Origin of the sequence: Streptomyces luteosporeus (genome assembly GCF_039532865.1) — a bacterium.
In the GTDB taxonomy this organism is placed as follows: Bacteria; Actinomycetota; Actinomycetes; order Streptomycetales; family Streptomycetaceae; genus Streptomyces; species Streptomyces luteosporeus.
This window is the reverse complement of record NZ_BAAASL010000026.1, coordinates 56,353-101,065: the sequence shown is the minus strand read 5'-3', so window position 1 is coordinate 101,065 and position 44,713 is coordinate 56,353. Positions and strand designations below refer to the sequence as shown.

The window sequence follows — 44,713 nt, the reverse complement described above, 5'->3', positions numbered from 1 at the left end:
CGGTCGAGGGCATGGCCACCGCCATCCCCTTCCACCGCGCCGTCGTCGCCGACCCCGCCTTCACCGACGACCCCTTCCACGTCCACACCCGCTGGATCGAAACCGAATTCGACAACCAAATCCCCCCGTATGCGGGAGCAGCCGGTGCGGAGGACGAGGAGGGCGAAGGTGGCCGCGAGACCGTCGTGGTCGAGGTCGGCGGCAAGCGCCTGGAAGTCTCCCTGCCCGCCTCCCTGGGCATGACCCTCGCCCGCACCGCCGCCGCAGGCGGCGCCAAACCCAAGCGCCGTGCGGCGAAGAAGTCCGGCTCCGCCCTGACCGGCGACACCCTCGCCTCCCCCATGCAAGGCACCATCGTCAAGGTCGCCGTCGAGGACGGTCAGGTCGTCCAGGAGGGTGATCTGGTGGTGGTTCTGGAGGCCATGAAGATGGAGCAGCCGATCACCGCCCACCGGGCCGGTACGGTCAAGGATCTGGCCGCCGAGGTCGGTGCCTCGGTCGCGTCCGGCGCCGCGATCTGCGAGATCAAGGACTGATCCTCTGCATTTCCTATGAGCGTGCTGTGCGTTCGACGAACGAATGTTCTGTTTGCGTAGATAAGTGCGCTCTTCGGGTGAACTTTCCGGGCATATGTGTGGCGCGCCGCGCTTTGCGGCATGCACTGGACATATGCTGGCACGCCGTTTTGGCGGCCCTGGGCATCGGAACCGACGCGACTGGGAGGCCGTCATGGCGACGCTGTGCAGACCGGCCATTGCCGTTCCCGAGCACGTGATCACCCGGGAACAGACGCTGGAGCTCGCACGGACGCTCCACGCCGACCATCCTCAGCTGGAGCTCGCCCTCCGGCTGATCGGCAACACCGGCGTGCAGAAACGACACCTCGTACAGCCGATCGAAGACACGCTCAAGCACCCGGGCTTCACCGTGCGCAACGCCCGGTACGAGCGCGAGGCCAAGGCCCGGGTGCCCGACGTGGTGAACAGGGCGCTGGACCACGCGGAGCTCACCCCCCGCGACATCGATTTGATCGTGTATGTGTCCTGTACAGGCTTCATGATGCCGTCGCTGACGGCATGGATGATCAATACGATGGGCTTCCGCCACGAGACCCGGCAGCTTCCCATCGCCCAGCTGGGCTGTGCCGCGGGCGGCGCCGCCATCAACCGGGCACACGACTTCTGCCAGGCCTACCCGCGGTCCAATGTGCTGATCGTGGCGTGCGAGTTCTGCTCGCTGCTCTACCAGCCCACGGACCTGGGCGTGGGCAACCTGCTCTCCAACGGCCTCTTCGGCGACGCCCTGGCGGCCGCCGTGATGCGCGGGGAGGGCGGTACGGGCGTACGGATCGAGCGCAACGGCTCGCACCTGGTGCCGGACACCGAGGAGTGGATCTCCTACGCGGTGCGGGACACCGGCTTCCACTTCCTGCTGGACAAGCGGGTGCCGGGCACGATGGCGATGCTGGCACCGGCGATGCGCGACATGGCCGAACCGCACCAGTGGGACGTCTCCGAGCTCGACTTCTACATCGTCCACGCGGGCGGCCCGCGCATCCTCGACGACCTCGGCCACTACCTGGGGTTGCCGCTGGAGACCTTCCGCTACAGCCGGGAGACGCTCACCGAGCGCGGCAACATCGCCAGTGCCGTCATCTTCGACGCCCTGGAGCGGCTCTTCGTGGACGGCGGGGCCCACGACGGGGCCCGCGGCATCATCGCCGGCTTCGGGCCGGGCATCACCGCCGAGATCGCGCTGGGCACCTGGACGGAGAAGGGCGTCGGCGACAGCTCGGCGGAGCGCGCGTCGGCCGTCCTGCCGGCGTGAGGAGGCCCACGGGGGACCGGCCGGCCCCGGGACGTGAGAAAGGGGGGCCCGGGGCCGGCACGCGGGCGCAGGGGGCCTTCGGCAGGCCCCAGGAGGCTCTTACAGGTCGAACTCGGCGGGGTTGATGCCCAGCGCGAAGCACGCCTCGCGGACGACGGCCTGCTCGTCCTTGTCGAAGTTGCCGTCGGCGCCGCCGATCACGATGCCTATCTGGATCACCGCGCGCGCCTCGGTCGGCTTCTTGTGCACCTTGCCGATGACCTGCATGACGCTGACCTTGCCGAAGTCGAAATCGGTCGTCAGCTTCTGGCAGTAGTCGTTGAAACGGGCCTGCAGGTCGTCGGCGGGGAAGTTGCGCAGGACGTCGTTGGTGGCGATCAGCGAGGCGACGCGCTGCCGCTCCGAGGCGTCGATCGAACCGTCGGCGGCCGCCACCAGCGCGCACATCGCCATGCTCGCGTCACGGAATGCGCCGCTCTTGAGCTCGTTCTTCTTCGCCAGCAGCTGGCCCTGCATCGTCGTGGCCGAGTCCTTGAACCGGTCCCAGAGCGCCATGTGCGTCCTTCTCCTTGTGCGAATAGGGGTGCACAGGGAGAACCGTCGCGGACGTTAAAGAAGTTCCCAAGAACGGGAAAGGGCGGGGAAAGCGTCGTTATCCGGCCAGCGGATCCAGGTGCATCGGCCGCACCTTCCCCTCGATCATCGCGCCCAGCCCCATCACCGCACACACGTCCGGCTTGTCGGCGATGCGCACCACCATGCCGGTGGCCTGCTCGATCATCATGTCCAGCCCCGGCAGCATCGCACTGCCGCCCGCGAGCATCACCCCGCGCTCGGCGAGGTCGGCCACCAGGTCCGGCGGGCACTCCCGCAGCACCCGGCCGATCGCGTCGATCACCGCCGTCAGCGGCGTGTGCACGGCCTCCCGCACGTGAGCGGTGTTGACCAGCACCGTACGGGACAGGCCCGTGGCCACGTCGCGGCCGCGCACCTCCGCCTCCGTACCCATCCGCGCCGGATCGAACAACGCCAGGTGCAGCGGGTGCAGCCCCTGCGACGGCAGCATCAGCTCGTGCTCGCTGCGCAGGTGCTGGATGACCGCGTAGTCGATGGCGTCCCCGCCGACCTGCACCTTCTCCGCCGCCACGATGGAGCCCAGCGACAACACCGCGATCTGCGTGGACGCGGCCCCGCACATCACGATCATCGTCGCCTCGGGCTGCTCCACCGGCAGCCCGCAGCCGACGGCCGCGGCGATCAGCGCGTCCACCAGCTCCACCCGCCGCGCCCCCAGCGCCGTGAGCACCTCCACGGCCGCCCGCTGCGCGATCGGCTCCGCGTCGTGCGGCAGGCACACCGCGGCCCGCAGCATCGGCTTGCGGCGCCAAGCACGGCGGATCTTGTCGTTGACCAGAAAGCGCAGCATGCGCTGCGCCATGTCGATGTCCACGACGGTGCCGCCGGAAATGGGCCGCACCACCCGGATGTGCCCCGGCGTCCGCCCGGCCATCCCGCCGGCCAGCGTGCCCACGGCGATCAGGGACCCGGTGCGGCAATTGACCGCGGCGAGACTCGGCTCGTCCACGACCAGGCCGCTGTCCCTGAGGTAGACGCGGGTCCTGGACGCTCCGAGGTCGACGGCCACGGTGCAGCGCGTGAGCTGTTCGAGACTGAGGGTCATCAGATCTGGTCCTGCCCTGCTCGACGCCAATGATCCAAGGCCATCGTGCAAGGCGCCGCGCCGCACTGCCCGCGGAAAGGGGCCGGGTGTGTGAGGGCCGGTCGCGTGAACCGGTCCGTGTGCGCCGGGCCGCGTGAATCGGGCCGTGTGGACCTTGCCGTGTGAACCGGACGGAGAAGGACACCCCCGTCGCCCGCCTCCGCCCCGGCTCACGCAGCTGAGTCTGGCAGGGGGGTCTGACAACGGCCTAAGCTCGAAGATATGACCGACCCGAGCACCTGGCGGGTCGCCGAGGGCAGGCCCTGCACCCACCTCGGCGAGGTCCGCGACGTGAAACCGCGCACCCCGGAGGGGTGCGAGGAGTGCCTGCGCATCGGCAGCACGTGGGTCCACCTGCGCGAGTGCCTGGTGTGCGGCCACATCGGCTGCTGCGACAGCTCCCCCCACCAGCACGCGAGCGCCCACGCGCGCACGACCCCCGGCCACGACGTGGCCCGCTCGGCGGAGCCGGGCGAAACCTGGGCCTGGTGCTACGTGGACGCGACCCTGCTCCTGCCGGACTGACACCCCCGGCATTCCGGAGCCGGATCACTCGGAGGTTCGGCTTCCGCGAAGGAGTCGTGAAGTAGTGGGAGGGACACCGTCAGTGCACGTGCATCGGCTCATGCAGGGGCACATGAACGGGGCTATGATCCGGAGGAGTTGACGTCCTCGAATCGTTGTTCTGGATACGAGGATGGCCCCAGCAACGATCCGGGAGTCTCCAGTGGCCCAGGCGTACAACGGAATGGCCGCCTCGGACATCCAAGATGTCGTGTGGCGAAAGAGCCGCTACTCCAACTCCCAGGGTTCGTGCGTGGAGTTCGCGAAGTTGCCGGGTGGCGGGATTGCCGTGCGCAACTCCCGCCACCCGGACGGTCCGGCGCTCGTGTACACACCCGCCGAGATCGAAGCCATGGTGCTCGGCATCAAGGACGGCGAATTCGACTACCTGCTGCGCGACTAACCCCGTGATCTAGTCGCGCCCGCGTGGCAGCCGGAACAGAGCCCAGACGACCTTGCCGTGGGTCGCCCCGGCGAGCGGGTGCCAGCCCCACGCGTCGCTGAACGACTCCACGAGGAACAGCCCGCGTCCGCGCTCGGCACCGGCATCGGCCTCGCCCGCGGCCGGCCCCGGTCCCGTTTCGCTCGGATCGCGCACCGCGCACACCAGCCGTGACGTCCACCGCATCAGATGCAGCCGCACCAGGGGTTCGGCCCCCCGACCCCACCCCAGGTCGGCCATCTCCGCCATTCCTTCGAACCGGGCCATCCGGTCCGCCGGCAGGGCGTAGCGCATCGAATTGGTCACCAGCTCGGACACGACGAGCGCCACCTCGTCGAAGAGCGTCCCCAGCTCCCACTGGTCGAGCGTGGCCCGCGTGAACTGCCGGGCGCTGCCGACCGCTTCGAAGCAGGGCGGGAGCGTACAGGAGGCCGAGGTGGAGTCGGTGGACGGGTCGATCGGAGGAAGCCCTCGCCATAAGGGTGAGAGCACAGTCGATCCTTCGGTACCCATCCGAGGCACTCCTGGCAATCGAGGACGTGACGTGCACGTGTGCGAGCTCCATGGTTGCCAATGCGCCCGGCGGATGCAAGGGCAGATGCACGTGCACGAGGCGGATTTGGGGGCGCACAGGGGGTTCGGTGCCAATTCTCCCTACGCCCCCCGTCGTAGAGCTCCTGCCCGTGGCCGGTCTGCGTAACCGCACCTGCACGCAACGGAGCCCGGAGATGGCAGACTTCGGCGCCGGGGGCTGCGGGGGTCGCCCCGGAAAGGCCGTAGACCGCGACCGGGAGCGGGGCCGGGCAGGACCGGCGGCCGTCCCGGCGAGAGGAAGGGTCCCACAGATGGCCACGAGCGAGTCGAGCGGTTCGGTGGTGCGACGCATCCTGCTGGGCTCCCAGCTGAGGCGGCTGCGCGAGGCGCGCGGCATCACGCGCGAGGCGGCCGGCTACTCGATCAGGGCGTCCGAGTCGAAGATCAGTCGCATGGAGCTGGGCCGGGTGAGCTTCAAGGCGCGGGACGTGGAGGACCTGCTCACGCTGTACGGGGTCGGTGACCCCGCCGAGCGCGAGGCGCTGCTGGGTCTGGCCCGGGAGGCCAACGTCGCCGGCTGGTGGCACAGCTACAGCGATGTGCTGCCGGGGTGGTTCCAGACGTACGTGGGCCTGGAGGGTGCGGCCTCCGAAATAGCGATCTACGAGGTGCAGTTCGTGCACGGCCTGCTGCAGACGGAGGGCTACGCCCACGCCGTCGTCGTGCGCGGCCAGCCGGGCGCGGACGCCGCCGAGACCGAGCGCCGGGTCTCGCTGCGCATGGAGCGCCAGAAGCTGCTGTTCTCGGAGCGGGCGCCGCGTTTCCACGCCGTCCTCGACGAGGCGGCGCTGCACCGCCCGTACGGTGATGAAACGGTCATGCGCAATCAGCTGCAGCACCTCATCGACATCTCCGAGCAGCCCAATGTGACCCTGCAGGTGATGCCCTTCGCCCACGGCGGGCATGCCGGCGAGGGCGGTGCCTTCACGCTGCTGCGCTTCCCCGAGTCCGACCTGGTCGACCTCGTCTACCTGGAGCAGCTGACCAGCGCGCTCTACCTGGACAAGCCCGAGGACGTGGCCCAGTACGCGCGGGTGATGGAGCGCCTGCACGCCGACAGCCTGTCCCCGGCGAGGACGCGCGACCACATCTCCGCTCTGCTGCAACGCCTGTGACGTGACTGGCACGCGCGTACGATGACGTCCGGTCGGAGGAACGAACGCCGGCACGAACGCCGGCACTCATGCCGGTACGAACGTCGGTACGCACAGCGGTACACCCCTCGGTACGCACAGGTACGCACAGGTACGCAGAGCCTCGCAGACGGGATGGCGCATGTCCTACGGATCCAGTTTCGACGCGTTAGCGGCCCAGTACATAGACGGCGAGTGGCGGGCCGGCACCGGCTCGTGGGACATCGTCGACTTCAACCCGTACGACGGTGAGAAGCTCGCCTCCATCACCGTGGCGAGCGTCGCCGAGGTCGACCTGGCCTACCGGGCCGCCGAGCGCGCCCAGCCGGCCTGGGCCGCCACCAATCCGTACAAGCGCCGCCTGGTCTTCGAGCGCGCCCTGCGTCTGATCGACGACCACGAGGAGGAGCTGGCCGCCGCCATCACCGCCGAGTGCGGCGGCACGGCCACGAAGGCCGCCTTCGAGCTGCACCTGGCCCGCGAGTTCCTGCGGGAGGCGATCCAGCTGGCCCTGCGGCCCGAGGGCCGCATCCTGCCCTCCCCGGACGACACCAAGGAGAACCGCCTCTACCGGATACCGGTGGGCGTCGTCGGGGTGATCAGCCCCTTCAACTTCCCGTTCCTGCTGTCCTTGAAGTCGGTCGCGCCCGCGCTCGCGCTGGGCAACGCGGTCGTCCTCAAGCCGCACCAGAACACCCCGGTGTGCGGCGGCACCCTGGTCGCCCGGCTGCTGGAGGACGCCGGCCTGCCCGGGGGCGTCCTCAACGTCGTCGTCACCGACATCGCCGAGATCGGTGACGCGCTCATCGAGCACCCGGTGCCGAAGGTCATCTCCTTCACAGGCTCCGACAAGGTCGGCCGGCACGTGGCCACCGTCGCCGCGTCCCACTTCAAGCGCACCGTCCTGGAGCTCGGCGGCAACAGCGCGCTGATCGTCCTCGACGACGCGGACGTCGACTACGCGGTGGACGCCGCCGTTTTCAGCCGTTTCATCCACCAGGGCCAGGTGTGCATGGCCGCCAACCGCATCCTCGTCGACCGGACGGTGGAGGAGGAGTTCACGCGGAAGTTCGTCGCCAAGGTGCGCACCCTGAAAGTCGGCGACCCGTGCGACCCGGCTACGCACATCGGCCCGCTCATCAACTCGGGACAGGCGGAGGCGATCACCAGCCTGGTGGAGCAGTCGGTCGCGGACGGCGCCACGGCCCTGCTGCGCGGGGTGACGGACGGCAACCTCGTCGCCCCGACCGTCCTGACCGGGCTGCCGCCCGATTCGCCCGTCCACGGACAGGAGATCTTCGGCCCGGTCGCGGTGATCGTCCCCTTCGACGGCGAGGAGGAGGCCGTACGCATCGCCAACGCCACCCCGTACGGGCTGAGCGGCGCCGTCCACACGGGCGACGTGGAGCGGGGCGTGCGCGTGGCCATGCGCATCGAGACCGGCATGGTGCACGTGAACGACGCGACCGTCCACGACGAGCCGATCGTGCCGTTCGGGGGCGAGAAGCACTCGGGCGTGGGGCGGCTGAACGGGGAGTCGATGGTGGAGGCGTTCACCACGACGAAGTGGGTCTCGATCCAGCACGGCCGCAGCAGATTCCCGTTCTGAGACTCGCCGGGTGTGACATGCCGGACCTGCAGGCCGCATATCGGACCGCGTCTGACCTAGTCGCGCCCTACTGTTGATCTGTCAGCAAGCAGCAGCCGCGGTGGACGAAAGGCGACCTCACCCATGCCCACGCATGTGATCGAGAAGGACCCGGCCGACGAGCGCAGCACCCTGCTCGCCTTCCTCGACGCCCAGCGCGGCGGCCTCCGCCGCGCCGTCCTGGGCCTCACGGAGGAGCAGGCGGCCACGAGGCCCAGCGCCAGCGAGCTGTCGCTGTCCGGCCTCCTCAAGCACGTGATCGAGACCGAGCAGACGTGGGTGCGCCGCGCCGAGGGCCTGCCGCCGGCCATTGCGCGCGACGAATCGAACTGGGGAGATTCCTTCCGCCTCCTGGAGGGCGAGTCGGTCACCGGGCTGCTGGCCCACTGGGCCGGCGTCGCGGCGGAGACCGAGCGCTTCGTGCACTCGGTGCAGAGCCTGGAGGAAACGTTCGCTCTTCCGGAGGCCCCCTGGTTCCCGCCGGGCGAGCGGGTCTCCGTGCGCTGGGTGGTGCTGCACCTGATCGAGGAGATCGCCCGGCACGCCGGCCACGCGGACGTCATCCGCGAGTCGCTCGACGGGAAGACGGCCTTCGAACTGGTGGCGATCGAGGCGGAGGGCCGGGGCGGGACCGCCTAGGCTGGTCCGGGTCAGAACCCGAGCGGCCGCGGCAAGCGGCCGCGCGAAGCGGTACGAGGCAGTACGAGAGCGGTACGAAAGATGTCGGCGATCCGGCTGCTGGTCCTGGGCTCGGTGCGGCAGCACGGCCGCGCCCACGGCTACCAGGTGCGGGGCGACCTGGAGATGTGGGGCGCCCAGGAGTGGTCCAACGCCAAGCCCGGCTCGATCTACCACGCCCTGAAGACCATGGCCAAGCAGGGCCTGCTCGTCGCCCACGACACGGCCCCCAGCGAGGCCGGCGGCCCGCCCCGTACGGAGTACGAGCTGACGGCGGCGGGCGAGGCGGAGTACTTCTCCCTCCTGCGCACCGCCCTGGCCTCCCACGACCAGCGGGTCGACGTGCTGACCGCCTGCGTCGGCTTCCTGGTCGACCTGCCGCGCGCCGAGGCCGTCGCCCTGCTGCGGCAGCGCGTGGCGGCCCTGGAGGCGTGGCGGGAGGACATCCGCCGCCGCTGGACGCCGGGGGAGGGCGAGGACTGGCGGCACATCGCCGAGATCGGCGTCCTGTGGGAGGACATCGCCGCCGGCGGCGCCCGCTGGGCGCGCGGCCTGATCGAGCGGCTGGAGGCGGGGGCGTACGTGATGGCCGACGAGGGCGACCCGTGGGAAGGCGTCGTGCGCTGAGCACGCGCCCCGGGTCGCGCACGGCGGCGCCTGGCCGGTTGCGTTCGCACGTGCTGACAGTGCCGTGCAACCGATTGAGGGGCCCCGGCCCCTTCCCTACGCTCCCCGCGTGAGGATTCCCACCGAACCCATCGGCAGCATCCCCCGACCCCCCGAGCTGCTCGACGCCATGGCGGCTCACGCCTCCGGCAAGATCGACGAAGACGGTCTCGCCGCCGCCCGGGACCGTGCGGTCCGCGACACGATCCGCCGTCTGGAGGACCTCGGCTCCGCGGTGGTCACCGACGGCGAACAGTCCAAGCCGAGCTTCGCGACCTACCCCCTGGCGGGCCTGCCCGGCCTGTCGCCCGACGGCGTGGTCATCCCCTTCGCGGACGGCCACACCCGCCGGCTCCCCGCCCTGACCTCGGGCCCCTTCCGCTACGGCGTCCGGGCCGCCACGTACCTGCGGGCGGCGCAGGCCCACGCGACCGTACCCGTGAAGCAGGCGGTGATCGCCCCCTCGGCGCTCAGCCTGCTCTACCCGCCCACCGGCATCGACGGCTACCCGAGGGAAGCCTTCCTCGACGACCTGGCCGACGAGGCCGAGGCGGACATCCGCGCCTGCCTCGACGCCGGCGCCCACGCGGTCCAGCTCGACTTCACCGAGGGCCGCCTGTCCCTGAAGCTCGACCCCTCGGGCGGCGTCCTGGACGCCTTCATCGCCCTGAACAACCGCGTCCTGGAACGCTTCTCGGACGCCGAACGCGCCAGGATCGCCGTTCACACCTGCCCCGGCGGCGACCAGGACTCCACCCACAGCCTGGACGTCGACTACGCGGCCCTCGTGCCCAAGCTCCTCCAGCTGAAGGCCGGCGCCTTCTTCGTCCAACTGGCGAGTGAACCGGATCCGGACAAAGTCCTGCAGGTCCTGGCCGACCATCTGCCGGACGGGGTCCGGCTGTTCGTGGGCGTGACGGACCCGGTCGACCCGCGCGTCGAAACCCCCGAGGAGGTCCGCGACCGCGTCCTCGCGGCCGCCCGCCACCTCCCGGCCGACCGCCTGGGCACCTGCGACGACTGCGGCTTCGCCCCGTTCGCCGACGACACCTCGACGTCCCGGGAAACGGCCTTCGCCAAGATCCGCGCCAGGATCGAGGGCACGGCACTGGCGGAACAGGCCCTCCAATGAAACGCCTGCCGGCCGGGGGCCCGGGGTCCCCGGCCGGCAGGAGCCGTTCTGCAGGGAACGACGGCACTAATGCCGGAAGGCGTCCTTGGCGTGCTCGCCGGCCTGCTTGGCGTCCGCCTTGCTCTGCTCGGCCTTCCCGCGCGCCCGCTTGGCGTCATTGCCCGTGAGCGATCCGGCCGCCTCCTTGGCCTTGCCCTTGGCCTTGTCGGCCAGGTTCCGCGCCTTCTTCTCGGCACTCATACGATGCCTCCAGGATTCGCGTCGGCGTCCTTGACTCCGGTTCGTCTTCCTCCCCGGAGCCCCGGCAAACCCCAGGGCCCCGTAAGGGGCGCGGGGCATGTCCCGTGGATCGTGCAGCGCCCCGTCAGGGGCGCGGGGAACTGCGCGACAAGCCACGACGCGCCCGCAGACGAAGCGCCGTGCGTGTCGGCCGCAGGCCGCCGCCGGATCTTCGTCAGGCGACACCACGGCGCCCCGTAGGGGCGCGGGGCAGTGTCGATCTGCGGCTCCGCCGCGCGGGCGCGACAAGCCACAATGCGCCCGCAGACGAAGTGCCGTGCTGCGCCCGGACCCCCGCGGCGGCAGCCGCAGATCGACATTGCGCCGCGCGCCTAGGAAGGGACGGTGCGCGATCCGAAGTCGGCGAACCTCGCCCCGACGGATAACGCGGAGCCCACCGCATGGTCCATGGCGTGGAGCACACCACGGACCGGCGAGGTGATCAGGAATTCACCGTGAGCCGTGGAAACCCGCAACAACGGCTCACCATGGGCCACGGGTTCTCCCGGCACCTTGCACCGAAGCACCACGGTGACCGCCCGACCCGTCCCGTTCCGGCCGGGAAGCGCCGGCATGAAGAGCGTGTCACGGCCCGCGACAATGCCGAAGCGCGCAGGCACGACCGCAAGGGGCGGCGCAGACGGCGCAGGCGCCGAAGGAGGGGCAGGCGCCGCAGGCTCCGCAGGGACGGGCTGCGTAGTCAGGTACTTCGTCTCCGCGACCTGCTCGGCGATGAAACTCGTGACGTCGCCAGGCCACACGGCAGCACCGCCGGCCTGCGCGGCGCAGTGGTCCAGGAGGGCGGACAGGCCCGGCCGATCGCCCGGGTCCTTGCCCAGAGCGGCACGGATCAGCGGGACGAGACCCGCCGGCACGCCGGAGAGGTCCGGCTCGTCGTGGACGACGCGGTACGCCACGGCCGCCGCCGGCCCCACCCCGAAGGGGCTGCGCCCGGTGGCCGCGTACACCAGCACACCGGCGAGGCAGAAGACGTCGCTCGCCGGTGTCGCCTCCCGCCCCAGCATCTGTTCCGGCGACATGAAGGCCGCGGTGCCGATGACGCCCGATTGCGTCAGGTGGGAGGTGGCATCCAGCGCCCGGGCGATGCCGAAGTCGATCAGGCGGGGTCCGTCGTCGGCGAGGACGACGTTGCCGGGCTTGAGGTCGCGGTGCACCACGCCGCAGGCATGAACGGCCCCGAGCCCCTCGGCCAGCCCCGCCCCCAGCGCCGCCACGGCAGCCGCCGGCATCGGGCCGCACCGCTCGACCGCCTCCTGCAGGGAGGGGCCGGGGATGTAGGACGTCACCAGCCACGGCGGATCGGCGTCGGTGTCCGCTTCGACGACCTGCGCCGTGTAGAAGCCGTTGACCCGGCGGGCCGCCGCGACCTCCTGGGCGAACCGGCGGCGGAAGACCGCATTCTCGGCGAGCTCCGGCCGCACCACCTTCACCGCGACCGCCCGCCCTCCGCGCGAGCGCCCCAGGAACACCCGGCCCATGCCCCCGCTGCCCAGACGCGCGAGCAGACGGTACGGCCCGACCTCCCGTGGATCAGCGGGCAGCAAAGGCATCATCAGGTCGCGCCCCCGTCGTCGTGGCGGATGATGGCAACAACTCGCCGGTGTGAGAAGAAGTATGGCGTGCAACCGAGCGCGACAGGAGAGGTGAAGACGAATGCCTGAGAGGCCCCGCGACGATTGCAACGATCAGGACGAAGCATTCCTGGGCCGCCTCACGGAACGCCTCTCCGCGCTGCCGACCGTGGAGGCCGTCACACTGGGCGGCTCGCGCGCGCAGGGCACGCACACGCCCGACAGCGACTGGGACACCGCCGTCTACTACCGCGGCGCCTTCGACCCCGCCGACCTGCGCGCCCTCGGCTGGCCGGGCGAGGTCTCCGGGATCGGCGAGTGGGGCGGCGGGGTGTTCAACGGTGGGGCGTGGCTGACGGTCGAAGGACGTCGGGTGGACGTCCACTACCGCGACCTCGACGTCGTCGAACACGAACTCGCCGAGGCGGAGCAGGGCCGCTTCCACTGGGAACCGCTGATGTTCCACCTGGCCGGCATCCCCAGCTACCTCGTGGTCGCGGAGCTCGCGATCAACCGCGTCCTGCACGGTACGCTCCCGCGCCCGCCGTACCCACAGGCACTGCGCGAGTCCGCCCCCGCCTTCTGGCGCGGCAACGCGCACCTCACCCTCACGTACGCCCGCGCCAACCACGCCCCGCACGGCAGGCTCACCGAGGTGGCGGGAGCCCTCTCCACCGCGGCGATGCAGACCGCCCACGCGGTGCTGGCGGCACGCGGCGAGTGGGTGACCAACGAGAAGACCTTGCTCCAGCGGGCCGGCCTCCGCGAGGTCGACCGCGCCCTGGCCGGCCTGAAGCCGGACCCGGACGCCCTGCAGACGGCGATCACGGAGGCGGAAGCGCTCTTCGCTGCGGCGGGCTGCTCCTAGTCTGTAGCAAGCGTTGCGGAGGGGAGGCGGGCCGGGATGCAGGGCCACAACACGCGCAGCACGGTGACGAATTCGCAGGCCGGAGTGATTGCGCAGGGCCACACGGTGAACGTGTACGTGCCCCTACCCCACGACCCCCCGCCCCCGCGCGACCCGTGGGTGGAACTGGCAGCAGAGTCGAGCGTCTGGCGCCACGTCCCACCCGATCGCGACGCCGAGCCGCTGCGGCAACTGGTCGTCGACGTGGTGACGGCACTGGCCGACCTACGGGACGCGGTGAACGTACCGGATGACCCATGGATACGGGACGAGGGCGTCGTCCACCGGTTCGCGGAATGCGTGGAGGATCTGCTCGCCGCGGACGGCGACCTCGACGTCCACCCGGCGGAGGCCGCACTCCTCACCCTGACCCCATTCCTCTACCGCACGCACTACCTGCAGCTGACAGCGGCGATGCGCAACGCCGCCGACCCGTCGTTCACCGCGTTCGCCGAGAGCCACGACTTCCTCATGAGCCGGGCCAGGCAGAGCTCCGAGGAGACAGTGCGAACCCTCACCAGCTGGCTGTTCCACCGCTGGTTGGTGCAGAGGGAGGAGTTCGCGGGCCCGCAGCAGGTCCGCCGGCTCCTGGAGGACATCGGCGACCCGGCCGACGCGATGGGCGAGATCCTGGACGTACGCCGCGTCTGCCGCGTCCTGCACGGCCTGCGCCGCGGGGCGGACGTGTGCAACCGAGAGTTCCTCGACGACCTGCCCGCCGACGACGCGGTACGCCTCCGGCGCGGTGGCCCGCAGCGCATCCGCGACCAGCGCCTGGTCCTCCTCCTGGCCCTCGCCTACGGCATGAGCCGCGACATCACGGCCCTCCCCCAGATCGTGGTCGAACACGTGGGCATCCCCGACCCCGTAGACCTGGACCAACTCCACCGCACCCTCGCCCGCTCCGCCTGGGGCGGCTCCCGCGACCTGCCGGTACTCCGGGCGGAGTGCCACCACGCGGCGGTGATCGAGGGCCTGCGCGAGTACGTGACGCGCACGGACGAGCTACTGGCGGCGGTACGCCGCACGGCCCACGAACGAATCACCCACCCCTTCCCCACCCTCCCCGCCCGCCTCTCCTCCGACGAGGTCACCCCGGCCGATGACGTCGTCAAAGGCTGGGCGGGCTTCCGCCTGGACGAACGCCGCGTCCGCGACCTCCTCCTGGGCGTCCAGCTCTACAAGGACCGCGACCTGGCGATCCGCGAGCTCTACCAGAACGCCCTGGACGCCTGCCGCTACAGACGAGCCCGGACCGAATACCTGGACCGGACGAGGGCGGCGACGTACGCGTACGAGGGCCGCATCACCTTCGACCAGGCCACGGACGAGGACGGCCGCGAATACGTCGAGTGCCACGACAACGGCATCGGCATGGGCGAATCCGAACTCCGCGGCGTCTTCTGCAAGGCGGGCTCGCGTTTCGTGGACCAGCTGGACTTCAAGCTGGAGCGAGCGGATTGGGGGAAGGCCGACCCGCCGGTGGAGTTCTACCCGAACAGCCGCTTCGGCATCGGCGTACTGAGCTACTTCATGCTGGCGGACGAAATGCGGGTACGGACGTGCCGCATGGACGCGAAGGGTGACTTGGGGCCGGTGCTGGAGGTCCGGGTCTTCGGCCCGGGCCACCTGTTCCGGATCGTGGAGGTGAAGGAACGGGGGGAGGAGACGGACGCGGGCACGCGGGTACGGCTGTACTTGCGGGAGCCACGGGCAGGTTGGTCCTGCGCGGACGTATTGGAACGGCTGTTGGGAATTGCGGAGTTCCTGACGGCGGTCCGGCACGGGGGCCGTACGACCGATTGGGAACCGGGCGTGTTACGCCCCCGAGAAGGCCCGAAGGGCGAGAACTTCGGCATCAACGCTCATGGTGCCCTGGTCCCATGGGCCGACCCGCCGGCCGGGGCCCAGGTGATCTGGTGCGAGGAGGGCGGGGCGCTTCTTGTCGACGGCCTGGTCGTCCAGCCGACGGTGCGGCGTGGCGTGCTGGCGACACTGGACAGCCGGCCCAGGGGAGTCGTGGTCAACCTTTCCGGCCCCCTGACTCCGGCCCGGCTCTCGGCGGACAGGGCGAACGTCCTGGACGACGTCTCCGGCACGCTGCAGGAGATCCTCAGCAGTGCCGCCCACGACTTGGTGCGCATTGATGCGCCACTGCCCAGTTACGAGTGGATCGTTCACGCAGCGAGCGCCAACGGAGCACTCGGGGACCTGTTGACGGTCGCGGCGATGCATGCTGGTCGGACGTTCCACCTCGATGGGTGCACCCTCTCGTTGGAACAGCAAGGGTGCTTCCCCGCCGACTTGTCGATTATCGCCGAGGAGCTTACGGACCGGGAGTCACGGTTCTGGGTATCCGGCTTCCCACCTGACCACATCGTGTTGTGGCGGCTGTTGGCTCACCGGGCCGAAGCCGTCCTCGAAGAGCTCACCGCGGTATGTCCCGAGCTCGCAGAGGTCCGCGACGTGCGATTGGCGTTGCCGTCCGACATGGAAATGCTGGCCGCGGAGTCCGACAGGCACTTCCTGTGGACTTGGCGCCCCGGCGCCATCGTCGGAACCGGCATGGCGCGGCTCGCCGCGGCAACCGGCGCATCGCCCGTGGAGGTCTTGGAGCGGGTAATCGACTTCGGTATCCACGAACGGACTCCTGAGGTGGTCGCGGCCGTGGCCTCCGGCGGCTGGCCGGCCCTCATGGTCTTGTTCGACCGCACCGGCAGCCGTGTGGGGCCGGGGTACGAGGTAACGGCTGAGCGTGTAATGGATGTGGTGAGGAGACTCGGGGTAAGTGCGGAGGAGGCGGTCGCGGCGTGGCGCTGTGTGGGCACACACGTTCCGGACGACATTCTGCGGTTGTACAACGAAGCCGTTGACCATCCTCTGTTCTCTCGTGAGGCCGTGGAGCGTATGGGTTATCTGCCCGACACCAGACCGAGCCCACCTGGGCTGATCGCAGCTGCTTCCCTGGCCCTGGGCCTCAGCGTTCCCGAAATCTGCGATCGGTTCCGACGCTACGGGTTTCAGGTTGATCCGGGTTGTCTGCCCGATCGGCCCGACGAGGATCTGTTGCGGTTTCTCGGCGAGGGACTGGGGGAGGCCGGACCGCCATGGCTGGACCGCGCGGAAGAGGTGCCGCCCGGCCATGTGATCGCTGTGGCCGATGACCTCGGAATGGAGCTCTCGGTCGTCCGTGAACGACTGACTGGGCTGGGATTCAAGACCCCGTCCCGTTTCCCCGAGGACGCTCGCACCGGCGATTTGGAGCTGCTTTACGACGTCGGGAAAAGCGCCCATCCGTTCCTGCGTCCTGGCAAGCCGATCCGTTACTCACATGTGTTCCAGGCGGGTCCGGCCGGGGTACGAGCCGCCATTGAGCGGCTGGAGGAATACGGGTTCGACATCCCCCTGTCGATTCCACGTCGGCTGACGGTCCTGGACCGGGTCCTGCTCTTCAACGACGACTTCTGGGGCGACCTGACCACTGAGGACACCATGCCCTTTGCTCGCGTCCTGCTGATGTCGCGTGTCATCACGACCGCTCCGGAAGAACTGGTCCGTCTGCTGGGCCGTTACGGGGTGGAGCTTTCGTGTCATCGGTTGCCGGACGGCATGTCGTGGGAAGCCGCCCTTGTGCTGATCGGCGGAATGGACCTGGTGGACCTCAACAGCGTTACATACCCCGCCCCGCTCGTTCGCCTGGTGGAGACCTCCCGCCACATCGGCGCCACCATCGAACAGACATGGCGCTGGTACCAGGCGCTTGGCCTCCCCGTCATCGACCTCCCCACCGCCCTCCGCGAAGCGATCCCGCGGATCCCGCGCGCATCGTGAGCCGCGCGCGGACGCGCACCCGCACCGTGCTACCGCGCGACGCGCATGCGCCCCCGCGCCTGGGCATAGAAAGGAGCGGGGGACGAGGAGTCGAGAAGCGGAGGATCGCCAGCCATGAACTGCCCCAACTGTGGGAGCGACAACATCACCGTCTTTCCGCAGGAAGACGGGTCCGCGTACTGCGAGTGCGCGGACTGTGACGTGTCCTTCACCGACAACCCCTGAAAGTTCTCGCTGGCCCTTGTCACACTCGTGCGTCGCCATCCGTCAAAGCAGTGAGAGCAACACGATCACGCCGAGACGCCCGAAGGGGAGACGACGATGACGATGACGACGACGGCTGCGCGTTCGATCACTGCTGAGGTGCAGGTGGGGCCGCGGATGTCCGATCCGGTGAAGCTCGTGCCCGAGCTCGCGGAGGTGTCCGCGGCCCTGTTCAAGGCCACCGGCAACCAGTCGGTGCCGCGGAGCACGATCAGCCTGGTGCAGCTGCGCGCCGGGCAGATCGTCGCCAACACCTACCTGACCGTTCTGCACACCGGGTTCCTGCGCAAGATGGGGGAGTCGGAGGAGCGGATCACCTCGGTGTCCTCCTGGCAGGACTCGCCGTACTTCACCGCTCCGGAGCGCGCCGCGCTGGCCCTGGTGGAGGCCGTGCTGCAGCCGTCCGCGCAGGGCGAGCGGGTCTCCGACGAGCTGTACGCCGCGGTGGCGGAGCACTACGACGAGAAGGCGCTGGCAACGCTCATGATCGCCATCGGCCAGGTGAACTTCTTCATTTCGATCGCCCTCATAGCCAAGCCGGTGCCGGGCCGTGCGTTCAACGAGCCGTGGGAGTAAGAGCGGAGATCAACTGCCGCTAGGGTCTGGCCATGACCATGCCGATCCTGCGCCCCGCCACACGCGCCGACCTGCCGGCCGTCCTCGCGTTGCTTGCCGACGAGGAGACGGTGGTCGACCCGGCGACGATCACGGTCACGGAGGAGTACGAGCGCGCGTTCGCGGCGATCGACGCGGACCCGCGCAACGAGATGCTCGTCCTCGCCGCTCCTGACGGCACGGTGCTGGGGTGCCTGCAGGCGACGTACATCCCGGGGCTCGGTAAGGGCGGGGCCGAGCGGGCCCTGATTGAGGCGGTACGGATCCGGGCGGACCGGCGCGGTGGCGGCCTGGGCCGGGTCCTGATGGAGCTGGCGACGGAGCGTGCCCGCGCCCGCGGGTGCGCGCTGGTCCAGCTGACCAGCAACAAGCGACGGGAGGACGCACACCGCTTCTACTCCGCCCTGGGCTTCACCCCCACCCACGAGGGCTTCAAGCTCCCCCTCTAGCCACCCCAAGGGCCGCGGGACCGGTGCCGCAGCGCCCCGAAGGGGCGCGGGGAACTGCGCGCCCAACCACGACGGCGCCGCACCAACCCACGCACGGCCCACCCCGAAGGGGCGCGGGGAACTGCGCGCCTAGCCACAACGGCGCCGCAGTGCCCAACGCACCGCCCACCCCCCAGGGGCGCGGGGAACTGCGCGCCCAACCACGACGGCGCCGCACCAACCCACGCACGGCCCACCCCGAAGGGGCGCGGGGAACTGCGCGACAAACCACGACGGCGCCGCAGCGCCCCACGCACCGCACCGCCCCCAACCCCGTCAGCGCAGCCAGTCCACATAGTGGGTCGGCGCAATGCGGGCGGCGGCGCCGCCGCCCGTCGGCGCGGCGGTGAGGACGCCGCCGTCGACGGCGGCGAACAGACCGGCCCCGTCGTCCGTGACGACGGTTCGCCCGTCGCCCTCGGCGGCCACCGTGAGGCGGCCGAGTTCGTCGAGGGGGTACACGTCGGGCCCCGCGACGTTGAGGACGCCGTTCAAGGGGCTGCCCGCGGCGACCTCGGTCACCACCGCGGCGATGTCCGCGGCGGCGATCGGCTGGATGGGGGTGCGCGGCAGGCGCACCGTGTTGCCGTCGGTGGTCATGGCCAGGGTCGCGTCCATGAACTCCATGAATTGCGTGGCGCGGACGATGGAGTAGGGGATCGACCCGGCCTTGAGGATGTCCTCCTGGAGGACCTTCGCACGGTAGTAGTCGAGGCCGGGCACGCGGTCCGCGCCGACGATCGAGAGGATGACGAAGTGCCGGACGCCGCCCTTCTTGCTCGCGGCGAGAAGGTTGTCCATGGAGGTCTGGAAGAAGGAAAGCGAGGCGTCGTCGAAGGTCGGGGAGTTCGTGAGGTTGACGACGACGTCGGCGCCGGTGACGGCGGCCTCCACGCCCTGGCCGGTGATGATGTCCACGCCGGTGGACAGCGCGTGCGGGACGGCCCGGTGCCCGGCCGCGTTGAGGTTCTGCACGACCCGGGACCCGATGAGCCCGGTCCCGCCGATGACTGCGAACTTCATGAACCGGCCTTCCTTCGACGAGACCGCGACACCACGCCGCCGTGACGCCGCCCGTCGGTCAGATGGTCACGCAGATCCCATCCTCGATGGAGCGGCAGTCCCGTTCCAGCCCGCCACGCGGGGCAACCACGCCGCGTGCCCTGTCGGGCACGTTTCAGACGTGCCGTCAGTCGCCCTTGAAGATGAGGTAGCGGTGCGGCTTGAGTTCCAGTTGGGCAGCCAGCGTGATCAGTTCGTTTGCGGCCTCGGCTTCGGCCGCAGATGCGCCGTCGAGCAGAGCCTTCAGCTCCGGGATGACGAGTCGCATCTGTGACTGGTTGAACCATGTGTCGCCATGGGGGTCGACGTAGCCGAGCATCGGCATTGCCAGTGCTGCGGCCCGACGGCACAGCGCGTCGAGCGCCGTGTGCGTGGAGAGTGCGACGGTGTCCCCGATGTTGGTCTGCACATGCACACTGATGGGCATGGCGCTCACGATAGTGCCGGCTGACCTGTCGTTGCGAGGGGCGAGGCGCGAGGGGCGACGGCGCGGTGGCGCTTGAGGCGGTAGGACCCGCGTTCGCCGGCGTATGCCGTCGCACTGGGCACGTCCTGGCGATCAAGAGCGGAGTCAGATCATGAGGACCGCGGCAGTGACGGTGCCGAGGTCGACACAGGCGCGATTGTCGTACCTGGTGGCCGCCGCGCGGAAGGGCGACCGACCGGCAGCCGGGCGCGGCACCGGGATCCGTTCCATGACCGGCTCGAACTGGGTGCAGTCCGCCCGCTGCCCGGGAGTGACGAGCATTGTGGTGAAGCCGCGGCGTGAGCGGCCGAGCGCCTCACCCCCTGCACCGCCTCCGCCAGGAGGTCGATCGGTTCCGCCCCGGATCCGAGCGTTCCCGACCGCCAAACCCCCTTTGGGACGCGGTGGCGGAGCCAGCCGGGCGCCGGTCGCGCCTCGGCCTGAACCCGCTGGGGGAGTGACCAGCGGCGATGCCGCTCGTGCACCGTCTTCCACGCTTCCACGGCCGGCCCGTAGCATTCCGGCAGATCGCGCCACTGCACGCCCGTCCGGATCCGGTACGGCACTCGTTGGCTACCTGCCGATGGTCCCGCCATCGGCCACAGCGGTGGTTGCTCACTGTCAGGAGCGGCTCAAGTCGCACCCACAGGGCGTCAGTCAGATCTAACCCCCGCAGCCCTATCAGCGACTCAACAACGCCTGATAGGCAGTCCGGAGCGGGACCGTCGGAGAAAGCCAGGAGCCAGCGTTGAAGATCGCTGGTTATAGTGCAGGCGCTTTGCCCCGATGACCCCGTCGCCGAGGAGGCCGTCCGATGGACCCCGTCACGCTGATCACCGGCGGCTCGACCGGAATCGGTGCCGCCACCGCCCGCGCCCTGCTCAAGCAGGGCCACCGCGTGGCCGTTACCGGACGCGACGCGGGCAAGCTGGCTGCCTTCGCCGCCACCGCAGGGGCGGGCGAGCGGCTGCTGACGATCACCGGCGACGCCGGCGAAGCGGATGACGTCGCCGCCGCCGTCCGCCACGTGCTGGACACCTGGGGCCGGCTGGACAACGTCATAGCCAACGCTGGTTTCTCCCTGCCCGGCAACCTGGAGACCCACGCCCCTGAGGACATGCGCGCCATGGTCCTCACCAACGTCCTGGGCCCCGCCCTGCTGATCCAGCAGACCCTGCCCCACCTGAGGGCCTCCAAGGGCCGAATCGTGATCATCGGCTCGGTCGCCGGCGTCCGCCACACCCCCGGCAACCTCTACTCCGTCACCAAGTGGGCCGCCCACGCCCTCGCCGAGAACACCCGCCTCCTGGTCGGCCAGGACGGAGTCGGCGTCACCGTTGTCGCCCCCGGCGTCGTGGACACCCCCTTCTGGCACGCCCGCGGCGGCACCCCCGAGGCCGCCGCCACGATGACCGCCGAGCAGATCGCGGACACGATTGTGTTCGCCATCAACCAGCCCGTGGGCGTGGACATCAACCACATCACGGTGCGGCCGACGGGGCAGGTTGGCTGAGGCGGAGCTGCCCAGGGCCGTACGGGGCCTCCTTCGAGAAGAAGTGGCAGCTCAGCGACTTACGCGATCGACCCGGCAAACCCCTAGTGCCGCGCGTAGTCGTCGAGCGGCTCCCACGCCTTCTTCGCCGCGTTGTACATGTACTGCGGCCGCGACTTCACCGCACTCGTACGGAACGGCCGGCCGTTGTCGTCGATCCGGAAGGTCCCGTGGCGGGCGCCGCTGCTCCACTCCAGGTCGAGGTACCAGGCAACCGCCCGCTTGTCCGTGTGGGCCACCACGTCGAGGACTTCCGGGTCGGCCGACGAGACCCGGAACGGGAAGTGGGCCGCCGGGAGTTCGATGTTGCCCTGCACGCCGGGTTTCGGTTGGGCGACCGGACGATCGGTGTCCAGGTCGATGTCGAAGGTGCGTGGTGTCAGTCCGCCGCCGCAGCCTTCGCCCATGGAGTAGCCGGTCCATTCCAGCGGGTCGGTGTGGTCGACGACGTGGACGCTCAGGCCGTGCAGGACGACGGCTTCCCGCCCCTTCCCCTGTACGGTCACCTGGATCTGCATCCGCCCGCCCGCCACGGCGCGCATGCCCGTCACCCAGCCGCGGGCGTCGTTCCCCTCCGGGGGTGCCGGTACTTCGCCGGGGGTGCGCCCCGTGACGTACATGGAGCCGCAGCGGTCATCCAACGAGTACGCGCGGACGTCCGCCGCCAGCGGGGGCGGGCCCGGGGAGGCGGGGGATTGGGTGCCGCCGGGCGACGCGGGCAGGGGCGGCGGACCGGTCGGGTCCCACTGGGGGAACGGCAGCCCGGGGGAGCGGGAGGCGTTCGCACTCGGGTAGGAGTCCCCGTTCGGTTCCACGTTCCATGGGTTCGGACTGCTGCCCGCGCGAGGAGCCGCCGTGCCGCGGTCGGCGGTGAAGTAGCTGCCGGCAAAGGCCGTCCCCACGGTCGCGACCCCGATCACCATCGCGGCTATGAGCACCATGCGGACGCGGCGTTGGCCGGAACTCGCCGGGGCCACGGGTTCCGGTTCGGGCTCCGGGTCGGGCTCCGGTTTGGGGTCTGCCGGAGGCGCCGGCGACTTGCGCGCCGCCTCGCGTTCCGCATCGGCGAGGATCCACAGCCGGTGGAGTGCCAGCAGCTGCTCCCGCTCCGCCCCGCACGCTCTCGCGAACCGTTCCACCGCCGCGTACTCGGCCGGCACAGCCGCCCCGTTGCAGTACCGGTGCAGCGTCGACGTGCTCATATGCAGCCGTTTCGCCAGTGTCCCGTAGCTCAGGCCCGCCCGGTCCTTCAGTTCGCTGAGCGCGCGCGCCAGCTCCTCCGTCTGTCCGGTCACCGCCCGGCAACCCCCTCGTACGACGTCGACCGTTCCGGTCCCGCGTTCCAAGGGCCGGAATCCCCGCAGGTCAGCCTAGGTGGAAGTGTTCGAATGTCCCGTATGACACGGCGGGGGTTGAAGCCGGAATCGGTCATCTCGAAAGCTGACGGCACCGACCACCGGCCAACGGCCATCGACCCCAGAGGAAGCACTCATGCGTATCCGTACCTCCTCCGTTGCCGCCACCGCCTTCGCGGCCGCCGCCGCGCTCTTCGCAGGTGCCATGACCGCCCCGCAGGCGGCCCAGGCCGCCGCCCCCGTCCCGCAGGTGAGGCACGGTGCGGTCACCGCCACCTGTGGCCTGAAGGATCTGTCCTTCAAGGTCCAGAACGTCAGCCGCCCGATCAACCACGCGCTGCTCGTCGCGACCAACACCGGCTCCGCGCCCTGCAACGCCGTCCGCGCGCCGTTCGTCGGCTTCGACGACAGCCAGTACGTCCTCGGCTCCCTCGAAGCCTCCGCACCGCAGGCGGTCGTCACCCTGCAGCCGGGGCAGTCCGCTTACGCGGGCATCAAGACGTCCACGGCGGATGACAGCGCCAACTGGGGCTATTTCGCCAAGACCGCCCGCATCTCCCTCGACACCGGCGACGGCAGCGGCGGGAGCACGAGCACCGTCACCGTCCGCCTCCCGCAGAAGACGTGGATCGACGACACGGCCTGGGTCACCTACTGGCAGACGGACGCGGAGAGCGCCTTGTCCTGGTGACCGGTGCTCCGGCGGGGGGCCAGGCCGGGAACCGTCCAGCACGTCCGTTCGTCGCTGACTGCAAGCACACGATTGCGCCAGGCGAGGATGGTGGGGCATGGATCCGGTCTCGGTGGGATTGCTGGCGGCGCTGGCCGGCGGGGCCGGCGGTGAGCTCGGCCGGCAGGCGTGGGCGGGGCTGGGTGCGCTGGTGCGGCGTCCGTTCCGCCGCGAGGGCGGCGGGCAGGCCCCGGCGGTCAGTTCCGGGGAGGCGGAACTGGTGCGCCTTGCCGGAGATCCTGGCGACCAGGGCCGGGCGCAGGTACTGAGCACGGCCTTGGCCGTGCGGGCCGCGCTGGACGAGGACTTCCGTACCGGGCTTGCGGCCTGGCAGGAGCAGGCCGCACGGGTGACCACCGGGGACGGGGCGGTGGTGAACACCGTCAGCGGCGGCACCCAGTACGGGCCGGTGGTGCAGGGCCGGGACTTCTCCAACCTGACCTTCACCAGCCCGCCCATTCCGCCCTCCGCGGGCGCTCCCGGGGGCAGCCCAGCCACCCCGGAGCGGTGACCGGCGTGCCCAAGGATGCTCGTGCGGGCGGCAGAGTCGACAACACGATCAACGGTGGGTTCTTCTTTCGCACGGTCGTCCAGGGCCGGAACATCACCATGCAGCTGCCGCCGCAGATCACCCCGGCGCTGTCCGGGCTGCCCGCCCCGGCCTCTGCCTTCACCGGCCGCGACAAGCACGTCGAGCGACTCCTGGAAGACCTGGCGCCCGACGCCGGTGGCGCGGGCGGGCAGCGGGCGCTCCTGGTGAGCGCGGTGTCGGGGCTGGCCGGTATCGGCAAGACCGAACTCGCCGTCCAGACCGCCATCCGGGCCCTCGAACAGCCGGACTGGTTCCCCGGCGGGGTGCTGTTCACCGACCTCGCGGGCTACGACCCCGAACGCCGCCTTTCCCCGTGCGGGCCCTGGAGGGCCTGCTGCGCGCCCTGGCCATTCCGGGCGAGGACATCCCCAACGGACTCGAGGATCGGCAACGGCTGTACCGCAGCGTGCTGGCTGCCTACGCGCGCGAGGGCCGGCGCATCCTCGTGGTCGTCGACAACGCCTCCACCGCCGGGCAGGCCGGCCCGCTGCTGCCCACGGACGGCACCACCGCCGCCCTGGTCACCTCCCGCCACACCCTTGACGGCCTCGACGCCCGCCTCCACGACCTCGACATCCTTGACGAAACCGCCTCCACCGCCGTACTCGACGAGGCTCTGCGCCACGCCCGCGGTGCCGATGACACCCGCATCACCGACGACCCGCAGGCGGCCACCGCGATCGCCCGGCTGTGCGCGGGCCTGCCGCTCGCGCTGCGCATCGCCGCTGCCACCCTGGCCGCCGCCCCCACGCGGCCCGCCGCGTCCCTGGCCGCCGCGCTCCAGGCCGAACACACCCGGCTGGACAAACTCGCCCGTTCCGATCGCGCGGTACGCGCCGCCTTCGACCTGTCCTACGAGGCCCTCACCTCCGACCAGGCCCGGCTGTTTCGGCTGCTGCCCCTCAACCCCGGGCCCGATGTGTCCACGGAGGCGGTCGCCCACCTGGCCGGCACCGGCCCCGACCAGGCCGAGGAACTGCTGCAGCACCTTGCCGAAGCCCACCTCCTCGAACCGGCCCAGACCTGGGGCCGCTGGCGGATGCACGACCTGGTCCGCCTCTACGCCGACGAACGCGGCCGCACCGACACCGACCACCGCGACAGTGCCCGCGCTCGCCTGTTCACCCACTACGAGGACACCGCCCAAGCCGCCAACACCCACCTGGACACCCTCCCCGGCCCCCGCTCCCCTCACTTCCCGGACCGCGGCCATGCCCTTCAATGGCTGGATGCCGAACACGCCAACCTGATCGCCACCGCCACTGCCGCTCCAGCCCTCGGCCACCGCGCCACCACCGCCTTCCTCGCCATCTTCCTCGCCCGATATCTCGAATACCGCCGCTACTTCGACGACAGGATCACTCTCGCCACCACGGCTCTGGCCGTCTTCCGTGAGCTCGGCTATCGCCGCGGCGAGGGCCTATCGCTGGACTACCTGGGTGTCGCCCTGCGGGCGGTGCGCCGGTTTGAGGAGGCCATCGATGCCCACACCCAGGATCTGGCCGTCTGCCGTGAGCTTGGCGACCGCCACGGCGAAGGTGCGGCGTTGACCAACCTCGGCAGCGCCCTGCAGGGGGTGCGCCGGTTTGAGGAGGCTATCGATGCCCACACCCAGGATCTGGCCGTCTGCCGTGAGCTTGGCGACCGCCACGGCGAAGGTGCGGCGTTGACCAACCTCGGCAATGCCCTAGAGGCGGTGCGCCGATCCGAGGAGGCTATCGATGCCCACACCCAGGCACTGGTCAGATTCCGTGAGTTCGGCGACCGCCACGGCGAAGGCACAACGCTGAACAACCTCGGTAACGCCCTGCAGGCCGTGTGCCGGTTCGAGGAGGCCATAGATGCCCACACCCAGGCGCTGACCATCCGCCGTGAGTTCGGCGACCGCCACGGCGAGGGATGGTCGCTGTACAACCTCGGCAACGCCTTGTGGGGGGTGTGCCGGTTCGAGGAGGCCATAGATGTCCTCACCCAGGCGCTGGCTGTCTGCCGTGAGTTCGGCGACCGCCACCTCGAAGGCGCAGCACTGATGGAGTAGGCGATCGCGCACAACGAACGCTGGCGAAGGCGGGATAAACGGAACGACCTCCGCCCGGCTGGTGCTGCCCTAGCCGGGAATCTCGTTCGCAATAGTCAGCCAGCAGGCTGATACTCGTGGCGTACGCCACCGAGACGATCGCGTCGTAGTTTGTCGAGAAGCGAACGCATGACGGCCGAGGCCGAGTCAACTACAACAAAGGGATGGCCGTCTTCTTCTGTTCCAAGTGCGGCGCCGCGATCACGCCGGAGCTGGCTGAGCTTGCCGCCATCCCTGACGTCTCCGACGACGACCGCGACCGTGACCGGGACAAGGAGACGCGCCGGGCGCCTTCCACCGTGCCGCGGGGTTGCTACGCGATCGATCCCGAGCCCTGGGGACCTCCCTATGTCGTGCAGGACGATCAGGAGGCCCTGCAGCCGGCTCAGTCGCGTGGCCCTGTGGTCTGCCGGGAAGGGGGCTTCGTCATCTCGGCGGGCAGCCGCCGGACCGTGCTGGTACACCCCGACGACGCAGCCGGCCTCCAGCCGCTGCCCAACTGCCCAAACAGCAACGGGCGCTGCGGACCGGCAGGCGACGAGGGGCTCAACCGGGCCTGCCCCTGTGGGGCTCCGGTCGCGACCCTCGCGGCCGACTGCTTCGGGCCCTATGAACTGCACCTCGACCCCGTCCGGACCTACGCGTTCTCACAGTAAGGCCGCGAAGTGCACGGGGGCGACTGCGCCCGATGCAGTTGCTTTATCCGTTTACCAGCAGCGTACGAAGAGATCGGATCAAGCCAGGTTCGAAGGCCGAGGGTTCCGGGCCCACCCTCGGCTGAAATGATCATTTACGCTGCGGGCCGCCCGGCCTCGCGGCGCGCTGACATCCTCGGGAGGGCACATGGCCACCGGCACTGTGAAGTGGTTCAACGACGCGAAGGGGTTCGGTTACATCACCCGGGACGGCGGCGGTGAGGATCTCTTCGCCCACTTCAGTGAGATACGGGTGGAAGGCTTCAAGACCCTCCAGGAAGGCCAGCATGTGGAGTTCGAGGTGAAGACGGGGCCCAAGGGTCTGCAGGCCGCCAACATCAGGCCCCTCTAGCCCTCCGGCGCTGTAACGCGTCGGCTGACGCAGGTGTACGCGACGCCGTGACCTTGCCGATGCGGTCGTATCGGCAAGGTCACGGCGCTTGTACCGGCCTGAGCATGGGTCTCCACCTGGTGACCGCCCGATAGGATCCACGTTCGATATGGGGGGCATGTCGGGATGGCCCCCTGCTGAATCCTTGGGGAAACGATGCGGCGATCCGCCGTCCTTGTCGGTACCGCCGCCATTCTGCTGTCCTCGGCCTGCTCATCGGGCGGGGCGAAGAAGGACCAGCAGTCCGCGAAGGACAACGACTCCTCGGCGGCGCCCGCCGCGGCCGTACGGGCCGCGGTGGCCGCCACCGAGAAGTCCACCGTCCGCATCGACGAGCGCGTCGACATGAGCGGGGAGGGCGGAAGCTTCACGTTCGGCATCCGCGGCGGCATGGACCTGGCGGGCGGCAAGGGGCACCTGACGACGACCCTCGACGGCGCCCAGCGCGGTGGCGGCGGCGCCACCCTCGACGAGGTCTTCAGCGGCGGCACCGTGTACTTCCGGATGCCCGAGGCGACCGACGGCGACACCGCCTGGCGTGCGGTTCCGCGGGACAAGGTCGAGTCCCAGGCCCTCCTGCGCGCACCCATGAACGACCCCGCGCACACCCTGCGCCAGATCGCGCAGATGCGCAGCCCCGTCAACGCGGGCGAGGAGAAGGTGAACGGCACGCCCACCGTGCACTACCGCGGCAGGCTGGACCACGACACCCTCGTCCTGCGCATGGCCGCGGAACGCCGCGCCAAGGTCGACTCGATGCGGGACATGCTCAACGCCGACCTTCCCGTCGCCGCCGACGCCTGGGTCGACAAGGCCGGACGCCTCGTTCGGTCCCGTCTCACCTTCGACATGGGCGGCACCAAGCTGGTGGCCACCCTCGACTTCGCCGACTTCGGCAAGCCCGTGGACACACCGGCCGCGCCCGCGGACGCTCAGGCCGTACAGCCGGCCGACGTCGCGGGCCCGCTCACCGGCTGAGCGACGTGACGAACCGGTCCCGCCCCGCCCGGCTCGCCGCCCTCGCGGCGGCGGCCAGGGCGGCGACGTCGACCGGGGCCGGTTCCTCCGGCGGACGGCCGTGACAGGCCCGGCACAGGCCGCCCGCCAGCGCCTCCGGGCGCCCTGGCGTCCCGCACCCCGTGCACTCCAGCAGCCGTACGACGGCCGTGGCCGCCGAGCGCGGTGGTTCGGGCGGCAGCTTGTCCCGCAGGCGGGTACGGGCCAAGGCCCCCGGCGCGTGTACCACCGCCGGTAGCCCGGCGGTCAGCGCCCGTACCAGCGCCTCCCGCGTCACCCCTCTCGCCAGCCACAGCGCCGCCAGCGGCGCGAGGGCGACGCACTCCGCATGCGAGAGGCCCATCCGGCTGTCGGCCCGCCCGACGGCGGCAAGGGTCTCGTACGCCTCGGGTTCCTCGGCCGGTGCCGTCGCCGCTTGTGCCTTCGGCTCGGGCGGGGCGTCAACCTTCAAGTACTTGTCCCACCAGGCGTCGTCGCGCGCGGTACGCGAGAAATGCGTACGCCACACCCACTGCGTACGCCCCTCGCCCACCGTCTCCCGTACGCGCCGCAGGTGCCCGGCTTCGGAGAGGTTCGTCAGGGCGCTGCGGATGGCCTGCTGGCCGTACGGCAACGCCTTGGCCAGCGTCTTCACGTCCATCGCGGCCCCATCCGGGAGCCGGTCCACGTACGTGGCGATGTACGCCTCGCGTACGGGAAGGTGCGCGAACATCTCGCGCGTACGGGGCGCCTGGTCCGGCGCCGACCGCTTGCCGTAGCCGGCTGCGGCCATGGGAGGGGCAGGGATAGTCTTGGCTTCAGCCACGGGATCGCTCTCTTCGATCTTGGTGGTCAGACCCCCGTTTCGGTGTTGGCGCACCGGCGGGGGTTGTTTGTTGCTGCGCACGCTACAGGCCGCGTGCGGTGTGTCGCGACCCGGTTGCGCAAAGTCATGTGCGTGTGCTTAGGCGGGACTTGGGAGGGTGGGTGGGGTTTCAATCCACCGCCCATTCCTTATTGGGTCGCTCGACCCCCGACGCCCGAAGCTCGGCCGTGAACCGGGCCCAGCTCGCGGGCGCGATCCGTATTCGGGGAGACCCGAGCTTCGAGTCCCGGACCAGCACCTTGCCGTGGGGCATGGCCACTTCAACGCATTGCCCGCCGTCGTCATTGCTGTGACTGGACTTGAACCATCTCATAGCTCTTGCAACACCTTTTCGATGAATGACACAGCTTCCTCGGCGCTCAGTGCCTCGGCGCGGATCAGCCCGTAGCGGTGGTTGAAGTCGCTGACAATGCCCGCGTCGGAATGCAGCGCGCTGATGTTCTGCCCCTCCACATAGGCGAGGAGCCGATGGGTGGGTGTCACCAGCAAGGTGAACGGTCCGGAGAGGCTGGTCGGGGTCTGCCTGTCCGCAGGCAGAATCTGCAACCAGACATTGCGCAGTTGGCTGACTTCCTGCAGGTGTTCCAACTGTGCCTTCATGACGGCCGGGCCTCCTACGTTCGTCCGGAGTGCCGCCTCGTAGATCACGTAGTGGAATGGGGCAAGCGGCTTGCGTCGGAGCTTCGCCTGTCGCTGCAGACGCTGAGCTACGCGTTGTTCCACGAGCTCTTCGTCCACGGGCGGCCAAGCGCCGCGGCCCATGAGGGTGCGAGCGTAGTCCTCTGTCTGCAGCAACCCGGGGACGTACAAGGTCTCGTAAGACGAGACCGATAGCGCCTCTGCTTCCGCAGCGAAGAATTCACGGTACTGAGGCGCATGACGGCTCGGCTCCAGGTACTCATGCGCCGCCACCACCAACCCCCGCGCGCCGCACAAGTCGTCCGTCACCTGCAGCAGGTGCAGGTTTGCCCGGCGTCGCCCCTGCTCGACGGACTTGATGAACTCGACGCTGAATCCCGCCTCGTCCGCCAACTGCTCCCGGCTGACGCCGGCCAGCGTCCGCCACAGCTTCATCTGGTGGCCGCAGTAGCGCCAAGCAATTGGTGGTTCGGGGTTTCCGTTCCTCACCGTGCTGCCCTCCCAGGTCCCGTGCGTACGCACGCGATCCGTACCAACGTCGGTACTCCCGTCCGACGATCGCAGGACAGGAGGGTTTGAGCCGCGTACTTGCGAAAACAGACCCCCATCCGAGGACCCCTCATGCCCACCCTCCTCTCCGTAGACGCACCCGCCCAGTACGTCTGGTGGCGCCTGCCGCGGCACGCTCGTAGTGCTGCGCGGGCGCGTGCCCTTCTCCGGGAGCGGGCCCGGCCGTGGCAGCTGCCGGCCGGGACCGCCGAGACCGCTGTCCTGCTGCTCAGCGAGCTCGTCGCCAACGCCTGCCGGCACGCACGCGTCTCGCCCGGTCGGCAGATCCACGCCTTGTGCGTGGTCCGTGGCGAGAAACTGCGCATCGAGGTGTCGGATGCGGGTGACGGCTTCCCGTGCGTGAGGGAGCAGAAGCCCCTTGCCGAGGCCGGGCGCGGGTTGCGCGTGGTGGCGGCGCTGGCGGATGCGTGGGGCGCGGTTCCGCGGCCGTACGGGATCGGGAAGACGGTGTGGTGCGAGCTGACGATCGGGCCGGACGGCTCGGGGGCGCACGCAGGGGCGCACGAAAACGGAATGCATCATTCAGAGGGCGGGGGTGATCGCTCCTCGTTTGGGTGAGTATGCGCAACGGCAGTATTTGGCCGTGGAGGTCATCCCGTCCGCGAACCCCAATCGCCCCGCGCCGCTGCCGTACCCGCGCGGCTGGTTCTGCCTGGCGTCGAGCAAGGAGCTGAAGGCGGGGACGGTGGCGACGCGGCGGCTGGCCGGCGAGGACGTGGTGCTGTACCGGACGCGGGGCGGGCGGGTGCGGGCGACGCGCCCGTACTGCCCGCACCTGGGGGCGCACCTGGGGTTCGGGGGGAGGGTGGACGGGGAGTACCTGGTCTGCCCGTTCCACGGGTTCGCGTACGGGCCGGACGGCACGTGCCGGCGCAGGCCGGGCGGCGGTGAGCCGCCGGACGCGGCGCGGCTGTCGCTGCTGCCGGTGCGCGAGGCGAACGGCATGGTGTACGTCTGGTACGACGAGCGGGGCGCGGAGCCGGACTGGCACCCGCCGGAGCTGCCGGAACCGGGCTATTACAGCGTGCCGGGGCAGCGGCTGCTGCTGGCGGACACGCATCCGCAGGAGGTGGCGGAGAACATCTCCGACTACGGCCACATGGGGCCGGTGCACGGGTTCGCGGAGACGCAGGTGCTGGTGTCGGCGCGGACGGAGGGCCCGGTGCGCAGCGTACGGCTGCGAGCGCTGCGGAACCTGCCGGTGGTCGGGCGGGTACCGGTGGAGTACACGGTGCGGCAGTTCGGGCTGGGGCTGGTGCTGGCGGAGGTGGAGATCGCGCCGCTGGGCCTGTCGATGCGGATGTGGGTGAACCCGACGCCGGTGGGGGCGTGGCGGACGCAGTTCCGGGTGTTCGTGTGCAGCGCGGTGACCCTGCCGTGGGAGCCGCCGGCGGCGATGGCGGCGTGGCTGGCGACGCGGTGCGGGGTGGCGTGGCTGGCGAAGGACGTACGGCGGGACGTCGAGATCTGGCACCGCAAGCGGTACCTGGCGGAGCCGTGCCTCACGCCCGAGGACGGACCGGTGGGGGAGCTGCGGCGGTGGGCGCGGCAGTTCTACCCGCGGGGGGCGTGAGCCGGGCGTCAGAGGTCGATCAGGCTGCGCAGATCGACCTCGATGGGGAAGGGGACGTCGGTCTTGAGCATGCCGGTGTGGCGGGCTGCCTCGCGATAGCGTCCGGTTGACGGGTCGAGGTGGTGCTCGTGGACCTCAGGGACGGCATCCTTGCCTCGTTCCACCTGCCAGAAGAGGCCGATGCCCGCTTCGGCGAAGAGCCCCGGCCGGAGATGGCGGTCAGTCGCGTGGGACCGGGGGGAGTAGACCTCGACCACGAGTGCCACCGTCGCGAGCGGCGTGGCGACGAGGGTGTCGATGTCGAGATCCCGGCGGTCGAACACCACGAGGTCCGGTGAGACCGCCGTGCGGTTGTTGATCTCCGTCCACCGGTTCATGTCGACCGTGTAGGGGCGGCGCAGCGCCGTCCTCACAGCGACGTACAACTCATCGCGCACGTGGTTGTGCCACCAGGAGGTGTCACCGTAGGTCACGATCCTGCCGTCGATCAGTTCCCAATCGGTGTCGTAGGGCAGGCACAGCTCCTCCACTTGATCGACTGTCCAGCCGTCGATCGGCGGGTACATCCAGTTGGCCCGAGTGGCCCGCTGCAGCTGCTCCATGAGCGGGATGGTGCAGGGAGGCGGCGGCGCAGGTGTGCGAATTCTGCGAAGAGCTACCCGCAAGGGTGATCGGTATTCGACTTGCACCTCACGTCACGTGAGGACGCATCGTGGAGCGCGCCAGAGAAAGAAGGAGCGCGGACGTGAGCTATTCCGTGGGACAGGTCGCCGATTTCGCCGGTGTCACCGTGCGGACGCTGCACCACTACGACGAGATCGGGCTGCTCGTACCGTCAGGCCGGAGCCATGCCGGGCACCGGCGGTACGAGGACGCCGATCTCGACCGGCTGCAGCAGATCCTGTTCTACCGGGAGCTCGGGTTCTCGCTCGACGAGGTGGCGGCGCTGCTGGACGACCCGGACGCCGATCCGATGGCGCACCTGCGCCGGCAGCACGAACTGCTGCAGGGACGGATCGACCGGTTGCAGCAGATGGCCGCCGCCGTGGAGCACGCCATGGAGGCGCGAAAGATGGGAATCAACCTCACGCCGGAGGAGAAGTTCGAGGTCTTCGGGGACTTCGACCCGGACCAGTACAAGGACGAGGTCCAGGAGCGCTGGGGCGACACCGACGCGTACCGGCAGTCGCAGGAGCGCACGGCGAAGTACACGAAGGAGGACTGGCTGCGCATCCAGGCCGCGGCCGACGACCTCAACCGGCGCATCGCCGAGCTGATGGCCTCGGGCGCGGCGGCCGACTCGGAGGCGGCGATGGACCTCGCCGAGGAGCACCGGCAGCAGATCGCGCAGTTCTACTACGACTGCTCGTACGAGATGCACGCGTGCCTGGGGGAGATGTACGTGGCGGACGAGCGGTTCACCGCCACGTACGAGGCGATCCGGCCGGGCATGGCGGCCTACCTGAAGGGCGCGATCACCGCGAACGCGGCGCGCCACGCCGCCTAGGGCCTGTCCGGCGGATCTTCGCCATGCGGCACCACGGTGCCCCGTAAGGGGCGCGGGGCGGTGTCGATCTGCGGCTGCCGCCGCGCGGGCGCGACAGGCCACGACGCGCCCTGCAGGCGGACTGCCGTGCGGTGCCCGGTCACCACCGGTGGCGCGTCGGCTGCGGGCCGTCGGTGGCTGATCGCGCAGTTCCCCGCGCCCCTACGGGGCGCTCAGCGCGTGCCCGTGAGGCTGTGCTGGCCGGAGCAGCTTCGCGTCGTCCTTATGCGTGCGGGGAGACCACGACCGCCGTGCCGTAGGCGCAGACCTCCGTGCCGACGTCCGCCGCCTCGGTGACGTCGAAGCGGAACATGAGCACGGCGTTGGCCCCCCGCGCGCGGGCCTGCTCGACGAGGCGTTCCATGGCCTGGTTGCGGGTCTCGACGAGGGTCTTGGTCAGGCCCCGCAGCTCGCCGCCGATCAGCGACTTCAGGCCGGCGCCGATCTGGCTGCCGATGTGGCGGGAGCGGACGGTCAGCCCGAAGACCTCGCCGATGACCTTGTCGACGCGGTAGCCGGGGATGTCGTTGGTCGTGACCACGAGGACATCGGGGTTCTCCGCCTGGCCGCCGCCGTACTCGTCGATGCCCATGTGAGCCACCTCTTCCGTCTGTATGTGCAGTTTTGCTGTCTGCTGTCCGTGACGCACGCCGGAGCGGTGGGGTTGCGCCGTACGGTGGAACCCGGGGGGTGGCGGTCCGCGTTGGTACCTTTGAGCCGCACGGCCGTACTTTCGTACTTTCGCCTCTCGCCTCCGCCTCCTCTTCTCTCCTCCACCCAGGAGCTCACCCCGTGACCCCGATCACCCTCGCGCTCGGCCCACAGTGGCTGGACTCGGATTACTTGATCGGCCAATTCGGCATCTTCGGTGTCCTGGCCATCGTCTTCGCCGAGTCCGGCCTGCTCATCGGCTTCTTCCTGCCCGGCGACTCGCTGCTGTTCACGACGGGGCTCCTGGTCACGACGGGCAAGCTGCACTACCCGCTGTGGGCCGTGTGCGTCATGGTCTGGCTGGCGGCGGTGCTGGGCGACCAGGCGGGCTACCTGTTCGGGCGGAAGGTGGGCCCGTCGCTGTTCCGGCGGCCCGACTCGAAGCTGTTCAAGCAGGAGAACGTCGAGAAGGCGCACGACTTCTTCGAGAAGTACGGACCGAAGTCGCTGGTCCTGGCGCGTTTCGTGCCCATCGTGCGCACCTTCACGCCGATCATCGCCGGCGTGAGCCGGATGAACTACCGCTCCTTCCTGATCTTCAACATGATCGGCGGCGCGCTGTGGGGTGCCGGCGTGACGCTGCTGGGGGCGGCGCTGGGGAACGTGGAGTTCGTCCACAAGAACATCGAGGCGATGCTCGTCGCGATCGTGCTGGTGTCGGTGGTGCCGATCGCGATCGAGTTCCTGCGGGCGCGGAGCAAGGCGAAGAAGGCGGCGGCGGAGGAGCCGGCCCGGGAGCCGGAGCCCGTGCCGGTGCGGGTGCCGGCGCCTGCGTCGTACGAGCCGATGCCGGCCGCGGCCCCGGCCGCGGTGCCGGCGCCCGCTCCCGCTCCCGCTCCCGGGATGGAGGCCCCGGGCGGGTACGACTACCAGTACCAGGGTGGCTACCAGCAGCAGCCCGCTTACGGGTACCAGCAGCCCGGGTACCCGCAGCAGGCCGGCGGTTACGAGCAGCAGGGTGGCGGCTACCAGCAGGCCGGCGATTACCAGGGCGGCGGCACGTACGGGAACGGCACGTACGGGAACGGCGCGTATGGGAACGGCGCGTATGGGAACGGCGCGTACGGCTACGAGAACGGTGGCTACCAGAACAACGGTGGCTACCAGGACTACCAGCAGTACCCGCAGCAGCCCCAGCAGCCCCAGCAGCAGCGCGACCCCCACGACGACTGGCCCCACGACGGGCACGGGCGGCACGCCCGCTACTGAGCCGGGCTGATCCAGCCGATTTGCGACGAATGAGGGGCCCCTGCGGGGCCCCTCATTCCGTTTATGGGCCCCCGGTGCGCAGCCGTTCCGGCCGCCGTGCATGCTGGCGGTAACAGGAGTGCCTGACGAGGAGCACGTGGAGCACGTGGTGGCTGATCGGCAGCGCGGCGGCGACGCTTCCGACCCGGAAGACCGCAAGCCGCAGTCCGACGAGGCGCACAGCGCCTTCACCCCGCCCTTGGGCGTGCCGCTGCCCCCGCCGCCGGAGGACGAGCACCCGACGTCGGAGTTCGCCCTGCCGAACGGGGTGGCGGAGCCCGAGGCCGAGCCGGAGGAACGTTCCGCCTTCGCCCCGCCCGGCGGGCGCGGCGTACCGATCGGCGTGCACGGGCCGCCCGCACACCCCGCCTTCACCCCGCCGTACGGCATGCCCCTGATCAGCCTGACCAAGGAAACCCCCTGGCAGGACCGCATGCGCACGATGCTGCGCATGCCGATCGCCGAGCGCCCGGTGCCCGAGCGGATGGAGAAGCAGGAAGAGGAACCGGCCCTGCCGGTGCCCCGCATCCTCGACCTGACGCTGCGCATCGGCGAACTGCTGCTCGCCGGCGGCGAGGGGGCCGAGGACGTCGAGGCGGCGATGTTCGGCGTCGCCCACGCGTACGGGCTGGCGCGCTGTGAGCCGACGGTGACGTTCACGCTGCTGTCCGTCAGCTACCAGCCGTCGCTGGTCGAGGACCCGGTCACCGCCAGCCGTACGGTACGGCGGCGCGGTACGGACTACACGCGGCTGTCGGCGGTCTTCCGGCTCGTCCACGACATCACCACCCAGGGGCTGACCCTGGAGGAGGCGTACCGGCGGCTCGCCGAGATACGGCGCAACCGCCACCCGTACCCCAGCTGGGCGCTGACGGCCGCGGCCGGCCTGCTGGCGGGCGGGGCGTCCCTGCTCGTCGGGGGCGGGATCGTGGTGTTCCTCGCGGCGGCCGCCGGAGCCATGCTCGGCGACCGGCTGGCGTGGCTTGCGTCGGGGCGCGGGCTGCCGGAGTTCTACCAGTTCGTGGCGGCGGCCATGCCGCCGGCGGCGATGGGCGTGGCGCTGAGCGCCGGCCAGCAGTACGTGCACGTCCAGGCATCGGCGGTGATCACGGGTGGGCTGTTCGCGCTGCTGCCCGGACGGGCACTCGTGGCGGGCGTCCAGGACGGCCTGACCGGCTTCTACATCACCGCTGCCGCGCGCCTGCTCGAAGTCGTCTACCTGGTCGTCGGCATCGTCTGCGGCGTACTCGTCGTGCTCTACGGCGGTGTCCACATCGGCGGCGGCACGCTCAACCCGGAAGCGGTCCTGCAACGCCAGGAACGGCCCGTCATCCAGATCGTGGCGGCGATGGTGCTGGTCGCAGCCTTCGCGGTGCTGCTGCAGCAGGAACGCCACACGGTGCTCGCGGCCACCCTGAACGGGGCCGTGGCCTGGACCGTCTACGGCGCGCTCGCCGACACGGCCGGACTCGACCCGGTGCCGGCCACCGCCATCGCGGCGGGACTGGTGGGCCTGTTCGGGCAGCTGATGTCGCGGTACTGGTACACGTCCGCGCTGCCGTACGTGACGGCGGCGATCGGGCCGCTGCTGCCGGGCAGCGCGATGTACTTCGCGCTGCTGAACTTCGCGAAGAACGAGCTCAACACGGGCATTGCGAGCCTGACGAAGGCGGCGGCGCTGGCGCTGGCGATCGCGATCGGCGTGAACCTCGGAAGCGAGATGGCGCGCCTCTTCCTGAAGGTCCCGGGCGAAGGGGCCCTCCGCCGCGCGGCGAAGCGCACCCGCGGCTTCTAGGGCCCGGGGCTCCGCCCCGTAAGGGGCGCGGGGCAGTGTCGATCTGCGGCTGCCGCCGCGTGGGCGCGATCGGCCACCGACGGCCCGCAGCCGATGCACCGCCCCGGAATCTGCGGGCGCGTCGTGGCTTGTCGCGCAGTTCCCCGCGCCCCTACGGGGCGCCCGTCACGGCGTGCGGGGCAGGGGGCCCATGGGGGCACCCCTACCCGCAAAACGACCCCGCAGGGGTCAGTGGTGGGCGCCGCCCGCCGCCTCGAGGCGCTTGTAGGACGCCTCGATCTCCGCCTCGGCCTCCGCGCGACCGACCCAGTCCGCACCCTCGACGGACTTGCCGGGCTCCAGGTCCTTGTAGACCTCGAAGAAGTGCTGGATCTCCAGGCGGTCGAACTCCGACACGTGGTGGATGTCGCGCAGGTGCTCCATGCGCGGGTCGTTCGCCGGCACGCACAGCAGCTTGTCGTCGCCGCCGGCCTCGTCCGTCATGCGGAACATGCCGATGGCGCGGCACTTGATGAGGCAGCCCGGGAAGGTGGGCTCGTCCAGGATGACCATGGCGTCCAGCGGGTCGCCGTCCTCGCCGAGGGTGTTCTCGACGAAGCCGTAGTCGGCCGGGTAGCTGGTGGAGGTGAACAGGCGGCGGTCCAGACGGATGCGACCGGTCTCGTGGTCCACCTCGTACTTGTTCCGCGAACCCTTCGGGATCTCGATGGTGACGTCGAACTCCACGGGTGGCTCCTTCATGATCAACACATACGTCTGGTGATTAAGTGTCCCCCACGCAGGTGTGTGGTGGCGAAAGGGGCTGGTCCGTGGTGCCGGAGGCCGGGCGCTGGCAGGTCGGGCGGTGGCGTGGGGCATGGCGTGACGCCCCTGTGACGCGGCGCCGGACCGTGCGGTTCGTCGCCGCGTCGGCCGTCGCCGGCCTGGCGCTCGGGACCGGTGCGGCGGCCGTGGCCGGGCCCTGGGACGGAGGTCAGCGTACGGCCGAACGGGCCCGTGCGGAGCACGTCCGGGCAGGTGTCGGGGGTGGCGCGCGTCACGCCGGGCCGCAGGCGGCGCCCGTACCGCCGGTACTGGGCGCCCTGCGCGCAGGTCGCGGTGAACCGGCGGGGCTCGCGGCGGCCCTGGAGCCGCTCCTGCAGGACCCGGCACTCGGTTCCGCCGGGCGGGCGGCGGCGGTGGTCGACGCGTTGACGGGCGAAAAGCTGTACGGCTCCGGGGAGCGCGACGCGTACACCCCCGCCTCCACGATCAAGCTCGCCACGGCCGCCGCCGCACTGGCCGCGCTCGGCCCCGAGCACCGCATCGCGACGACGGTGCTCGGCGGCGGCCCGGACGGCGGCATCGTGCTCGTCGGCGGCGGAGACCCCACCCTGACCGCCCGGCCGGAACCCGGCGGCTTCGCGAGTCTGGCCGAACTCGCCGACGCGACGGCGGGCGCGCTCAAGGCGCACGGCACCGAGCGGGTCCGGCTGGCGTACGACGCCTCGCGGTACGCGGGGCCCGCTCTGCACGTGATCGGGCCGAACGAGAACCTCGCGCCGGTCAGCGCCCTGATGGTCGACGAGGGCCGCCTCGACGACTCCGACCGCGGCCCCGCCGACCGTACGGCGGACCCGGCGGGCGACGCGGCGCGCAAGTTCGCGGCGATGCTGCGGGAGCGGGGCGTCGAGGTCGACGGCGACATCGCGGAAGGCCGGGCCCAGGCGGGCGCGCCGCGGCTGGCCTCCGTCTCCTCCGCACCGCTGTCGGCCCTGGTGGAACGGGCCCTCACCAACAGCGACAACGACATCGCCGAGGCCCTGGCCCGGCAGACGGCGGTCGCCGGCGGCGAGGAGGCCAGCTTCGCCGGCGCGGCACGGGCCGTGACGGACCGGCTGACGAAGCTGGGCCTGCCGATGGACGGCGTCCACATCGCGGACGGCAGCGGCCTCGACCGCGCGGACCGCGCGACCGCGGACTTCCTGGCGCGCCTGCTGGTACGCGCCGCCGACCCCGGCCGCCCCGGCCTGCGACCGGTCCTCACGGGCCTGCCGGTGGCGGGCTTCACCGGCACCCTGCGGGAGCGGTACGCGGCGGGAACGGGTGGGCGCGGGCTCGTACGGGCCAAAACGGGCACGCTGACGGGCGTGAACACGCTGGCCGGCACGGTGGTGACGCCGTCGGGCCGCCTGCTGGCGTTCGCGTTCCTGGCGTCGGGCACGACGGATGCCGATGCGGCGCAGAAGGCCCTGGACCGCCTGGCGACGACGCTGGCCGCGACCGCGGGCTGAGCAGGCGGGGCGGGTGCGGCCCGGTGGCCGGTTTGTGCCCACCCGTTCCGCCCTGCGGAACGCCTGCCCACAAACCGGCGCGGCGGTCCGGGGTCCGGGGCGGAGCCCCGGGGAGCGGGGAGGGGCGGGATTGGGGAAAGACCACCGCCCCAACCACCGTGCGGCGCACGTACCGTGAAAGGCATGACAAGCGGCAACGGCAACGCACCGGAAATGGTCGACTGGAAGCTCGCAGCCGCGACCGCGGCCCGCCTCGTCCGCCCCGGACCGGAGGTCACCCGTGACGAGGCCCGTGACATCGTCGCCGAGCTCCGGCGGCACGCGACCGCGGCGGAGGAGCACGTCCGCGGGTTCACCCGGATGGTGGCGGCGTCCGACACCCCCGTCCCCGTCCTCGTCGTGGACCGTCCCGGCTGGATCCGCGCCAACGTCGCCGGGTTCCGCGCGCTGCTGACGCCGCTCCTGGACAAGATGTCGGACCGGCGCAGCAGCCTGCCCGGCGGCGCCGTCCTGGGCACGGTGGGCGGCAAGGTGACCGGCGTGGAGCTGGGGATGCTGCTGTCGTTCCTGGCCTCGCGCGTGCTGGGCCAGTACGAGACGTTCGCGCCCGGCAGCGAGGACCTCCCCGGCGGTGCCGGCAATGGCGGCCGTCTCCTCCTCGTCGCGCCGAACATCGTCCAGGTCGAGCGCGAGCTGGAGGTGGATCCGCACGACTTCCGCCTGTGGGTGTGCCTGCACGAGGAGACGCACCGGACGCAGTTCGCGGCGGTGCCGTGGCTGCGGGATCACATCGAGGGCGAGATCCGGACGTTCCTGAGCGAGACGGACGTCGATCCGGCGACGCTGCTGGAGCGGGTGCGGGAGGCGGCGCAGTCGCTGGCGGGGGGCCGGCCGCCGGAGGGGGAGGGGCGCAGCATCGTGGAGCTGGTGCAGACTCCGGCGCAGCGGGAGGTGCTGGCCCGGTTGACGGCGGTGATGTCGCTGTTGGAGGGGCACGCGGACTACGTGATGGACGGTGTGGGCCCGCAGGTGGTGCCGTCGGTCGCGGAGATCCGGGAGAAGTTCCAGAAGCGGCGGGCCAGTGGGGCCGGCCGGCTGGACGCGGCGCTGCGCAAATTGCTGGGCCTGGACGCCAAACTGCGGCAGTACCGTGATGGGGAGCGGTTCGTACGGGCCGTGGTGGACGAGGTCGGCATGGACGGGTTCAACAGGGTCTGGACGTCGCCGAACACGCTGCCGACGAAGGCCGAGATCGCCAAACCGGCGGACTGGGTCGCACGGGTGCACGGCACGACGGCCGGGTGAGCCGGTCACGCCCCGTGGTCGCGGGCCGTACCGGAAGAACGCTCCCGTAATCACCCGTCCGAGGGACCGTAAGGCAAGGGTGGGCGTGCGATGCTCGGGTAAAGGCTCGTCTCTGTCACCATCGACGTACGCAGCGTGACGGAAGGCAGCGGAAGTCTCGCGATACTTCCCTCGGGCACCCCCTCCGAATGGAACGATTGGACACACGGACATGGGTCCACACCCCGCGGTCGCGGCGATACGCCTGGCGGTTCGCCGCGTCCTCCACGACGTCCTGACCATGCCCCCCGACTCCTCCCGGAAGTCCCCCGCACAGGACGGCCGCCCCCCGCTCGTCCTGTGCGCGTGCTCCGGCGGCGCCGACTCCATGGCGCTCGCCTCCGCGCTCGCCTTCGAGGCTCCCCGGCTGGGCCTGCGGGCCGGCGGGGTGACCGTGGACCACGGTCTCCAGCCGGGTTCCGACCTGCGGGCCGCCGAGGTCGCCAGCCGCCTGCGGGCCCTCGGTCTCGATCCGGTGGAGGCCGTGCAGGTCGACGTGGGCCGGGACGGCGGTCCCGAGGCCGCCGCCCGCGACGCCCGTTACGCCGCGCTGGACGCCGTCGCCGAGCGGCACGGTGCCACCGCGGTCCTCCTCGGCCACACCCGCGACGACCAGGCCGAGACGGTGCTGCTGGGCCTCGCCCGCGGCTCCGGCATCCGTTCGCTGTCCGGGATGGCCATCACCTCCGGCACCGGCGGCCGCTACCGCAGGCCGTTCCTCGGCCTGGACCGGCAGACCGCCCGCAAGGCGTGCATGGTCCAGGCGCTCCCCGTCTGGGACGACCCCCACAACGCCGACCCCGCCTACACCCGCTCCCGGGTGCGGCACGAGGCCCTGCCCGTCCTGGAGAAGGCGCTCGGCAAGGGCGTCGTGGAGGCCCTCGCCCGTACCGCCCAGCTCTCCCGGGACGACGCCGACGCCCTGGACTCCTGGGCCGCCGCGGTCGAGCCCTCCGTCCGGGACGACGCGGGCGACCTGGAGGTCGCCAAGCTCTACGCCCTGCCCGTCGCCGTGCGCCGCCGCGTGCTGCGCCGCGCGGCCATCGCCGCGGGTTCGCCGGCGGGTTCGCTCTTCGCCCGTCACCTGGAGGAAGTCGACCGGCTGATCACCGGTTGGCGCGGTCAGGGGGCGATCAACCTGCCCGGGCGCGTGGCCGTTCGCAGGCAGGGTGGCAGACTGGTGCTCCGGCAGGGCTGACGCGAGCGGGGCGATCGACGCGCCGCCGGGCCGGACGAGTCGTACGAGCGAGAGTGGCGCGGGTGGACGTGAAGGACATGGGCACCGATCTGAAGTCGGTGCTCATCACCAAGGAAGAGATCGACGCGAAGCTGGCCGAGCTGGCCGCGCTCATCGACGAGGAGTACGCGGGCAAGGACCTGCTCCTCGTCGGCGTCCTCAAGGGTGCCGTGATGGTCATGGCGGACCTGGCGCGGGCGCTGTCGAACCCCGTCACCATGGACTGGATGGCCGTGTCCTCCTACGGCGCGGGCACCCAGTCCTCGGGCGTGGTGCGCATCCTCAAGGATCTCGACACCGACATCAAGGGCAAGCACGTCCTGATCGTCGAGGACATCATCGACTCGGGCCTGACCCTGTCGTGGCTGCTGTCGAACCTCGGCTCGCGCGAGCCGGAGTCGCTCAATGTCGTGACGCTGCTGCGCAAGCCGGAGGCGGCGAAGGTCGCGATCGACGTGAAGTGGGTCGGCTTCGACATCCCGAACGAGTTCGTCGTCGGTTATGGTCTCGACTTCGCGGAGAAATACCGCAACCTGCCCTTCGTGGGCACGCTCGCGCCGCACGTCTACGGCGGCTAGAGCGGTTCGCGGGCCCTGGTGGGGCCCGGTGCAGTCGTGTGTTCCGGCGCGCGGGAACCCTTCGCGGTTTCCCGCCGTTGGAGCAGGGGAAGGCGGGTTTGTTGACCGTCCGCGGCGTCATCGGGTGACAATGCTGGGGTACCGTCCGAAGGTCAGTCTTTTTTCAAGCTTTCAAGGTCGAGCAGGACACCGCACGCACAGCACCTCGTTCCGGGGTGACCGTGCCTCACTGTGGCAGGAGGGACGGGGCGCTCGCGCCCCGTATGGATGGACGTGAAGCGCTACTTCCGTGGGCCGGTCATGTGGATCGTGCTGGCCGTCCTCGCCGTGGTCGTGTTGATGCAGGTCGTCGGCTCGTCCGGCGGCTACAAGTCGGTGGACACCAGCCAGGTCGTACACGCGATCGACAAGAACCAGGTGAAGTCGGCCGAGCTGACGACCGGCGACGAGAACAAGATCAAGGTCGAGCTCAAGAGCGGCGTCAAGATCAAGGGCTCGAGCAAGGTCCAGGCCAACTACATCGGCGACCAGGGCGTGGAGATCTCCAAGGATCTGCAGGCCAAGGCCGACGACGACGACTCGAGCACGCTGCCCGAGGGTTACAACGTCTCGACCTCCAAGCAGAACCCCTTCATCGGCGTCCTGCTCTCGCTGCTGCCCTTCGTTCTGATCGTCGTGGTCTTCCTGTTCCTGATGAACCAGATGCAGGGCGGCGGCTCCCGGGTGATGAACTTCGGGAAGTCCAAGGCCAAGCTGATCACCAAGGACACCCCGAAGACCACCTTCGCCGACGTGGCCGGTGCCGACGAGGCCGTCGAGGAGCTCCACGAGATCAAGGAGTTCCTGCAGGAGCCCGCGAAGTTCCAGGCCGTGGGCGCCAAGATCCCCAAGGGCGTGCTGCTGTACGGCCCGCCCGGTACGGGCAAGACGCTGCTCGCGCGCGCCGTCGCCGGCGAGGCGGGCGTGCCCTTCTACTCGATCTCCGGCTCCGACTTCGTCGAGATGTTCGTCGGTGTGGGCGCCTCCCGCGTCCGCGACCTGTTCGAGCAGGCCAAGGCCAACGCCCCGGCCATCGTCTTCGTCGACGAGATCGACGCCGTCGGCCGGCACCGCGGCGCGGGCCTCGGCGGCGGCCACGACGAGCGCGAGCAGACGCTGAACCAGCTGCTCGTCGAGATGGACGGCTTCGACGTCAAGGGCGGTGTCATCCTGATCGCGGCCACCAACCGGCCCGACATCCTCGACCCCGCGCTGCTGCGCCCCGGCCGCTTCGACCGGCAGATCGCCGTCGACCGCCCGGACATGCAGGGCCGCCTGGAGATCCTCAAGGTCCACCAGAAGGGCAAGCCGGTCGCCCCGGACGTCGACCTCTCGGCCGTCGCCCGCCGCACGCCCGGCTTCACCGGTGCCGATCTGTCCAACGTGCTGAACGAGGCCGCCCTGCTGACGGCCCGCAGCGACCGCAAGCTGATCGACAACCACATGCTGGACGAGGCGATCGACCGCGTCGTGGCCGGCCCGCAGAAGCGGACCCGGATCATGAGCGACAAGGAGAAGAAGATCACCGCGTACCACGAGGGCGGTCACGCCCTGGTCGCGGCGGCCTCCCCGAACTCCGACCCGGTCCACAAGATCACGATCCTGTCCCGCGGCCGGGCCCTGGGCTACACCATGGTCCTGCCCGACGAGGACAAGTACTCGACCACGCGCAACGAGATGCTCGACCAGCTGGCCTACATGCTGGGCGGCCGCGCGGCCGAGGAGCTCGTCTTCCACGACCCCACCACGGGCGCCGCGAACGACATCGAGAAGGCCACCGCCACGGCCCGCGCGATGGTCACCCAGTACGGCATGACCGAGCGCCTCGGTGCGATCAAGTTCGGCTCCGACAACTCCGAGCCCTTCCTGGGCCGCGAGATGGCCCACCAGCGCGACTACTCCGAAGAGGTCGCGGCCCTGGTGGACGAAGAGGTCAAGAAGCTGATCGAGAACGCCCACAACGAGGCGTGGGAGATCC

The 44,713-nt window shown here is 70.5% G+C and carries 44 protein-coding genes and 1 pseudogene (1 of these 45 cut by a window edge); 30 read left to right on the top strand and 15 right to left on the bottom strand.

Annotated elements, in window-relative coordinates:
• Positions 1-536: biotin/lipoyl-containing protein (locus tag ABD361_RS27340; protein ID WP_344439074.1), on the top strand; the 536-nt coding region annotated here is incomplete at its 5' end.
• A gap of 193 nt (positions 537-729) precedes the next feature.
• Positions 730-1,827, top strand: coding sequence for a type III polyketide synthase (locus ABD361_RS27335; RefSeq protein ID WP_344439072.1), 1,098 nt, complete (start codon positions 730-732; stop codon positions 1,825-1,827).
• A gap of 99 nt (positions 1,828-1,926) precedes the next feature.
• On the opposite strand, the gene ABD361_RS27330 is transcribed toward ABD361_RS27335, so the two are convergent.
• Together ABD361_RS27330 and ABD361_RS27325 are read right to left on the bottom strand one after the other, a co-directional pair.
• Positions 1,927-2,382, bottom strand: a complete 456-nt coding sequence (locus ABD361_RS27330; protein ID WP_344439069.1) for a tellurite resistance TerB family protein — start codon at positions 2,380-2,382, stop codon at positions 1,927-1,929.
• A 97-nt stretch (positions 2,383-2,479) separates the two neighbouring features.
• Positions 2,480-3,508 (bottom strand): rod shape-determining protein, encoded by a 1,029-nt coding sequence (locus ABD361_RS27325; RefSeq protein WP_344439067.1) that lies wholly within the window; start codon positions 3,506-3,508, stop codon positions 2,480-2,482.
• A gap of 261 nt (positions 3,509-3,769) precedes the next feature.
• Here ABD361_RS27325 and ABD361_RS27320 point away from each other — a divergent pair, with 261 nt between their 5' ends.
• On the top strand, positions 3,770-4,072 hold the full coding sequence (locus ABD361_RS27320; RefSeq protein ID WP_344439064.1) for a UBP-type zinc finger domain-containing protein: 303 nt from the start codon (positions 3,770-3,772) through the stop codon (positions 4,070-4,072).
• Between the two features lie 202 nt (positions 4,073-4,274).
• The gene (locus ABD361_RS27315) at positions 4,275-4,514 is read left to right on the top strand and encodes a DUF397 domain-containing protein (protein WP_344439061.1); all 240 of its coding nucleotides are present in this window, start codon (positions 4,275-4,277) and stop codon (positions 4,512-4,514) included.
• 9 nt (positions 4,515-4,523) lie between these two features.
• Here the strand turns inward: ABD361_RS27315 and ABD361_RS27310 are convergent, their stop codons facing one another.
• Positions 4,524-5,066: an ATP-binding protein gene (locus ABD361_RS27310; protein ID WP_344439059.1), complete on the bottom strand. Its 543-nt coding sequence runs from the start codon at positions 5,064-5,066 to the stop codon at positions 4,524-4,526.
• Positions 5,067-5,398: 332 nt separating this feature from the next.
• On the opposite strand from ABD361_RS27310, the gene ABD361_RS27305 reads away from it, so the two are divergent.
• From ABD361_RS27305 to ABD361_RS27285, 5 genes are all read left to right on the top strand, one after another.
• Positions 5,399-6,262, top strand: a complete 864-nt coding sequence (locus ABD361_RS27305) for a helix-turn-helix domain-containing protein (protein WP_344439058.1) — start codon at positions 5,399-5,401, stop codon at positions 6,260-6,262.
• 160 nt (positions 6,263-6,422) lie between these two features.
• Positions 6,423-7,889, top strand: a complete 1,467-nt coding sequence (locus ABD361_RS27300; RefSeq protein ID WP_344439056.1) for an aldehyde dehydrogenase family protein — start codon at positions 6,423-6,425, stop codon at positions 7,887-7,889.
• Between the two features lie 123 nt (positions 7,890-8,012).
• Entirely contained in the window at positions 8,013-8,567 is a 555-nt protein-coding gene (locus ABD361_RS27295) for a DinB family protein (RefSeq protein ID WP_344439053.1), read from the top strand.
• Positions 8,568-8,648: 81 nt separating this feature from the next.
• Positions 8,649-9,233: a PadR family transcriptional regulator gene (locus ABD361_RS27290; RefSeq protein WP_344439050.1), complete on the top strand. Its 585-nt coding sequence runs from the start codon at positions 8,649-8,651 to the stop codon at positions 9,231-9,233.
• A gap of 109 nt (positions 9,234-9,342) precedes the next feature.
• Entirely contained in the window at positions 9,343-10,404 is a 1,062-nt protein-coding gene (locus ABD361_RS27285; protein WP_344439047.1) for a cobalamin-independent methionine synthase II family protein, read from the top strand.
• Positions 10,405-10,470: 66 nt separating this feature from the next.
• On the opposite strand, the gene ABD361_RS27280 is transcribed toward ABD361_RS27285, so the two are convergent.
• Entirely contained in the window at positions 10,471-10,644 is a 174-nt protein-coding gene (locus ABD361_RS27280; protein WP_344439044.1) for a CsbD family protein, read from the bottom strand.
• Between the two features lie 371 nt (positions 10,645-11,015).
• The gene (locus ABD361_RS27275) at positions 11,016-12,254 is read right to left on the bottom strand and encodes a serine/threonine-protein kinase (RefSeq protein WP_344439092.1); all 1,239 of its coding nucleotides are present in this window, start codon (positions 12,252-12,254) and stop codon (positions 11,016-11,018) included.
• 103 nt (positions 12,255-12,357) lie between these two features.
• On the opposite strand from ABD361_RS27275, the gene ABD361_RS27270 reads away from it, so the two are divergent.
• The 4 genes from ABD361_RS27270 to ABD361_RS27255 all read left to right on the top strand — a co-directional run bounded on the left by ABD361_RS27270 (position 12,358) and on the right by ABD361_RS27255 (position 18,341).
• The gene (locus ABD361_RS27270) at positions 12,358-13,143 is read left to right on the top strand and encodes a nucleotidyltransferase domain-containing protein (RefSeq protein ID WP_344439041.1); all 786 of its coding nucleotides are present in this window, start codon (positions 12,358-12,360) and stop codon (positions 13,141-13,143) included.
• Between the two features lie 36 nt (positions 13,144-13,179).
• Entirely contained in the window at positions 13,180-17,013 is a 3,834-nt protein-coding gene (locus ABD361_RS27265) for a wHTH domain-containing protein (RefSeq protein WP_344439038.1), read from the top strand.
• 327 nt (positions 17,014-17,340) lie between these two features.
• Complete coding sequence (locus ABD361_RS27260) at positions 17,341-17,853, top strand: carboxymuconolactone decarboxylase family protein (RefSeq protein WP_425583335.1); 513 nt, start codon at positions 17,341-17,343, stop codon at positions 17,851-17,853.
• 32 nt (positions 17,854-17,885) lie between these two features.
• Positions 17,886-18,341 (top strand): GNAT family N-acetyltransferase, encoded by a 456-nt coding sequence (locus tag ABD361_RS27255; protein WP_344439034.1) that lies wholly within the window; start codon positions 17,886-17,888, stop codon positions 18,339-18,341.
• A 315-nt stretch (positions 18,342-18,656) separates the two neighbouring features.
• On the opposite strand, the gene ABD361_RS27250 is transcribed toward ABD361_RS27255, so the two are convergent.
• From ABD361_RS27250 to ABD361_RS27240, 3 genes and pseudogenes are all read right to left on the bottom strand, one after another.
• Positions 18,657-19,403 carry an SDR family oxidoreductase gene (locus ABD361_RS27250; protein ID WP_344439031.1) on the bottom strand — a complete coding sequence of 249 codons (747 nt, stop codon included), beginning with the start codon at positions 19,401-19,403 and terminating at the stop codon, positions 18,657-18,659.
• 166 nt (positions 19,404-19,569) lie between these two features.
• On the bottom strand, positions 19,570-19,869 hold the full coding sequence (locus ABD361_RS27245) for a hypothetical protein (protein WP_344439029.1): 300 nt from the start codon (positions 19,867-19,869) through the stop codon (positions 19,570-19,572).
• 470 nt (positions 19,870-20,339) lie between these two features.
• Positions 20,340-20,584: pseudogene (locus ABD361_RS27240) on the bottom strand (transposase); the annotation flags it as partial.
• A 138-nt stretch (positions 20,585-20,722) separates the two neighbouring features.
• Here ABD361_RS27240 and ABD361_RS27235 point away from each other — a divergent pair.
• Positions 20,723-21,421 carry an SDR family oxidoreductase gene (locus ABD361_RS27235; RefSeq protein ID WP_344439027.1) on the top strand — a complete coding sequence of 233 codons (699 nt, stop codon included), beginning with the start codon at positions 20,723-20,725 and terminating at the stop codon, positions 21,419-21,421.
• 83 nt (positions 21,422-21,504) lie between these two features.
• Here the strand turns inward: ABD361_RS27235 and ABD361_RS27230 are convergent, their stop codons facing one another.
• Complete coding sequence (locus ABD361_RS27230; RefSeq protein WP_344439025.1) at positions 21,505-22,755, bottom strand: helix-turn-helix domain-containing protein; 1,251 nt, start codon at positions 22,753-22,755, stop codon at positions 21,505-21,507.
• 196 nt (positions 22,756-22,951) lie between these two features.
• Here ABD361_RS27230 and ABD361_RS27225 point away from each other — a divergent pair, with 196 nt between their 5' ends.
• From ABD361_RS27225 to ABD361_RS27200, 6 genes are all read left to right on the top strand, one after another.
• Positions 22,952-23,506 (top strand): DUF4232 domain-containing protein, encoded by a 555-nt coding sequence (locus tag ABD361_RS27225; RefSeq protein ID WP_344439022.1) that lies wholly within the window; start codon positions 22,952-22,954, stop codon positions 23,504-23,506.
• 97 nt (positions 23,507-23,603) lie between these two features.
• Positions 23,604-24,056 carry a hypothetical protein gene (locus tag ABD361_RS27220; protein ID WP_344439019.1) on the top strand — a complete coding sequence of 151 codons (453 nt, stop codon included), beginning with the start codon at positions 23,604-23,606 and terminating at the stop codon, positions 24,054-24,056.
• 394 nt (positions 24,057-24,450) lie between these two features.
• Positions 24,451-26,175, top strand: a complete 1,725-nt coding sequence (locus ABD361_RS27215; RefSeq protein WP_344439017.1) for a tetratricopeptide repeat protein — start codon at positions 24,451-24,453, stop codon at positions 26,173-26,175.
• A gap of 203 nt (positions 26,176-26,378) precedes the next feature.
• The gene (locus tag ABD361_RS27210) at positions 26,379-26,870 is read left to right on the top strand and encodes a hypothetical protein (protein WP_344439015.1); all 492 of its coding nucleotides are present in this window, start codon (positions 26,379-26,381) and stop codon (positions 26,868-26,870) included.
• Positions 26,871-27,057: 187 nt separating this feature from the next.
• Positions 27,058-27,261 (top strand): cold-shock protein, encoded by a 204-nt coding sequence (locus tag ABD361_RS27205; RefSeq protein ID WP_344439013.1) that lies wholly within the window; start codon positions 27,058-27,060, stop codon positions 27,259-27,261.
• Positions 27,262-27,456: 195 nt separating this feature from the next.
• Complete coding sequence (locus ABD361_RS27200; RefSeq protein ID WP_344439011.1) at positions 27,457-28,278, top strand: SCO4651 family lipoprotein; 822 nt, start codon at positions 27,457-27,459, stop codon at positions 28,276-28,278.
• Here ABD361_RS27200 and ABD361_RS27195 read toward each other — a convergent pair.
• From ABD361_RS27195 to ABD361_RS27185, 3 genes are all read right to left on the bottom strand, one after another.
• Positions 28,268-29,089, bottom strand: a complete 822-nt coding sequence (locus tag ABD361_RS27195; RefSeq protein ID WP_344439009.1) for a hypothetical protein — start codon at positions 29,087-29,089, stop codon at positions 28,268-28,270. The two genes, ABD361_RS27200 and ABD361_RS27195, sit on opposite strands and share 11 nt — an antisense overlap.
• Positions 29,090-29,291: 202 nt before the next feature.
• On the bottom strand, positions 29,292-29,495 hold the full coding sequence (locus ABD361_RS27190; protein ID WP_344439006.1) for a DUF397 domain-containing protein: 204 nt from the start codon (positions 29,493-29,495) through the stop codon (positions 29,292-29,294).
• Complete coding sequence (locus ABD361_RS27185) at positions 29,492-30,256, bottom strand: helix-turn-helix domain-containing protein (protein WP_344439003.1); 765 nt, start codon at positions 30,254-30,256, stop codon at positions 29,492-29,494. Before ABD361_RS27185 ends, ABD361_RS27190 begins: the two co-directional genes overlap by 4 nt.
• Before the next feature lie 186 nt (positions 30,257-30,442).
• On the opposite strand from ABD361_RS27185, the gene ABD361_RS27180 reads away from it, so the two are divergent.
• The gene (locus ABD361_RS27180) at positions 30,443-30,949 is read left to right on the top strand and encodes an ATP-binding protein (RefSeq protein WP_344439001.1); all 507 of its coding nucleotides are present in this window, start codon (positions 30,443-30,445) and stop codon (positions 30,947-30,949) included.
• A gap of 25 nt (positions 30,950-30,974) precedes the next feature.
• Positions 30,975-31,964 (top strand): aromatic ring-hydroxylating oxygenase subunit alpha, encoded by a 990-nt coding sequence (locus ABD361_RS27175; protein WP_344438999.1) that lies wholly within the window; start codon positions 30,975-30,977, stop codon positions 31,962-31,964.
• Positions 31,965-31,972: 8 nt separating this feature from the next.
• Here the strand turns inward: ABD361_RS27175 and ABD361_RS27170 are convergent, their stop codons facing one another.
• A complete protein-coding gene (locus ABD361_RS27170) occupies positions 31,973-32,566 on the bottom strand; it encodes a Uma2 family endonuclease (protein ID WP_344438997.1) in 594 nt (197 codons plus the stop codon).
• A 143-nt stretch (positions 32,567-32,709) separates the two neighbouring features.
• Here ABD361_RS27170 and ABD361_RS27165 point away from each other — a divergent pair, with 143 nt between their 5' ends.
• Positions 32,710-33,471 (top strand): MerR family transcriptional regulator, encoded by a 762-nt coding sequence (locus tag ABD361_RS27165; protein ID WP_344438995.1) that lies wholly within the window; start codon positions 32,710-32,712, stop codon positions 33,469-33,471.
• A gap of 262 nt (positions 33,472-33,733) precedes the next feature.
• On the opposite strand, the gene ABD361_RS27160 is transcribed toward ABD361_RS27165, so the two are convergent.
• Positions 33,734-34,102, bottom strand: a complete 369-nt coding sequence (locus ABD361_RS27160) for a YbjQ family protein (protein WP_344438993.1) — start codon at positions 34,100-34,102, stop codon at positions 33,734-33,736.
• A gap of 209 nt (positions 34,103-34,311) precedes the next feature.
• Between ABD361_RS27160 and ABD361_RS27155 the strand changes: the two genes are divergently transcribed.
• Both ABD361_RS27155 and ABD361_RS27150 read left to right on the top strand, forming a co-directional pair.
• A complete protein-coding gene (locus ABD361_RS27155; protein ID WP_344439089.1) occupies positions 34,312-35,430 on the top strand; it encodes a DedA family protein in 1,119 nt (372 codons plus the stop codon).
• Positions 35,431-35,575: 145 nt separating this feature from the next.
• Complete coding sequence (locus ABD361_RS27150; RefSeq protein ID WP_425583334.1) at positions 35,576-37,264, top strand: threonine/serine exporter family protein; 1,689 nt, start codon at positions 35,576-35,578, stop codon at positions 37,262-37,264.
• Between the two features lie 228 nt (positions 37,265-37,492).
• Here ABD361_RS27150 and ABD361_RS27145 read toward each other — a convergent pair whose 3' ends face one another.
• Positions 37,493-37,990 (bottom strand): inorganic diphosphatase, encoded by a 498-nt coding sequence (locus ABD361_RS27145; protein ID WP_344439087.1) that lies wholly within the window; start codon positions 37,988-37,990, stop codon positions 37,493-37,495.
• A gap of 146 nt (positions 37,991-38,136) precedes the next feature.
• Here ABD361_RS27145 and dacB point away from each other — a divergent pair, with 146 nt between their 5' ends.
• From dacB to ftsH, 5 genes are all read left to right on the top strand, one after another.
• Positions 38,137-39,537 (top strand): D-alanyl-D-alanine carboxypeptidase/D-alanyl-D-alanine endopeptidase, encoded by a 1,401-nt coding sequence (gene dacB, locus ABD361_RS27140; RefSeq protein WP_344438989.1) that lies wholly within the window; start codon positions 38,137-38,139, stop codon positions 39,535-39,537.
• Positions 39,538-39,750: 213 nt separating this feature from the next.
• Complete coding sequence (locus tag ABD361_RS27135) at positions 39,751-40,842, top strand: zinc-dependent metalloprotease (protein WP_344439085.1); 1,092 nt, start codon at positions 39,751-39,753, stop codon at positions 40,840-40,842.
• Between the two features lie 211 nt (positions 40,843-41,053).
• A complete protein-coding gene (gene tilS, locus ABD361_RS27130) occupies positions 41,054-42,079 on the top strand; it encodes a tRNA lysidine(34) synthetase TilS (protein ID WP_344438987.1) in 1,026 nt (341 codons plus the stop codon).
• Positions 42,080-42,156: 77 nt separating this feature from the next.
• Positions 42,157-42,696, top strand: coding sequence for a hypoxanthine phosphoribosyltransferase (gene hpt / locus ABD361_RS27125; RefSeq protein ID WP_344439083.1), 540 nt, complete (start codon positions 42,157-42,159; stop codon positions 42,694-42,696).
• Positions 42,697-42,963: 267 nt separating this feature from the next.
• Positions 42,964-44,713 carry the 5' portion of an ATP-dependent zinc metalloprotease FtsH gene (gene ftsH, locus ABD361_RS27120; protein ID WP_344438984.1) on the top strand. The gene runs 263 nt beyond the window's last position, so the window shows 1,750 of its 2,013 coding nt (coding positions 1-1,750); it begins with the start codon at positions 42,964-42,966; the stop codon falls past the right edge of the window.

What these genes read in the sequence shown, in the direction of transcription:
- ABD361_RS27335 (WP_344439072.1), top strand. Translation starts at nt 730, where the DNA reads ATGGCGACGCTGTGCAGACCGGCCATTGCCGTTCCCGAGCACGTGATC.
- ABD361_RS27330 (WP_344439069.1), bottom strand. Translation starts at nt 2,382, where the DNA reads ATGGCGCTCTGGGACCGGTTCAAGGACTCGGCCACGACGATGCAGGGC.
- ABD361_RS27325 (WP_344439067.1), bottom strand. Translation starts at nt 3,508, where the DNA reads ATGACCCTCAGTCTCGAACAGCTCACGCGCTGCACCGTGGCCGTCGAC.
- ABD361_RS27320 (WP_344439064.1), top strand. Translation starts at nt 3,770, where the DNA reads ATGACCGACCCGAGCACCTGGCGGGTCGCCGAGGGCAGGCCCTGCACC.
- ABD361_RS27310 (WP_344439059.1), bottom strand. Translation starts at nt 5,066, where the DNA reads ATGGGTACCGAAGGATCGACTGTGCTCTCACCCTTATGGCGAGGGCTT.
- ABD361_RS27305 (WP_344439058.1), top strand. Translation starts at nt 5,399, where the DNA reads ATGGCCACGAGCGAGTCGAGCGGTTCGGTGGTGCGACGCATCCTGCTG.
- ABD361_RS27300 (WP_344439056.1), top strand. Translation starts at nt 6,423, where the DNA reads ATGTCCTACGGATCCAGTTTCGACGCGTTAGCGGCCCAGTACATAGAC.
- ABD361_RS27295 (WP_344439053.1), top strand. Translation starts at nt 8,013, where the DNA reads ATGCCCACGCATGTGATCGAGAAGGACCCGGCCGACGAGCGCAGCACC.
- ABD361_RS27290 (WP_344439050.1), top strand. Translation starts at nt 8,649, where the DNA reads ATGTCGGCGATCCGGCTGCTGGTCCTGGGCTCGGTGCGGCAGCACGGC.
- ABD361_RS27280 (WP_344439044.1), bottom strand. Translation starts at nt 10,644, where the DNA reads ATGAGTGCCGAGAAGAAGGCGCGGAACCTGGCCGACAAGGCCAAGGGC.
- ABD361_RS27275 (WP_344439092.1), bottom strand. Translation starts at nt 12,254, where the DNA reads ATGCCTTTGCTGCCCGCTGATCCACGGGAGGTCGGGCCGTACCGTCTG.
- ABD361_RS27270 (WP_344439041.1), top strand. Translation starts at nt 12,358, where the DNA reads ATGCCTGAGAGGCCCCGCGACGATTGCAACGATCAGGACGAAGCATTC.
- ABD361_RS27265 (WP_344439038.1), top strand. Translation starts at nt 13,180, where the DNA reads ATGCAGGGCCACAACACGCGCAGCACGGTGACGAATTCGCAGGCCGGA.
- ABD361_RS27260 (WP_425583335.1), top strand. Translation starts at nt 17,341, where the DNA reads ATGACGACGACGGCTGCGCGTTCGATCACTGCTGAGGTGCAGGTGGGG.
- ABD361_RS27255 (WP_344439034.1), top strand. Translation starts at nt 17,886, where the DNA reads ATGACCATGCCGATCCTGCGCCCCGCCACACGCGCCGACCTGCCGGCC.
- ABD361_RS27250 (WP_344439031.1), bottom strand. Translation starts at nt 19,403, where the DNA reads ATGAAGTTCGCAGTCATCGGCGGGACCGGGCTCATCGGGTCCCGGGTC.
- ABD361_RS27245 (WP_344439029.1), bottom strand. Translation starts at nt 19,869, where the DNA reads ATGCCCATCAGTGTGCATGTGCAGACCAACATCGGGGACACCGTCGCA.
- ABD361_RS27235 (WP_344439027.1), top strand. Translation starts at nt 20,723, where the DNA reads ATGGACCCCGTCACGCTGATCACCGGCGGCTCGACCGGAATCGGTGCC.
- ABD361_RS27225 (WP_344439022.1), top strand. Translation starts at nt 22,952, where the DNA reads ATGCGTATCCGTACCTCCTCCGTTGCCGCCACCGCCTTCGCGGCCGCC.
- ABD361_RS27220 (WP_344439019.1), top strand. Translation starts at nt 23,604, where the DNA reads ATGGATCCGGTCTCGGTGGGATTGCTGGCGGCGCTGGCCGGCGGGGCC.
- ABD361_RS27210 (WP_344439015.1), top strand. Translation starts at nt 26,379, where the DNA reads ATGGCCGTCTTCTTCTGTTCCAAGTGCGGCGCCGCGATCACGCCGGAG.
- ABD361_RS27205 (WP_344439013.1), top strand. Translation starts at nt 27,058, where the DNA reads ATGGCCACCGGCACTGTGAAGTGGTTCAACGACGCGAAGGGGTTCGGT.
- ABD361_RS27200 (WP_344439011.1), top strand. Translation starts at nt 27,457, where the DNA reads ATGCGGCGATCCGCCGTCCTTGTCGGTACCGCCGCCATTCTGCTGTCC.
- ABD361_RS27195 (WP_344439009.1), bottom strand. Translation starts at nt 29,089, where the DNA reads ATGGCCGCAGCCGGCTACGGCAAGCGGTCGGCGCCGGACCAGGCGCCC.
- ABD361_RS27190 (WP_344439006.1), bottom strand. Translation starts at nt 29,495, where the DNA reads ATGAGATGGTTCAAGTCCAGTCACAGCAATGACGACGGCGGGCAATGC.
- ABD361_RS27185 (WP_344439003.1), bottom strand. Translation starts at nt 30,256, where the DNA reads ATGAAGCTGTGGCGGACGCTGGCCGGCGTCAGCCGGGAGCAGTTGGCG.
- ABD361_RS27180 (WP_344439001.1), top strand. Translation starts at nt 30,443, where the DNA reads ATGCCCACCCTCCTCTCCGTAGACGCACCCGCCCAGTACGTCTGGTGG.
- ABD361_RS27170 (WP_344438997.1), bottom strand. Translation starts at nt 32,566, where the DNA reads ATGGAGCAGCTGCAGCGGGCCACTCGGGCCAACTGGATGTACCCGCCG.
- ABD361_RS27160 (WP_344438993.1), bottom strand. Translation starts at nt 34,102, where the DNA reads ATGGGCATCGACGAGTACGGCGGCGGCCAGGCGGAGAACCCCGATGTC.
- ABD361_RS27135 (WP_344439085.1), top strand. Translation starts at nt 39,751, where the DNA reads ATGGTCGACTGGAAGCTCGCAGCCGCGACCGCGGCCCGCCTCGTCCGC.
- tilS (WP_344438987.1), top strand. Translation starts at nt 41,054, where the DNA reads ATGGGTCCACACCCCGCGGTCGCGGCGATACGCCTGGCGGTTCGCCGC.
- hpt (WP_344439083.1), top strand. Translation starts at nt 42,157, where the DNA reads ATGGGCACCGATCTGAAGTCGGTGCTCATCACCAAGGAAGAGATCGAC.